Annotated in this window: 47 protein-coding genes (2 of these 47 only partly in view); 33 read left to right on the top strand and 14 right to left on the bottom strand. The window is 69.1% G+C overall.

Annotation, left to right across the window (positions count from 1 at the left end; genetic code table 11):
• The 7 genes from WG898_RS10895 to WG898_RS10925 form a co-directional block, all read left to right on the top strand.
• On the top strand, nt 1-999 hold the 3' portion of the coding sequence (locus WG898_RS10895; RefSeq protein WP_339602811.1) for an MFS transporter. The gene continues 189 nt to the left of window position 1, outside the view; 999 of the gene's 1,188 nt are visible here — the last part of the coding sequence; its start codon lies beyond the left edge, outside the window; its stop codon occupies nt 997-999.
• Between the two features lie 47 nt (nt 1,000-1,046).
• Nucleotides 1,047-3,317 (top strand): heavy metal translocating P-type ATPase, encoded by a 2,271-nt coding sequence (locus WG898_RS10900; RefSeq protein ID WP_339602812.1) that lies wholly within the window; start codon nt 1,047-1,049, stop codon nt 3,315-3,317.
• Between the two features lie 28 nt (nt 3,318-3,345).
• The gene (locus WG898_RS10905; RefSeq protein ID WP_339602813.1) at nt 3,346-3,720 is read left to right on the top strand and encodes a cobalt-zinc-cadmium resistance protein; all 375 of its coding nucleotides are present in this window, start codon (nt 3,346-3,348) and stop codon (nt 3,718-3,720) included.
• A 127-nt stretch (nt 3,721-3,847) separates the two neighbouring features.
• A complete protein-coding gene (locus WG898_RS10910; protein ID WP_339602814.1) occupies nt 3,848-5,119 on the top strand; it encodes a TolC family protein in 1,272 nt (423 codons plus the stop codon).
• Between the two features lie 24 nt (nt 5,120-5,143).
• Nucleotides 5,144-6,313, top strand: a complete 1,170-nt coding sequence (locus WG898_RS10915; protein WP_339602815.1) for an efflux RND transporter periplasmic adaptor subunit — start codon at nt 5,144-5,146, stop codon at nt 6,311-6,313.
• 9 nt (nt 6,314-6,322) lie between these two features.
• A complete protein-coding gene (locus WG898_RS10920) occupies nt 6,323-9,517 on the top strand; it encodes an efflux RND transporter permease subunit (protein ID WP_339602816.1) in 3,195 nt (1,064 codons plus the stop codon).
• Entirely contained in the window at nt 9,514-10,578 is a 1,065-nt protein-coding gene (locus tag WG898_RS10925) for a DMT family transporter (RefSeq protein WP_339602817.1), read from the top strand. Before WG898_RS10920 ends, WG898_RS10925 begins: the two co-directional genes overlap by 4 nt.
• A 21-nt stretch (nt 10,579-10,599) precedes the next feature.
• On the opposite strand, the gene fdxA is transcribed toward WG898_RS10925, so the two are convergent.
• Nucleotides 10,600-10,923 (bottom strand): ferredoxin FdxA, encoded by a 324-nt coding sequence (fdxA, locus tag WG898_RS10930; RefSeq protein WP_339602818.1) that lies wholly within the window; start codon nt 10,921-10,923, stop codon nt 10,600-10,602.
• 103 nt (nt 10,924-11,026) lie between these two features.
• Between fdxA and WG898_RS10935 the strand changes: the two genes are divergently transcribed.
• The 5 genes from WG898_RS10935 to WG898_RS10955 all read left to right on the top strand — a co-directional run bounded on the left by WG898_RS10935 (nt 11,027) and on the right by WG898_RS10955 (nt 13,825).
• The gene (locus WG898_RS10935; protein WP_339602819.1) at nt 11,027-11,515 is read left to right on the top strand and encodes an Rrf2 family transcriptional regulator; all 489 of its coding nucleotides are present in this window, start codon (nt 11,027-11,029) and stop codon (nt 11,513-11,515) included.
• Nucleotides 11,516-11,558: 43 nt separating this feature from the next.
• Nucleotides 11,559-11,810, top strand: coding sequence for a DUF2249 domain-containing protein (locus WG898_RS10940; RefSeq protein ID WP_339602820.1), 252 nt, complete (start codon nt 11,559-11,561; stop codon nt 11,808-11,810).
• A 10-nt stretch (nt 11,811-11,820) separates the two neighbouring features.
• Complete coding sequence (locus tag WG898_RS10945) at nt 11,821-12,318, top strand: hypothetical protein (RefSeq protein WP_339602821.1); 498 nt, start codon at nt 11,821-11,823, stop codon at nt 12,316-12,318.
• A gap of 49 nt (nt 12,319-12,367) precedes the next feature.
• The gene (locus WG898_RS10950) at nt 12,368-13,234 is read left to right on the top strand and encodes a hypothetical protein (RefSeq protein WP_339602822.1); all 867 of its coding nucleotides are present in this window, start codon (nt 12,368-12,370) and stop codon (nt 13,232-13,234) included.
• A 63-nt stretch (nt 13,235-13,297) separates the two neighbouring features.
• Nucleotides 13,298-13,825: a GNAT family N-acetyltransferase gene (locus tag WG898_RS10955; protein ID WP_339602823.1), complete on the top strand. Its 528-nt coding sequence runs from the start codon at nt 13,298-13,300 to the stop codon at nt 13,823-13,825.
• A 44-nt stretch (nt 13,826-13,869) separates the two neighbouring features.
• Here the strand turns inward: WG898_RS10955 and WG898_RS10960 are convergent, their stop codons facing one another.
• Together WG898_RS10960 and WG898_RS10965 are read right to left on the bottom strand one after the other, a co-directional pair.
• Nucleotides 13,870-14,376 (bottom strand): GNAT family N-acetyltransferase, encoded by a 507-nt coding sequence (locus tag WG898_RS10960; RefSeq protein ID WP_339602824.1) that lies wholly within the window; start codon nt 14,374-14,376, stop codon nt 13,870-13,872.
• A 109-nt stretch (nt 14,377-14,485) separates the two neighbouring features.
• Entirely contained in the window at nt 14,486-16,525 is a 2,040-nt protein-coding gene (locus WG898_RS10965; RefSeq protein WP_339602825.1) for a M13 family metallopeptidase, read from the bottom strand.
• A gap of 234 nt (nt 16,526-16,759) precedes the next feature.
• Here WG898_RS10965 and WG898_RS10970 point away from each other — a divergent pair, with 234 nt between their 5' ends.
• A complete protein-coding gene (locus WG898_RS10970; protein WP_339602826.1) occupies nt 16,760-17,194 on the top strand; it encodes an amino acid permease in 435 nt (144 codons plus the stop codon).
• A gap of 39 nt (nt 17,195-17,233) precedes the next feature.
• Here WG898_RS10970 and WG898_RS10975 read toward each other — a convergent pair whose 3' ends face one another.
• A complete protein-coding gene (locus WG898_RS10975) occupies nt 17,234-19,093 on the bottom strand; it encodes a glycoside hydrolase family 35 protein (protein WP_339602827.1) in 1,860 nt (619 codons plus the stop codon).
• 17 nt (nt 19,094-19,110) lie between these two features.
• Here WG898_RS10975 and WG898_RS10980 point away from each other — a divergent pair, with 17 nt between their 5' ends.
• A complete protein-coding gene (locus WG898_RS10980; protein ID WP_339602828.1) occupies nt 19,111-19,323 on the top strand; it encodes a hypothetical protein in 213 nt (70 codons plus the stop codon).
• Between the two features lie 91 nt (nt 19,324-19,414).
• Here the strand turns inward: WG898_RS10980 and WG898_RS10985 are convergent, their stop codons facing one another.
• The 5 genes from WG898_RS10985 to WG898_RS11005 form a co-directional block, all read right to left on the bottom strand.
• A complete protein-coding gene (locus WG898_RS10985) occupies nt 19,415-20,650 on the bottom strand; it encodes a glycoside hydrolase family 27 protein (protein WP_339602829.1) in 1,236 nt (411 codons plus the stop codon).
• A gap of 12 nt (nt 20,651-20,662) precedes the next feature.
• Nucleotides 20,663-22,018: a Gfo/Idh/MocA family protein gene (locus WG898_RS10990; protein WP_339602830.1), complete on the bottom strand. Its 1,356-nt coding sequence runs from the start codon at nt 22,016-22,018 to the stop codon at nt 20,663-20,665.
• A 24-nt stretch (nt 22,019-22,042) separates the two neighbouring features.
• Complete coding sequence (locus WG898_RS10995; protein WP_339602831.1) at nt 22,043-23,746, bottom strand: DUF3472 domain-containing protein; 1,704 nt, start codon at nt 23,744-23,746, stop codon at nt 22,043-22,045.
• Between the two features lie 77 nt (nt 23,747-23,823).
• Nucleotides 23,824-26,781 (bottom strand): TonB-dependent receptor plug domain-containing protein, encoded by a 2,958-nt coding sequence (locus tag WG898_RS11000; RefSeq protein ID WP_339602832.1) that lies wholly within the window; start codon nt 26,779-26,781, stop codon nt 23,824-23,826.
• Nucleotides 26,782-26,850: 69 nt separating this feature from the next.
• Entirely contained in the window at nt 26,851-30,240 is a 3,390-nt protein-coding gene (locus WG898_RS11005; protein ID WP_339602833.1) for a TIM-barrel domain-containing protein, read from the bottom strand.
• 401 nt (nt 30,241-30,641) lie between these two features.
• Between WG898_RS11005 and WG898_RS11010 the strand changes: the two genes are divergently transcribed.
• The 7 genes from WG898_RS11010 to WG898_RS11040 all read left to right on the top strand — a co-directional run bounded on the left by WG898_RS11010 (nt 30,642) and on the right by WG898_RS11040 (nt 40,767).
• Nucleotides 30,642-31,841, top strand: coding sequence for an AgaS family sugar isomerase (locus tag WG898_RS11010; RefSeq protein ID WP_339602834.1), 1,200 nt, complete (start codon nt 30,642-30,644; stop codon nt 31,839-31,841).
• Nucleotides 31,828-32,769, top strand: a complete 942-nt coding sequence (locus WG898_RS11015) for an ROK family protein (RefSeq protein ID WP_339602835.1) — start codon at nt 31,828-31,830, stop codon at nt 32,767-32,769. Before WG898_RS11010 ends, WG898_RS11015 begins: the two co-directional genes overlap by 14 nt.
• 18 nt (nt 32,770-32,787) lie before the next feature.
• On the top strand, nt 32,788-34,071 hold the full coding sequence (locus tag WG898_RS11020; RefSeq protein WP_339602836.1) for a D-tagatose-bisphosphate aldolase, class II, non-catalytic subunit: 1,284 nt from the start codon (nt 32,788-32,790) through the stop codon (nt 34,069-34,071).
• 33 nt (nt 34,072-34,104) lie between these two features.
• A complete protein-coding gene (locus WG898_RS11025) occupies nt 34,105-34,872 on the top strand; it encodes a DeoR family transcriptional regulator (protein ID WP_339602837.1) in 768 nt (255 codons plus the stop codon).
• Nucleotides 34,872-35,978, top strand: a complete 1,107-nt coding sequence (locus WG898_RS11030) for an N-acetylglucosamine-6-phosphate deacetylase (RefSeq protein ID WP_339602963.1) — start codon at nt 34,872-34,874, stop codon at nt 35,976-35,978. The genes WG898_RS11025 and WG898_RS11030 overlap by 1 nt, the downstream gene beginning before the upstream one ends.
• Nucleotides 35,979-36,005: 27 nt before the next feature.
• Nucleotides 36,006-37,805 (top strand): MFS transporter, encoded by a 1,800-nt coding sequence (locus WG898_RS11035; RefSeq protein WP_339602838.1) that lies wholly within the window; start codon nt 36,006-36,008, stop codon nt 37,803-37,805.
• 109 nt (nt 37,806-37,914) lie between these two features.
• Nucleotides 37,915-40,767, top strand: a complete 2,853-nt coding sequence (locus WG898_RS11040) for a WD40/YVTN/BNR-like repeat-containing protein (protein WP_339602839.1) — start codon at nt 37,915-37,917, stop codon at nt 40,765-40,767.
• 16 nt (nt 40,768-40,783) lie between these two features.
• On the opposite strand, the gene WG898_RS11045 is transcribed toward WG898_RS11040, so the two are convergent.
• Both WG898_RS11045 and WG898_RS11050 read right to left on the bottom strand, forming a co-directional pair.
• Nucleotides 40,784-42,226, bottom strand: a complete 1,443-nt coding sequence (locus WG898_RS11045; protein ID WP_339602840.1) for a S1 family peptidase — start codon at nt 42,224-42,226, stop codon at nt 40,784-40,786.
• Nucleotides 42,211-42,852 carry a hypothetical protein gene (locus WG898_RS11050; protein ID WP_339602841.1) on the bottom strand — a complete coding sequence of 214 codons (642 nt, stop codon included), beginning with the start codon at nt 42,850-42,852 and terminating at the stop codon, nt 42,211-42,213. Before WG898_RS11050 ends, WG898_RS11045 begins: the two co-directional genes overlap by 16 nt.
• Nucleotides 42,853-42,965: 113 nt before the next feature.
• Between WG898_RS11050 and WG898_RS11055 the strand changes: the two genes are divergently transcribed.
• From WG898_RS11055 to WG898_RS11075, 5 genes are all read left to right on the top strand, one after another.
• A complete protein-coding gene (locus tag WG898_RS11055; RefSeq protein ID WP_339602842.1) occupies nt 42,966-43,706 on the top strand; it encodes a MerR family transcriptional regulator in 741 nt (246 codons plus the stop codon).
• Nucleotides 43,703-44,971 carry an MFS transporter gene (locus WG898_RS11060; protein ID WP_339602843.1) on the top strand — a complete coding sequence of 423 codons (1,269 nt, stop codon included), beginning with the start codon at nt 43,703-43,705 and terminating at the stop codon, nt 44,969-44,971. Before WG898_RS11055 ends, WG898_RS11060 begins: the two co-directional genes overlap by 4 nt.
• Before the next feature lie 88 nt (nt 44,972-45,059).
• The gene (locus WG898_RS11065; protein ID WP_339602844.1) at nt 45,060-45,266 is read left to right on the top strand and encodes a hypothetical protein; all 207 of its coding nucleotides are present in this window, start codon (nt 45,060-45,062) and stop codon (nt 45,264-45,266) included.
• A gap of 5 nt (nt 45,267-45,271) precedes the next feature.
• Entirely contained in the window at nt 45,272-46,204 is a 933-nt protein-coding gene (locus WG898_RS11070; RefSeq protein WP_339602845.1) for a GNAT family N-acetyltransferase, read from the top strand.
• Nucleotides 46,205-46,257: 53 nt separating this feature from the next.
• Nucleotides 46,258-46,779, top strand: a complete 522-nt coding sequence (locus WG898_RS11075) for a GNAT family N-acetyltransferase (protein ID WP_339602846.1) — start codon at nt 46,258-46,260, stop codon at nt 46,777-46,779.
• 51 nt (nt 46,780-46,830) lie between these two features.
• Here the strand turns inward: WG898_RS11075 and WG898_RS11080 are convergent, their stop codons facing one another.
• From WG898_RS11080 to WG898_RS11090, 3 genes are all read right to left on the bottom strand, one after another.
• Nucleotides 46,831-47,637 (bottom strand): hypothetical protein, encoded by an 807-nt coding sequence (locus tag WG898_RS11080; RefSeq protein ID WP_339602847.1) that lies wholly within the window; start codon nt 47,635-47,637, stop codon nt 46,831-46,833.
• Between the two features lie 111 nt (nt 47,638-47,748).
• Nucleotides 47,749-50,547, bottom strand: coding sequence for an XrtA/PEP-CTERM system TPR-repeat protein PrsT (gene prsT, locus WG898_RS11085; RefSeq protein ID WP_339602848.1), 2,799 nt, complete (start codon nt 50,545-50,547; stop codon nt 47,749-47,751).
• A 177-nt stretch (nt 50,548-50,724) separates the two neighbouring features.
• On the bottom strand, nt 50,725-51,702 hold the full coding sequence (locus WG898_RS11090; protein WP_339602849.1) for a hypothetical protein: 978 nt from the start codon (nt 51,700-51,702) through the stop codon (nt 50,725-50,727).
• A 243-nt stretch (nt 51,703-51,945) separates the two neighbouring features.
• On the opposite strand from WG898_RS11090, the gene WG898_RS11095 reads away from it, so the two are divergent.
• From WG898_RS11095 to WG898_RS11125, 7 genes are all read left to right on the top strand, one after another.
• Entirely contained in the window at nt 51,946-52,158 is a 213-nt protein-coding gene (locus tag WG898_RS11095; RefSeq protein WP_339602850.1) for a hypothetical protein, read from the top strand.
• A 1-nt stretch (nt 52,159) separates the two neighbouring features.
• Nucleotides 52,160-52,351: an oxidoreductase-like domain-containing protein gene (locus WG898_RS11100; protein WP_339602851.1), complete on the top strand. Its 192-nt coding sequence runs from the start codon at nt 52,160-52,162 to the stop codon at nt 52,349-52,351.
• A complete protein-coding gene (locus WG898_RS11105; RefSeq protein WP_339602852.1) occupies nt 52,348-52,839 on the top strand; it encodes a PaaI family thioesterase in 492 nt (163 codons plus the stop codon). Before WG898_RS11100 ends, WG898_RS11105 begins: the two co-directional genes overlap by 4 nt.
• 72 nt (nt 52,840-52,911) lie before the next feature.
• Complete coding sequence (locus WG898_RS11110; RefSeq protein WP_339602853.1) at nt 52,912-53,541, top strand: TetR/AcrR family transcriptional regulator; 630 nt, start codon at nt 52,912-52,914, stop codon at nt 53,539-53,541.
• Nucleotides 53,538-54,947: a TolC family protein gene (locus WG898_RS11115; RefSeq protein WP_339602854.1), complete on the top strand. Its 1,410-nt coding sequence runs from the start codon at nt 53,538-53,540 to the stop codon at nt 54,945-54,947. Before WG898_RS11110 ends, WG898_RS11115 begins: the two co-directional genes overlap by 4 nt.
• Complete coding sequence (locus WG898_RS11120) at nt 54,944-56,077, top strand: efflux RND transporter periplasmic adaptor subunit (RefSeq protein WP_339602855.1); 1,134 nt, start codon at nt 54,944-54,946, stop codon at nt 56,075-56,077. The genes WG898_RS11115 and WG898_RS11120 overlap by 4 nt, the downstream gene beginning before the upstream one ends.
• On the top strand, nt 56,074-57,026 hold the beginning of the coding sequence (locus WG898_RS11125) for an efflux RND transporter permease subunit (RefSeq protein WP_339602856.1). 2,095 nt of this gene lie beyond the right edge of the window; the window shows 953 of its 3,048 coding nt (coding positions 1-953); its start codon is at nt 56,074-56,076; the stop codon falls past the right edge of the window. The genes WG898_RS11120 and WG898_RS11125 overlap by 4 nt, the downstream gene beginning before the upstream one ends.

The raw sequence follows: 57,026 nt of genomic DNA on the forward strand, positions 1-57,026 counted from the left end.
TTGATCGTCAAGGTGTTCTCCGGCGTGCTGAGCGACCACTGGGGCCGCCGCAAGGGCCTGGCCCTGCTGGGCTATGGCCTGGGCGCGGCCACCAAGCCGCTGTTCGCGATTGCCGGCGGCGCCGGCCTGGTGCTGGCGGCGCGCCTGATCGACCGCGTGGGCAAGGGCATACGCGGCGCACCGCGCGATGCGCTGGTGGCCGACATCGCCCCGCCCGCGCAGCGTGGCGCCGCCTTCGGCCTGCGCCAGTCGCTCGATACCGTGGGCGCCTTCGCCGGGCCGCTGCTGGGCGTGGGACTGATGCTTTTGTGGGCCAACGACTTCCGCGCCGTGTTCTGGGTGGCGGTGATCCCGGCCGTGCTGGCCGTGCTCTTGCTGGCTCTGGGCGTGCGCGAGCCGGCACGGCCTGCTTCCGCTGCCGCTGGCGTGCCCGCCATCAGCCGTGCCAGGCTGCGCCAGCTGGGCCCGGCCTACTGGTGGGTGGTGATGATTGGCGCGGTGTTCACGCTGGCGCGCTTCAGCGAGGCCTTTCTGGTGCTGCGCGCGCAGCACAGCGGGCTGGCGCTGGCGCTGATTCCGCTGGTGATGGTGGCGATGAATATCGTCTACGCGCTCAGCGCCTACCCGCTTGGTGCGCTGGCCGATCGCGTCAGCCACCGCGGCCTGCTGGCCTGCAGCCTGCTGCTGCTGATCGCCGCCGACCTGCTGCTGGCCAGCAGCCCGGCCCTGCCGGCTCTGCTGGGGGGCGTGGCGCTGTGGGGCCTGCACATGGGCATGAGCCAGGGCCTCTTGGCCGCCATGGTGGCCGACGCTGCGCCCGCCGAGCTGCGCGGCACCGCCTATGGTTTCTTCAACCTGCTCAGCGGCCTGGCGATGCTGCTCGCCAGCGTGGCGGCGGGGCTGTTGTGGGAGACCCTGGGCGCGCCGGCAACCTTTGTGGCCGGGGCTGCGATCAGTGTGGTGACGCTGGTAATGCTGAGCCGCAAGCCAGAGGGATGAAAGAAGCCGCTTGACTCTTGTCCTGGTGCAGGGTTTCCAATGCCGGCATGGCCACACCACATGCATCCACGCCCGCCGCATCGAGCTGCAGCAGCAACCACTGCTGCGGCGCTGCAGAAACAGCGCCGACGCTGACGCCACCGCCACCGTCGCCTGCAGGGGCGCGCGTCTTCCGCATCCCCAGCATGGACTGTGCGGTGGAGGAGGGCGAGATCCGGCGCGCGCTGGCGCCCATTGCCGGCATCGACGGGCTGCGCTTCGATCTGGGCCGGCGCACGCTGTCGCTGGCGGCCGCTGCGCCGCCCGCGCTGGAGGCGGCGTTGGCGGCCATGCGCGGCCTGGGCTTCGATCCACAGCCGCTGGATGCTGCGCCCTCTGGCGATGCAGTGCGGCACGAGCATGGCCATGCCGGCGAGGGCCTGCCGCGCCTGCTGGCCTCGCTGCTGCTGGCGCTGGCCGCCGAGGCCCTGGCCTTTGTCGCCCCCGAGGGGCAGGGCCTGCAAATCATGCAACTGGCCGAGATGGGCTTGGCCGCCGCGGCCATTGGCCTGGCCGGTTTCGACACCTACAAAAAGGGCCTGTATGCGCTGCGCGCCGGGCGCCTGAACATCAATGCGCTGATGACGGTGGCGGTGAGCGGCGCCTTCCTGATCGGCCAATGGCCCGAGGCCGCGATGGTGATGGCGCTCTATGCCCTGGCCGAGCTGATCGAGGCGCGTGCCGTCGACCGCGCGCGCGATGCGATCAAGAGCCTGCTGGCGATGGCGCCGGCGCAGGCCGAGGTGGCGCAGGCCGATGGCGCCTGGCTGCAACAGCCCAGCGCCGCCGTGCCGCTGGGCGCCATCGTGCGCATCAAGCCCGGCGAGCGCGTGCCGCTCGACGGCCTGGTCACGCGCGGCCTCAGCGCCGTGGACCAGGCACCGGTGACGGGCGAGAGCCTGCCGGTGGACAAGGGCATAGGCGACGCCCTCTACGCCGGCAGCATCAACCAGAGCGCGGCGCTGGAGTTCCGCGTCACCGCCCTGGCCTCGGACAGCACCCTGGCCCGCATCATCCATGCGGTCGAGGAGGCGCAGGCCAGCCGCGCGCCCACGCAGCGCTTCGTCGATCGCTTTGCCGCCATCTACACCCCGGCGGTGTTTGTGCTGGCGCTGGCGGTGGCGCTGCTGACGCCATGGCTGCTGGGCTGGGGCTGGCTGCAGGCGCTCTACAAGGCGCTGGTGCTGCTGGTGATCGCCTGCCCCTGCGCGCTGGTGATCTCGACCCCGGTCACCCTGGTCAGCGGCCTGGCGGCGGCGGCGCGGCGCGGCATTCTCATCAAGGGCGGGGTCTACCTGGAACAGGCGCGCCTGCTCAAGGTGGTGGCGTTGGACAAGACCGGCACCATCACCCAGGGCCTGCCGGTGCTGGTGGATTTTGTGCCGCTGGCGCCGGGCGCCGAGCGCGCACAGCTGGCGCGCCAGGCCCTGGCGCTGGCGAGCCGCTCGGACCACCCGGTCTCGCGCGCGATCGCGCAGGGCCTGGCGGCCGAAGCTGGGGAAACTGGGGAAACTGGAGAAGTGGCCGAGGTGCATGACTTTGCGGCCGCGGCCGGGCGCGGCGTGCAGGGCACGGTCGATGGCCTGCCGCTGGTGCTGGCCAACCATCGCTGGATCGAGGAGCGCGGCCAATGCTCGGCCGAGCTTGAGGCCGGGCTGGCCCTGCACGAGCAGGCCGGACGCAGCGTGGCGGTGCTGGCCGACGCGCGCGGCGTGCTGGCGATCTGCGCGGTGGCCGACACCATCAGGCCCGCCACGCGCCAGGCGCTGGCCGAGCTGCGCGCCCTGGGCATCACGCCGGTGATGCTGACCGGCGACAACCTCACCACCGCACAGGTCATCGCGGCCCAGGCCGGCATCACCGAGCTGCGCGCCCAACTGCTGCCCGAGGACAAGCTGGCCGCCATCCGCGAGCTGCAGCAGCGCTTCGGGCCCACCGCCATGGTGGGCGACGGCATCAACGACGCGCCCGCGCTGGCGCAGTCGGACATCGGTTTTGCGATGGGCGCCGCCGGTACGCACACGGCCATGGAGGCCGCCGACGTGGTGGTGATGAACGACGAGCTGGGCCGCCTGGCCGAGACCGTGCGCCTCTCGCGCCGCAGCCGCAGCGTGCTGCTGCAGAACATTGCCCTGGCGCTGGGCATCAAGACGGCCTTTTTGCTGGCCGCGCTGATGGGCGGCGCTACCATGTGGATGGCGGTGTTCGCCGACATGGGCGCCAGCCTGCTGGTGGTGGCCAATGGCCTGCGCCTGTTGCGCGACTCAGCGCTCAAATAGACAGCGTCTTATCTATACTGCCCAGCCCATGCGATCCTGGCTTCTCGTCCTCCTCAGCTTGCTGCTCACCGCCCAGTTCTCCTGGGCGGCGGCGGCGGGCTATTGCGAGCATGAGGCACGCAAGCCGGACAGTTCGGCGGTGCACTTCGGGCATCACGAGCATGCCCATGATGCGCATGAGGCGGCCGCCGAGAAGCCTGCCGCCAAGGCGAGTGTCAAGGCGGTGACGCAGGCCCTCGACATGGACCATGGGCATTGCCAGCTGCTGCACGCCGCGCCCGCTTGCGACTACGCGCTGGGGCCTGTCTTCGCCGCTGCCATTGAACCGCCGACCGAGCAGGCCTGCCTGGCCGAGTCCGTCGTGCCCGAGGGTCCCGACCGCCCCAATTGGTGGCGCGCCTGAGCGGCGCGTCGTCGATTAACTCACTCGTCATCATCATGCTGATGCTGCGCTGACCGTCTCGGTCAGCGCATGGGCGACGCCGCGCCGAACCACCCCCGTTGTTGTTCATCACAACCTGGAGCGTTCGATGCGAACCCTATTCACGCCGCTGGCATTGGCGGTGCTATGTTCCCTGGCCCCGCCCGCGCCGGCACAAAGCGCCGAAGTGGCCGCGCCGGCCAAGGCCATGCTGACCCTGGCCCAGGCGCAGCGCCTGGCGCTGACCCACAACCCCGAGCTGGCCGGCGCGCGGCTCGAACTGCAGGCCATGGAAGCGGCCGAGCAGCAGGCCGGCGCGCGCCCCAATCCCGAGCTGGGCCTGCTGGTGGAAGACCTGCGCAGCAGCACGCGCACGAGCACCCTGCAATGGGCCCAGCCCATCGAGTTGGGAGGCAAGCGCGCGGCACGGCTGGCCGCTGCGGCCAGCGCGCGCGAGCAGGCGGGTGTGGCGCTGCTGTCCAGGCAGGCCGAGTTGCGGGCGGCCGTTGCCGGCGCCTTCTTCGAGCTGCTTGGCGCGCAGCAGCAGGCCCGTCTGTTGCAAGCCTCGCTGGATGTCGCGCGCAATGCCACCAGCGTCGCCGCCAAGCGCCTTCAGGCCGGCAAGGTGCCTCCGCTGGAGCAGGCCAAGGCGCAGGTGGCCGAAGCCGCGGTGCGCGCCGAGCTGGCTCAGGCGCAGAGCGATCTGCTGCTGGCTCGGCAGCGCCTGGCTGCGCTCTGGGGCCCTGGCCAGCTCGCCCATGCCTACGAGCAGGCGGATGGCGATGCCCAGACGTTGCCCGAGCCGCCCTCCGAGCAGCGCCTGGGCGAGCTGCTGAGCCGGGCGCCGGCGATCCGCCTGGCGCAGCTGGAAATCGCGCGGCGCCAGGCGCTGGCTGCCGGCGAGCGCGCCAAGCGCGTTCCCGACCTGACGCTCACGCTGGGCGCCAGGCGCGCGGCCGAGCAGGGCCGCACGCAGGCGGTGCTGGGTCTGGCTATCCCGCTGCCCATCATGGACAGCAACCAGGGCCATCTGCTTGAAGCGCTGCGCCGGGAAGACCAGGCGCGCGAGGCGCTCAGCGCCACCAGCGCGCGGCTGCAAACCGAGCTGTCGCAGGCGCTGGAGAAGCTGCGCCTGAGCCGCCAGCAGGTGCAGATGCTGCGCAGCGAGCTGCTGCCCACGGCGCAAGCCGCCCATGACGCTGCGGTAAAGGGTTACGAGCTGGGCAAGTTCGCCTTCCTCGATGTGCTCGATGCCCAGCGCACGCTGTTCCAGGCGCAACAGCAAATCCTGCGCGGCACGGCCGATGCCTGGCGCGCCGCCGCCGAACTCGAGCGCCTGCTGGGCCAAGACCCCAGCCAGGCGCAGCAATCTCAGGAGTAAGAACAGATGTTGATGCAACAAGCAATGAGTAACGAGAAAAGGAAGTCCGCCGTGGCCATTGCGGTGGTGCTGCTGCTCGGCCTGGTGCTGGGTGCGGCCATACTGCGCAGCGAGCCGGCCAAGCCGGCCGAGGCCGAGTCCGAGCATGGGCAGGCCGAAGAAGGCCATGGCGTGCAGCTCAGCGACGCGCAACTCGAACGCAGCGGCGTGGAGATTGCGGTGGCCGGGCCGGCACGCCTGCGTGCCAGCCTGCAGCTGCTGGGCGAGCTCAAGCTGAACCAGGATCGCAGCGTGTTCGTCACGCCGCGGCTGGCTGGTCTTGTCGAGGCGGTGCGCGTCAATGCGGGCGAGCAGGTGCGCCGGGGCCAGGTGCTGGCCGTGATCTCCAGCCAGGCCCTGGCCGACCAGCGCAGCGAATGGCTGGCCGCGCAACAGCGCATGGCCCTGGCCAAGACCATGTATGAGCGCGAGCACAAGCTCTGGGAAGAGAAGATCACGGCCGAGCAGGACATGCTGAGCGCGCGCCAGGCCTTTCAGCAAGCCGAGATCACGGCCGAGAGCGCGCGCCAGAAGCTGGCCGCGCTGGGCCTGACTGCCAGTACCTCCACGCAGGGCCTGACCCGCTACGAGATCCGCGCGCCGATTGACGGCGTGGTCACCGACAAGAAGATCAGCGTCGGTGAGGTGTTGAAGGACGACGCCCCCATCTTCCAGCTGGCCGACCTCTCCACCTTGTGGGTGGAACTCGCGGTGCCGGCCAAGGAGGTACACCGACTCCAGCCGGGCGCCATGGGCAGCGTCAAGGCCAACGGCTTCGAGGCACAAGCCAGGCTCAGCCACATCGCTGCGCTGCTGGGCGAACAAAGCCGCAACGCGACGGCGCGGCTGATCCTGCCCAACCCCAAGGGCCTGTGGCGCCCCGGCCTGCCCGTCACGGTGGAGCTGCTGAGTTCGGACGAAGTCGAGGTGCCGGTGGCGGTGGCGGCGGAGGCGGTGCAGACCCTGCGCGAGCGGCCGGTGGTGTTCGGCCGCCAGGGCCAGCAGTTCGAGACCCGGCCGCTGGAGCTGGGGCGCAGCGACGGCCGATATGTGGAGGTGCTCAAGGGCCTCGCCGCCGGCGAGCGCTACGCCGCCAAGAACAGCTATCTGATCAAGGCAGACATCGGCAAGGCCGGTGCCGGCCACGAGCATTGAGGAGCGGCCATGTTCGAAAAAATCATTCACTTCTCGATTGCCCACCGCTGGCTGGTGCTGCTGTGCGTGCTGGGCATGGCCATGCTGGGCCTGTTCAACTACCAGCGCCTGCCGATTGACGCCGTGCCTGACATCACCAATGTGCAGGTCCAGGTCAATACCGAGGCGCCGGGCTACGCGCCGCTGGAGTCCGAGCAGCGCGTCAGCGTTGCCATCGAGACCGCCATGGCCGGCCTGCCTAACTTGGAGCAGACGCGCTCGCTGTCGCGCTATGGCCTGTCGCAGGTGACCGTGGTCTTCAAGGATGGCACCGATATCTACTTCGCGCGCCAACTCGTCAACGAACGCATCCAGCAGGCCAAGGCCCGGCTGCCCGCGGGCCTGGTGCCCACGCTGGGGCCCATCGCCACCGGCCTGGGCGAAATCTATATGTGGACGGTGGAGGCCAAGGAGGGCGCGCGCAAGGCCGACGGCAGCCCCTACACGCCCACCGATCTGCGCGAGATCCAGGACTGGATCATCAAGCCGCAGCTGCGCACCGTGCCCGGCGTGACCGAGATCAACACCATAGGCGGCTATGCCAAGGAGGTGCAGGTCGCGCCCAGCCCCGAGAAGCTGGTCGCGCATGGGCTGACGCTGCCAGACCTCGTGCAGGCGCTGGAACGCAATAACGGCAATGTCGGCGCCGGCTATATCGAGCGCCGCGGCGAGCAGTACCTGATACGCGCGCCCGGCCAGGTGAACAGCATGGAGGACATTGCCAATATCGTCATCCGCAGCAGCAAGGGCAGCCCGCTGCGCATCGGCGATGTGGCCGAGGTGGGCATCGGGCGCGAGCTGCGCAGCGGTGCGGCCACCGAGAACGGCCGCGAGGTGGTGCTGGGCACCGTCTTCATGCTGCTGGGCGAGAACAGCCGCGTGGTCTCGCAGGCGGTGGACAAGAAGCTGAAGGACATCGGCCGCAGCCTGCCCCCGGGCGTGATCGCGCAGACGGTGTACGACCGCAGCATCCTGATCGACAAGGCGATTGCCACCGTCAAGAAGAACCTGCTGGAGGGCGCCGCCCTGGTGATCGCCATCCTCTTCCTATTCCTCGGCAATATCCGCGCGGCCCTCATCACGGCGGCGGTGATCCCGCTGGCCATGCTGTTCACCTTCAGCGGCATGGTGAGCAACAAGGTCAGCGCCAATCTAATGAGCCTGGGCGCGCTGGACTTCGGTGTCATCATCGACGGCGCCGTCGTGATCGTGGAGAACTGCGTGCGCCGCCTGGCCCATGCACAGGCGCTCGCGGGGCGGCCGCTGACGCGCGACGAGCGCTTCCGCGAGGTCTTTGCCGCGGCCCGCGAGGCGCGGCGCCCGCTGCTCTACGGGCAGCTCATCATCATGGTGGTCTACCTGCCCATCTTTGCCCTCACCGGGGTGGAAGGCAAGATGTTCCACCCGATGGCCTTCACCGTGGTGGCGGCCCTGCTCGGCGCGATGCTGCTGTCGCTGACCTTCATCCCTGCCGCGGTGGCTGTGGCTGTCGGCAAGAACGTGAGCGACAAGGAAAATCGCCTGATGGCCTGGGCCAGGCGCGGCTATGCACCGATGCTGGACTGGGCCTTGCTGAACAAGCCCCTGGTGCTGAGCATCAGCGCGGTGTCGGTGCTGCTGAGCGGACTGCTCGCCACCCGTATGGGCAGCGAGTTCATCCCCAGCCTCAGCGAGGGCGATATCGCCCTGCATGCGCTGCGCATCCCGGGCACCAGCCTGACGCAGGCGATCGCGATGCAGCAGGAGCTGGAGCGCGTCATCGTCAAGGACTTCCCCGAGGTCGAGCGCGTGTTCGCCAAACTCGGCACCGCCGAGATCGCCACCGACCCGATGCCGCCCAATGTGGCGGACACCTTTCTGATGCTCAAGCCGCGCTCGGCATGGCCCGATCCGAAGCGCAGCCAGGCCTCGCTGGTGGCCGCGCTGCAGGCGGCTGTGGTCCAGGTGCCGGGCCATAACTACGAGTTTACGCAGCCCATCCAGATGCGCTTCAACGAGCTGATCTCGGGCGTGCGCAGCGACCTGGCGGTGAAGGTCTTTGGCGACGATATGGCCGTCATGGACGAGACCGCCGCGGCCATCGCCAAGCTGCTTGCGGGCATCCCCGGCGCGGCCGACGTGAAGGTCGAGCAGACCACGGGCCTGTCCATGCTCAGCCTGCAGATCGACCGGGCCAGGCTCGCACGCCTGGGCCTGAGCGTGGCCGAGGTGCAGGAGACCGCGGCCATGGCCATTGGCGGCCAGGAGGCGGGCGCTCTGTTCCAGGGCGACCGGCGCTTCGACATCCTGGTGCGCCTGCCGGAAGCGGTGCGCAGCGATATCGAGGCGCTCAAGCGCCTGCCTATCAAGCTGCCCGGCAGTGAGATCGGCGGCGGCCAGCCGGCCTATGTACAGCTCGGCGAGCTGGCGAACTTCGAGATCGCCCCGGGGCCGAACCAGCTCAGCCGCGAGAACGGCAAGCGGCGCGTCGTCGTCACGGCCAATGTGCGGGGGCGCGACCTCGGCTCCTTTGTGAGCGAGGCGCAGGCCCGGCTGGACGCCAGGCTGAAGATGCCCAGCGGCTACTGGATCAGCTGGGGTGGCACCTTCGAGCAGCTGCAGTCGGCCGCGGCGCGGCTGCAGATCGTCGTGCCGGTGGCGCTGGGCCTGGTGTTCGTGCTGCTGTTCGCGATGTTCGGCAACGCGCGCGACGGCCTGCTGGTGTTCACCGGCGTGCCCTTCGCGCTCACCGGCGGCATCGTGGCGCTGTGGCTGCGCGACATCCCGCTGTCGATCTCGGCGGGCGTGGGCTTCATCGCCCTGTCGGGGGTGGCGGTGCTCAACGGCCTGGTGATGATTGCCTATATGCGCTCATTGCGGGAAGAAGGTATGCCGCTGGATGCTGCGGTGCGCGAGGGCGCGCTGACGCGCCTGCGTCCGGTGCTGATGACGGCGCTGGTGGCCTCGCTGGGCTTTGTGCCCATGGCCCTGGCCACCGGCACCGGTGCCGAGGTGCAGCGCCCGCTGGCCAGCGTGGTGATAGGCGGCATCCTGTCGTCCACCGCGCTGACCCTGCTGGTGCTGCCGGTGCTGTACCGCTGGGCGCATGGCTGGCGCGGGGCGGATGGCCTTAGCATGCGGCCATTGTTGCCGTCTTCATCATCATCACCCCAGGCCCTGACATGAGTTTCTGGCGTCAACCCGGCGTCGTCGCCGCCCTCGGCGCCGCCATCCTGTTCGGCGCCGGCACGCCGCTGGCCAAGCCCCTGCTGGGGCACACCAGCCCCTGGCTGCTGGCAGCGCTGCTCTACCTGGGCTCGGGCATCGGCCTGTGGCTGCTGCGGCGCATGCGTGGCGCGCCCGCCGTGCGGCTGGAGGCGGGCGACCGCAAGTGGCTGGCGGGCGCCATCGTCGCCGGCGGGGTGCTGGGGCCGGTGCTGTTGATGCTGGGCCTGGCGCGCATGCCCGCCGCGGCGGTGTCCCTGCTGCTGAATGCCGAAGGGGTGATGACGGCGCTATTGGCCTGGTTTGCCTTCAAGGAGAACGTCGACCGCCGCATCGCTTTGGGCATGCTGGCCATCGTGGCCGGCAGCGCGGTGCTGAGCTGGCCGGGGGAGGGTGCTGCGGCCGGGGGCCTGGACAGCGGGTGGCCGGCGCTGGCGGTGCTGGGGGCCTGTCTCGCCTGGGGCATAGACAACAACCTGACGCGCAAGGTCTCGCTCACCGATGCCAGCTTCATCGCCATGAGCAAGGGCCTGGCGGCGGGCGCGACCAATCTGCTGCTGGCCCTGCTGGCGGGCGCGCAATGGCCGGGCGCCGGCACGGTGTTGGCCGCCGGCCTGCTGGGCTTTGCGAGCTATGGCGCGAGCCTGGTGCTGTTCGTGCTGGGCCTGCGCCATCTGGGCACGGCCCGCACCGGCGCCTATTTCTCGGTCGCGCCCTTCGTCGGCGCGCTGCTGGCCTTCGTGCTGCTTGGTGAAGCGTGGAGCTGGCAGCTGCTGCTGGCCGGAGCGCTGATGGCGCTGGGCGTGGCCCTGCACCTGAGCGAGCGGCATGAGCATGAGCATGAGCACGGGGTGCTGGAGCATGCCCACAGCCATGTGCATGGCCGCGGCGACCCGCACCACGAGCATGCGCACGAACCGCCCGTGCCCGCGGGCACGCGCCACAGCCATGCGCACCGGCATGAAGCCATGCGGCACAGCCACGCGCATTACCCGGACGCGCACCACCGCCACAAGCATTGAAGAGACGGCGCGCGGCGCGCCTCAGCGCTTCAGTTGGGCGCGCTTGTCTTCGACGTCGCGCCAAGCCTCGGCGTCGGGCAGGGCCGGCTTGGCCTTGGTGATGGGCTTCCATTGGCGCGCCAGCTCGGCATTCAGCGGGATGAAGTCGCGCTGACCGGCGGGCACGTCCTCCTCGGCATGGATGGCCGCCACCGGGCATTCCGGCACGCAGACCGCGCAGTCTATGCATTCATCGGGGTCGATGACGAGGAAGTTGGGGCCTTCACGAAAGGCATCGACCGGACAGACGTCCACGCAGTCGGTGTACTTGCAGCTGATGCAGGCCTGGGTGACGACGAAGGTCATGGCAGGGCTCCGGGAGCGGGGTTGCTATAAGAAGTATGTTTGATGCATCTTAAAGATTCGAGTGCTTTAAAGCAATAAACTGCATGCATCTTTAGGGGCATCGATGCGGCTTGCCGAATACACCGACTACACCTTGCGCGTGCTGATGTACTGCGCGGCGCGCCCGCAGCAACTCGTCACCATCGGCGAGCTGGCGCAGCACCATGGCGTCTCCAAGAACCACTTGATGAAGATCGTCAACGACCTGGCGCGTCAGGGCGTGCTGGAGACCACGCGCGGCCGCGGCGGCGGGCTGCGCCTGCTGGCCGATCCGGCCCGCTTGCGCGTGGGAGATGTGGTGCGTGCCGCCGAGACCGACTTCAGGCTGGTGGAATGCTTCGATGCCAGCGTCAACGAATGCCTGCTGAGCCCGTCCTGCCGCCTCAAGCAGCTGTTCGACAGCGCGCTGCGCGCCTTTCTCAAGGAACTCGACGGCGCGACCCTGGCCGATCTGGCCGCGCCCGCAGCGGCGACGCCCAGGCCGGGCGCGTCCCAGCCCATCAGCTTGCGGCGGCGCAGCGACGCCGCGCCCCGCAAGCTGCCCCCGGCCTGAGCCTCAGGCCCCCGCCAATCGACCTCAACCCTCAGGAGTCCCCATGTCCCATCAACACCTGTCCCCCGACGCCATCTACCCCTTCGACGCTCGCGGCGTGGCCAAGCGCTTCCGCCATGCCGCCATCTTCGGCGCGCTGGACGCGCTGCAGCCCGGTGAGACCATGCGCTTCGCCAACGACCACGACCCGCTGCCGCTGCTGGCGCAGATTGCGCAGCGCTACGGCAGCCGCGTCAGCGTGGTCTACCAGCAGCGCGCGCCGGGCGCCATCGTGATTGATTTCAACGTGTGCTGAGGACCTGCAAATGAATCGTCAGACCAATTTCCTGCGGGCCGCGCTGGCGGCCATGCTGATGGCCGGCGTGTCGGCCGCCCCGGCAACGGCCCAGCCGGCCGCGCACAGCCATGAGGCGAGCGCGCCGCACAAGCTGAGCCTGGACAAGGGCCGCAAATGGGCCACCGACGCGCCGCTGCGCGAAGGCATGTCACGCATCCGGGAACTGCTCGCAGTGCAGCTTGCCGCCGCCCATGCCGGCAAGCTGGACGAGGCCGGCTACCGCGAGCTGGCCGGGCAGGTCGAGGCCCAGGTGGGCGCCATCGTGGCCCAGTGCAAGCTTGAGCCGCGCGCCGACGCGATGCTGCATCTGGTGATCGCCGAGCTGGGCGAGGGTAGCGATGCGATGGCCGGCAAGACCGGCAAGCTGCGCCCCGAGCAGGGTCTGATCAAGACCGCACAGGCCGTGAATGCCTATGGCAGCCATTTCGCCCACCCGGGCTTCAAGCCCTTGCACATCGGCCACTGAGCCGCCATGGCCGGCACTGACTGAACGCGGCAGCGGCTATGCTGGCGGCATGCTCGCCAAGCTGCTTCTATCCCTGCTGGCCTTGCTGGGCGCCTGGGCAGTCCATGCCGAGCGCATCACCTGGCTGATGCCCGAGTTCGCGCTGGCCGAGAGCAACGCGGCCAAGCTGCCGGCGCGCAAGGGCATGGCCGAGCCCATGCTGGACGAGCTGAAAAAGCATTGGCCCGAGCCCGCCGAGCATGTCGCCGTGCTGGCCAATGCCAAGCGCAGCTGGCTGATGATCGAGGCCGGTGAGCCGGCCTGCCATCTGGTCTCGCTGCGCACGCCAGAGCGTGAGGCGCGGGCCTTCTTCTACATCACCCATCTGCTGCCGCCGGCGCAGCTGGTGGCCCTGCCCGAGGTGCTGGCGCGCCTGCCACGCAATGCGCAGGGTGAGGTCGGGCTGAGCCAGGTATTGCAATCGGCGCAGCTGCAGGGGGCCTTGATCGAGGGGCGTAGCTACGGTGCCGCGCTGGACGCGCAGCTGGCGCAGCGTCCGCCACAATCGGTAGCCCTGTATGCACCGGTGCAGTTTGGCAGCAAGCTGCTGCAGATGGTGGCGCTGGGGCGCGGCGACTACACCATCGAGTACGACTTCGTGCTGGCCGCGCAGCGCGCGCAATGGCCGCTGCTGCAGAAGCTGGAGACGGCACCGATCCAGGGTGCCAGCGAGATGCTGCAGGCGGGTGTGGCCTGCCCGCGCAATGACTGGGGCCGGGCCGTGATCGCCAGGGCGGAACGCATCCTGGCTCGCCGTGAGGCGCTGACCCAGATGCAGCGGGATGTCGACGCCTGGATGACGCCGCAGGCGCGCCGCTTCTACGGTGCCCGTATGGATGCCTTTCTTGCAGAGCGCCTGCGCAAGGCGCCGCAGTGATCGGGGGCTCTGCCGGCCGTGCCTGAGGGCATCGTTAGCTGGTCCTGAAATGAGGATGTTTGAATGACGAATGCTGTTTCCCTGCGCACCCTGGCCCCGCACGATGGCCCGGCGCTGCTGCACTTCGAGCTGGAGAACCGGGCCTGGTTCGAACAGCACATCGAGGCGCGGCCGGAGCCGTTCTATGCGCCGCAAGGGGTGCAGGCGCACATCGCCGACCTGCTCGCTCAGCATGAGCGTAGCGAGTTCCATCCACTGCTGATCGTGGGTGCTCAGGGGCAGATCCTGGGCCGGGCCAACCTCAAGGGCATTGACAGGCAGGCGGGCTGCGCCGAGCTGGGCTATCGCATCGGCCAGGCGCATACCGGCCAGGGCCTGGCCAGCCTGGCCGTGCGCGAAATGGTGAGGCTGGCACGCGAGCGCTGGGGCTTGCGCACACTGCTGGCCTTTGTCAGCGAGGTCAACCCGGCCTCGGCGCGGGTGCTGGAGAAGCATGGCTTTGAACGCGCCGAGCTCCGTCCCGGCCTGGCGCTGGTGCAGGGCCGGGAGATCGACTGCTTTCGCTTCCAGCGCGAACTCCTGCCCGCGTAGACCCCAGGGGCATGTCCAGGACAGTCGGCCCGCTCAACGCGGCGTCAAGGCCTGGGCAGCTCGAACATCTCGCGCTCCTTGCCATCCGGGAACACGCGGTGCCGGCCCAGGCTCTGCCCGCCCAGGCGCAGGGCCAGGCCGCGCGCGGCGGCATTGTGGTCTTCCATATAGGTCTGCACCCGATCCCAGCCCCAACCCTCATAGGCCTGGGCGATGGCGGCGCGCGAGGCCTCCAGCGCCAGCCCGGTGCCGCGCGCCTCGGGCAGCAGCCACCAGGTCAGCTCGCGTGGCCAGCCCAGGCCCTGCCAGAAGCCGCAGCAGCCCAGCAAATCGCCCTGTTCGCGGCGGCGCAGCACCCAGACGCCAAAGCCCTGCAGATGCCAGCTGCCCAGGTCGGAGGCCAGGCGCGCAAAGGCGGCGCCGGGGCTGAGCGGGCCACCGTAATTGGCGCTGGCCTCGCCATCGGTGTAGAAGCGCTGGTAGAGCGCGGCGCAGTCGCGGTCGGGCGGGATCAGCTCCAGGCGTTCGGTCGTCAGGACGGGAATTTGCATGGGTGCAGCGTGGGGGCAAAGGGGGCATTCTGCCTGCCTGTCGGCGCCGGCATCGCGACGTCGGGCGGCAGGCCCGACCTGCAAAGCAGGCCGGCCAGGGCCTGGCCATTTACCAGATGCGGATGCGCTGCTCACCGGGTTTGAACATCGTGTCGCCCGGTTTGGTGCCGAAGGCCTGGTGGAAGCCGTCGGTGTTGGCGGCCGGGCCGTTGGCGCGGAACTGGTCCGGCGAGTGCGGATCGGTGGTCAGCAGCTGCATGGTGCGCTCCTCGCGCGCCTTGCTGCGCCAGGCCTGGCCCCAGCCCAGGAAGAAGCGCTGCTCGCCGCTGTAGCCATCCAGCAGCGGCGCGGGCTTGCCGCCCAGCGAGCGCAGATAGGCCTTGTAGGCCACCTGGATGCCGGAGAGGTCGGCGATGTTCTCGCCCAGGGTGAGGCGGCCGTTGACCTTCTTGCCGGGGATGGGCTCGTAGGCGTCGAACTCCGCCGCCAGGCGCGCACCGACGGCCTCGAAGGCCTTGCGGTCGGCCTCGGTCCACCAGTTGCGCAGCGCGCCGTCGCCGTCGAACTGGCTGCCCTGATCGTCGAAGCCGTGGCTGATCTCGTGGCCGATCACGCCGCCGATGGCGCCGTAGTTGACGGCGTCGTCGGCCTGCATGTCGAAGAAGGGCGCTTCCAGGAAGGCGGCCGGGAACACGATCTCATTGCGCGTGGGGTCGTAGAAGGCGTTCACCGTCTGCGGCGTGATGAACCATTCCTTGCGATTCACCGGCTTGCCGGCGCGCTGGGCCTGGCGCTGCCACTCGAACTGTGCCGCGCGCAGGCGGTTGCCCATGGCGTCGCCGGCGCGCACCTCCAGCGCGCCGTAGTCACGCCATTGGTCGGGGTAGCCGATCTTGACCGTGTACTTGGAGAGTTTGGCCTGCGCGCCCGCCTTGGTCTGGGCCGACATCCAGGCCAGCCCGTCGATGGATTCGCGGAAGGCCGCCATCAGATTGCCCACCAGCTCCAACATGCGCGCCTTGTAGGCGGCCGGGAAATGGCGCTCCACATAGACCTGGCCGATCGCCTCGCCGAGCGCGCCATTCACTTCGCCGATGCCCTGCTGCCAGCGCGGGCGGTCTTCGGTGGCGCCCGTCTGGGCCTTGCCGTGGAAGGCGAAGCGCGCCTCGCGGAAGGCCCGCGGCAGCACCACCGCATGCTCGTCCAGCACGCGCAGCTTCAGGTATTGTTTCCAGCTCGCCAGCGGCACGCTGTCCAGCAGCCTGGCCGCGCCCTCCACCATGCTGGGCTGCGAGACCGAGAGGCGGTCGATGCCCGCCAGCTGCGCGCCGGCGAAGAAGGCCGGCCAGTCGAAGCCGGGCGCGCGCTGCGCCAGTTCGGCCGGCGTCATGGGGTTGTAGAGCTTCACCGGGTCGCGGTTGTCGACCTTGTTCCAATGCGTCTCGGCCAGGCTGCGTTCCAGCGCCAGCACGCCTGCGGCGGCCGCGGCCGGGTCCTTCTCGCCGGACAGCCGGGCCAGCTCGGTCAGGTAGACCGAATAGGCCTCGCGTACTTTGGCGAGCTTGTCGTCGTCCTTGAGGTAGTAGTCGCGGTCGGCCATGCCCAGCCCGCCCTGCCAGGTGGCGGTGCGGTTCACCAGCGGTTCCTTGAAGTCCGGGTCCACGCCCAGCTGGATCGGGCCGTTCACCACGCCCTGCATGCGGCCCAGCCAGGTGGCCAGTTCGCCGCGCGACTGGATCGCGTCGATGCCGGCCAGCAGGCCCTGCACCGGGGCCAGGCCCGCCTTGTCGATGGCGGCGGTGTCGAGATAGGCGGTATAGAAGGCGGCGATCTTGTCGGCCACGCTGCCCTTGACCTGCGGCTTGGTGGCCAGCTCTTCAACGATTACGCGCACGCGCTGGTCGGAGAGGTCGCGCAGCTTGATGAAGCTGCCGTAGTAGGACTTGTCGGCCGGGATCTCGGTGTTCTTCAGCCAGCCGCCATTGGCGGCGCGGAACAGGTCGTCCTGCACGCGCACGCTGGGATCGTGGTTGGCCAGGTCCAGCCCGGAGTGGCTGGCGCTTGCCGCGGCCTGGTTGCCGGCATGGCACAGGCCGGCGCTCAGCAGCAGGGCGGCCAAGGGGGCGAAGCGGAAGGGGCGATTTGTCATGTCAGTCCTGGAAACCGGTGTGTAGGGGCGAGCAGACCGCAGTGCCTGCCCGGCTGGGCGCGAAGCGTAAAGGCACATCCCTCGGGCAGGACGTGCCCGAAGACATGTTCGGCCAGCAATTTGGGGGCGGGACTTACCCGAGGGTGCCCGGTGAGGTCGCCGTCCTGAACGGCGACCTGCACAGGCGCAGGCAGCCCGCTTAGCATCGCGGCTTTGCATTCCCGGCGCCGCCCGATGCCTGCTTCATCCTCATCGCAAGACCTGACCCTGCCCGAGCGCCGCCTCGACGCGCGCCATGCCGTGGCCCTGTGCGTGGGCATGGTGGTGGGCGCCGGCATCTTCAAGACCTCGCCGATGGTGGCGCAGGCCCTGGCCAGCGACCAGGCGCTCTACCTGGCCTGGGTCTTTGGCGGCCTGCTGTCCTTCATCGGCGCGCTGTGCTTTGCCGAGCTGGCGGCCGCCTTTCCAGATCCGGGCGGCGACTACCATTTCCTGCGCCGCGCCTACGGTCAACGCCTGGGTTTTCTGTTCGCGTGGTCGCGCTTTGCGGTGATCCACACCGGCTCCATGGCGCTGCTGGCCTTTGTGTTCGGCGACTACCTGGCCCAGGTGGTGGACCTGTCGCCCTGGCTGGGCCCCATGCCAGTGCCTTGCTGGCCGCGGGGCTGATCGGTGGGCGTGGGCGTGCTGGCGCGGGGGGCGCTGCTGCTATGGGGGTGCGGTTGGCGTGTCGAACAGCGGCCGCTCTAGACCGCGCAGCGTGGCAGCCATCGCCGGCGCCTCCAGGCTGAACAGCAGCACCTCGTTGCGCCCCGGCTTGAGCCACACGCCAGGCAGGTAGAGGGTCTGCTGCGGCCCGATGTTCCAGAAGCGGCCCAGGTGCTGACCGTTTACCCAGACCTGGCCCTTGCCCCAGCCGCGCGTATCGAGAAAGCTGTCGCCGGTTTGCGTGAGCGTGAACTCGCCTTGCCAGAATCCCGGGCCGGCATGGCCCGCGCCATGCCAGGGCAGCGCGCTCAGGTCCTGCAGCGGCAGGGGGTGGACCTGCCAGTCCAGCAACTCCTGCTCGCCCAGCGTGACGCCGTGGGTGATGCCCTTGTGTTCGCCGTCCAGCCTGGCACCGAAGCCGATGCGCCCCATGTTCTCGACCAGGATGTCCAGCTGCGTGCCGGCCGGCAGGTCCACGTCCAGCGCCTGCTCGCCCTTGCGACGGTCCAGCGTGCCGAGCGGCCGGCCGTCGGCCAGTACCAGCGCATGGTCACGCACCTCCTTGATCGCCAGGCGGCCCATGCCAGGCGCCTGCAGACGCTTGCGGTAGAGGATGTAGCCATAGCTCTGACCATAGCTTTCCATCGGCTGCGGATAGCGCGCGGCGATGGCCTTGGGCGAGAGCGCGGGCAGGGCCTCCAGCAGGGCGGCCGAGCGCCGCAACTCGAAGGCGGGAATCTCGATCGTGGCAGATTGCGGGGGCACGGGCGGCAAGACCTGGCCCCGCGGCAGATGCCTGGCCATCGCCGCACGCAGTGCCAGGTACTTGGGCGTGATGCGGCCGCTCTCGTCCAGCGCGGCGTCGTAGTCGTAGCTGGTGGTGTCGGGCTGGTAGGGTTCGGTGGCCGAGTAGTTGGCACCGGGCAGCCAGCCGAAGCTGCTGCCGCCATGGAACATATAGAGGTTGAAGGAGATGCCTTCGCGCATCATCCAGTCCACCGTCGCGGCGGCCTCCTCGGCGCTCTGGGTGTGGTGCGGCTCGCCCCAGTGGTCGAACCAGCCGGCCCAGTACTCGCCGACCATGCGCACGCCCTGCGGCCGCCAGGCCCGCAGCGCTTCGATGGAGGCGCTTGCGTCTTCGACGCCGCCACCGAAGTTCACCACCGCGGGCACATCGGGCAGCGTGCCGCCGGCAAACAGGCGCTCGGTGCCGCCGTCGGAGGTGAACAGCGGTGCGTCGAAACCGGCCTCGCGCAGCTGCCGCTGCATCGCGCGCAGGTAGTCGCGGTCGCGCCCGTAGGAGCCGTATTCGTTCTCGAGCTGCAGCATCAGCAGCGGGCCGCCGCGCGTGCTCTGCAGCGCGCCGACCTCGCGAGCCAGGCGCTTCATGTAGCGGGCGCTGGCGGCCATGAAGCGCGGGTCCAGGCTGCGCACGCGCAGACCCGGCGTGCGCAGCAGCCAGGCCGGCAGGCCGCCGAAGTCGACTTCGGCGCAGACGTAGGGCCCGGGCCGCAGGATCACCTGCAGGCCCTCGGCGGCCGCGCAGCGGATGAAGGCGGCGATATCGCGCTGGCCGCTGAAGTCCCATTGGCCGGGTTCGGGCTCATGCTGCGACCAGAAGGCGTAGGTGGTGATGGTGTTCAGCCCCATCGCCTTGGCCATGCGCAGGCGCTCGCGCCAGAGTGGGTGCGGAATCCGCGGGTAGTGCAATTCGCCGGACCGGATCTGGAACGGCGCGCCGTCGAGCGTGAACCTGGCGCCCTGGATGGCAAAGCGGCTCTTTCCGAGGGCGGCGACGGCCGGCAGACCATTGCCGAGCAGCATCGCCATCAGCGCGCTGCGCCGGCTCAGATGCAGCATGGCGTCGGCCCCCGCTGATGTCGAAGCTGATCGTGGTCTTGACGGGTCACTGTGCTGCCTTTGCGGCGGGTGGCGAGGTGGGTGCGCGCGAGTTTGATGGTCTGAGCGCGTGGGCCAAGCACGCGCTCCAAAACCAGCCGAGCCGCTTTCAGCGGCGCTTGCTCGGCCTGGGCCGGCGGGCTGAGTGCAAGGGCCGCGAACGCGACGCATACGGCGATGGCTTGACGTAGGGGCATGATGATGTTTGGCTTGGCCTGGCTTGCCCCGCCGGAATTTGTTTGGAATGAGGATCGTCATGAGGCGATCGCAAGTCGCTGTGGTCTATCCGCGTGGCGCGGCCCTCAGGCGCAGAAGTTTGGTCTCATGCCCGGCCAAGGTGCCTCGCCACTGCGCCATGCGCCCGAGATCCTTGTGTGCGTGCAGATCGCGCACCGGCACGGCGCCCTGTATCCCAAGGGCCTCAAAGGGCAGGCTGTAGGCGGCGGCCTGGTCGGCGCGATTCAGGATCGCCACTGCGGTGTCGCCATTGGCCAGCGGCTTGACCAGCACGTCCCAGGGTGGTGCGTGGATCACCCTCACCGCCGCCTTGCCCAATGGGTCCTGATTCAGTGCTATGACTTCCGTATTGCCCAAGATGCGCAGGGTGGCTGCACTCATGCGGCGAAGGTCATTGGAGGCATACAGCGGCGAGTGCATCATGGCCCAGAGTGCAAATTGGCTCTGGTACTCGATGTCACTGGCGCCCGCCCCGCCCAGCAGTGCTGCGGGACCCGCATGGCCACGCAGGCCCACGACCAGCATGTCGGCATCGTTCCAACGGCCGGGTGCCGCGTAGCTCTGCAGTTCGACGTTGATGTCGTAGACATCGAGGATCCCAACGCCGCTGGATTCTTGCGGCAGCTTTTTCCATTTGTCTCGGATGTCCGCAGTGGTGCGCCAAAGATGCCCCCCCACCTCGGCCGCCCACTTCCAAGGTTGACGGTCCCCCCACTCGCAGATGCTGTAGAGGATGGTTCGGCCGGAGTTCGCCAGGGCTTCGCCCATGCGGCGATAGCGCGCAACGGCGGTGGCGGTGCCCGGGGGGGCGTTGCAGTAGTCGTACTTGAGGAAGTCGACGCCCCAGTCGGCAAAGGTCTTGGCGTCCTGGTCTTCAAAGCCCAGGCTGCCCATGTAGCCCGCACAGGTCAGCGGCGCGGCGTCGCTGTAGATGCCGAGCTTGAGGCCACGGGCATGCAGGTAGTCGGCCAGTGCCTTGATGCCCGAGGGAAACTTCTTAGGATCGGCGATCAACTGCTTGGTCTCGTCGCGCCCCCCTTGCCAGCCATCGTCGATGAACAGGTGGTCGTAGCCGGCTTTGCGCATGCCGCTGGCAATCATGGCGTCCGCCATTGCCTTCAAGTCCCGCTCGTTGACCTGGTCACCAAGCAGGTTCCAACTCATCCATCCCATGGGAGGGGTGCTCGCGGGCAAGGGGGCCAGCGCGCTTTGTGCCAGCAAGGTGCCGTGCAGGCTCAGCAGCAACGCTGAGCACCAGTGCTTGAAGACAGGCTTCGGCATATGGATGGGCACTCAGTAGCGATCGTCGAACGCAAAGATCGGCTTGCGGCTCTTCCACTGCCCTTCGGTGAAGTCGGGGAAGGCCAGGGTCCTGAAGCCCTCGGCGATGGACTGCTCCGAGAGCGGCGTGATCGCGCTCCAGGCCACCGCGTCGTAGATGTCGATGGGCATGGGGGCGTTCGCCTTGAGCGCCTCGACAAAGGCGTGGACCACGAAGAAGTCCATGCCGCCATGGCCCGCGCCCTCGGCGGTCTTGGCGTACTTCTTCCACAGCGGATGCTCGTAGCGGTCCTGGTAGGCCTGGAAGTCCTCCCATTCATGCGGCTTGCTCTTGCCCTCGATATGGATGCTGTGGTTCACGTCCATCCAGATGCCGTCGGTGCCCTGCACGCGGAAACCCAGCGAGTAGGGGCGTGGCAGCGAGGTGTCGTGCTGCAAGAGGATGGTCTCGCCGTTCTCGCAGGCGAGCGTGGTGGTGACCACATCGCCGAGCTTGTAGCCGAGCTTGGCATTGGGGTGCTCCTTGGCGCCCATCTTCCTGCCCACATAGTCCTGCAGGCCGCGCGCCTTGCTGGCAAAGCTGTTGATATGGGTGAAGCGGTTGCCGCGGTGGATGTTCACCGCCATGGCGCAGGGGCCGATGCCGTGGCTGGGGTAGAGCTCGCCATTGCGCTTGAGGGAATGCTCGGTGCGCCAGCGCGCCTCGCTCCAGCCCTTGGCGCCGAACTCCACACCGCCGCCATAGGGCTTGGCCGGATCGCCGCTATTGAACTTCACCGCGCGCAGATCATGCTGGTAGCCGCCCTGCAGGTGCACGATCTCGCCGAACAGGCCGGCGCGCACCATCTGCAGCACCGCCATCACATCGCGCCGGTAGCAGACGTTCTCCAACAGCATGTAGGGCGTGCCGGTGCGCTGCTGGGTGCGCAGCACATCCCAATGGTCTTGCAGCGTCACGCCGGCCACCACCTCGCAGCCCACCGCGACCTTGGCATTCATGGCGTCGATGGCCATCTGCGCGTGCAGCTCCCAGGGGGTGGCGATGATGACGCCGTCCAGCCCTTTTTGATCGAGCAGCTTGCGGTAGGCGAAGGCATCTCCTGTCTCGCCGTAGGTCTGCGGCCTGGCCTTTTTGTAGCGCTCCACCATCGCCAGTGCGCGGCCCAGCATGATGGGCTCGATATCGCACAGCGCCGCCACCTCGACGTCGTCGCGGCGCAGCAGCTCCTTGAGCAAGACCTGGCCCCGCATGCCGGTGCCGATCAGGCCCAGGCGCAGCTTCTCGCCGCTGGCGCGGGCCAGGGTGGGGAATGCCGCTGCGCCCAGCGCGGCGGAGGAGAGGGCAACGAAATTTCTGCGGTTCAACATGGTCTGATGTCTTGAGGGGATGGTTCAGGGCAGGGCGTTGATCTGCCATTCCTGGGTCGCGCCTTCGCCAGGGGTCCAGGCCAGCACGTTGGCGCCGGCGGCCATGCTGCCGCCCGCGATGTCGAGCGCCAGTCCGCTGCCCACATTGATGAGCGCATAGACCCCAGGCCTGATCTGCACGATGTTCCACTCCTGCGCGGCGCTGCCGTTGGCAGTGTAGATGTCGACATTGCTGCCCACGGCCGTGCCGGCCACCTCCAGTGCCAGGCCGCTGCGCGGATTGATGAGCTTGTAGACGCCGGGCCGCACGAGGCTGATGTCCCATTGCTGGGCCGTGCCGCCATGCAGCGGGTAGGCCTCTACATTGGTGCCGGGGCTGGTGCCGCCGGCCACCACGTCCAGCGCCATGCCGGCACTGCCCAGATTCACCAGGGTGTTCAGGCCCAGGCTGAAGGGCTTGGGCGGCGGCGGCTCTTCCCAGGGCATGGGCACGCTGCGCGGCCCGCCGGGCAGGTTGAGCGGCTGGCCGACGGCCGTGCCGCCGGTGCTGAGCTTGAAGCGGCCGTTCTCGTAGCCGAACTGGTAGTTGCTGCAGATCTCGTTGTGGTCCGGGGTGTAGACCGCCGTGCCCTTGGCCTTCAGCACCTCCACCCATTGGCCGCTGGCGGCGTCTCGGTAGCGCACCTGGCCGTAGCTGGCAGCGCGCAGCTTGTTGTCCAGGCAGTCGTTGCCCTGCTTGCTCCAGTCCTCCACAAAGCCATAGGCGCCGGCCTGGGCCAGCGGTTTGGGCAGGCGCATGGTGGCGAGCTTCTGCCGCAGACCGGTGCCGGTGTCGGTGAAGTACATGCTGTAGTCCTGCTTGCCGCCGGGCGCCGCGGCCAGCTCCAGCTCAAAGCGGTAGGCCCGGTTGACGGCGGGCTTGAAGGGCGATTCGCACTTGATACCGGTACCTTCGCCGCCGAAATTGCTGCAGTTGGAGATGCCCGGGTCGATCACCTCGGGGCTGATGCCGTTCACGTCCCACAGCGAGAACAGCAGCTGGTGCGACTGCACGCCGCCATAGCCGCCGTTGAAGCCGATCACCTCGTAGTAGGTGGTGGGCTCCCAGGTGAGCGGCGTGACCTCGGCGCTGAAGCGGTCCCAGGCCGGGCTGCTCCAGCTGATGTGGATGGAGTTGGCGCGGGTCTGGTGCTTCTTCGCCTCGCCGGTGATGGCGGCGCCGGCGTTGCTGCCATCGGCGCGGCGGATGCTGATGTCCAGCGCCTGCTTGAGCTGGCTGCCTGCGGTCCACCAGGCGCTGGCGCGGCCGTAGGCATCGGTGCGCGGGCTGTCGGGGAACACCCAGCCGCTCTTGAGTTCGCCATCGCGCGGCGTCCAGCGCACCGTGCAGCCGGCCACCGGCTGGCCGTCCAGCGTCACGCGCACCTTCAGCTTGCGCGGCTGGTGGGTCTGGTTGCCGGACTCGATGGCGGGGTCGTAAAGCGTGCTTGAGTAGACCGAGCCGACGCGCGCCACGCCGGCGTCAGGCGTCAGCGCGGTGACGATGCTGCGGGCTGGGCAGTCCGCCGGCTCGGCGCCGGCCAGGGCATTGGCCGACGGTGCCACGGACGGCGCCTGCGCGGGCGCGGCCGGCGGATTCACGGCGGCACCGCCACCGCAGCCGGCCAGCGCCGCGCACAGGCCCGCCAGCGTGGCCAGGCGGGGAGACTTCAGGATCGAAGCGGACATGGGCTCACCTCGCGAAAACATGCGATCAATCAAAGGGGATGAGCCGGCGGCGCGGCGCGCGCCGCCGGCGAGGGCGCTTACTTGAACTTGTAGCTGGCCGACACGCTCACCATGCGGCCGAACAGGTTCAGGCTGTGGTCGTAGCCTTCCCAGCCGTTGGGGTCGTAGTAGGGCTTGTAGTTGAAGAGGTTCTTGATGTTGAGGCCCAGCTTCAGGTCCTTGATCGGTGTCCAGTTGAAGGCCAGGTTGACGGTGTAATGCGCCGGCACGCCGCCGCACAGCTTGGCCGGCAGCTCCACATCGGCGGCGGTGCAGGTCGAGGGGTTGTTGTTTTCCTCGTCGTTCTTGTCATAGGCCCACTTGCTGGCGCCGGTGTAGTTCACGAACAGGCTGGTGACGAAGTCGCGGTAGGCCCAGTCGGCATTGAAGGTGGCGCGCAGCTTGGGTTGGCCGTAGTAGCCCACATAGTTCTGCGAGAAGCCGCCGTCGCCCTCGCCATTGTTGGTGAGGCGGTTCATGATGGTGGCGGCCACACCCAGATTGAGCTTGCCGAGTTCACCCAGCGTGAAGCGGGCATGCGCGTCGATGTCGAAGCCGTCGAGCAGGGTGCGGCCGCGGTTCAGATAACGATTGGACATGCCGGCCAGATTGCCCACCGAGTAGCTCGGCAGCTTGGCAATACCGCTGCAGACCGCGGCATTCGCCGGGTTCGCGCACATCGCCACCACCGCCGCGGCATTGGCGCGGTCAGCGTCCGAGATCGGGTTGCGAATCACATTCGGCGCGCCGACCAGGGCTGGGCCATACTGCTCCACCAGCTTGTCGTAGAGCTCCTGGAAGTCCAGCCGCACGATCTCGTTGCGGCGGTAGGCGAACCAGTAGTCGGCCGAGATGTCGAACTGCTTGCTGGGCTGGTAGACAAAGCCCAGGGTCGAGATCTTGGCCTTCTCGGGCTGCAGGTTCTTGTTGGGCGGGGTCAGGCCGGCGATGGTGGTGCTGCAGTTGCTGTTCTTGAGCGTCTTGCCCAGGTCCTGGTCGGTGGCCAGCGTCGACTTCAGCAGCAAATTGGCGATCGCATTGGTCTCGTCGCAGCGTATGGTGTCCTGCATGCCGCCGCGCTGCGCGTACACGCCGCCCTCGCCGGACTCGGCCAGGTTGGGCGCGCGGAAACCCTCGGAGTAGGTGCCGCGCAGCAGCAGCTCGGGGGTGGCGCGGAACTTCAGCCCGAACTTGGGTGCCAGGTTGGCGCCGAAGTGCGGGTATTTGTCGACGCGCGCGGCGACGTTGGCCTCCAGGTCCTTGGTGATGGGGACGATGGTCTCGGCGAATACCGCGCCTATGGTGCGCTTGCCATCGAACCAGGAGCCGCCCTGCTGGGTGATATGGCCGTTGGCCGCCTCGGCGTTGCCCGGCGTCAGGAAGGACTCGCGCATCAGGTTCACGCCCAGGGCGGTGCGCACCTCGCCGGCCGGCAACTTGTAGACCGCACCCTCCACCTTGGCATCGAAGGCCAGCAGCTTGGTCCAGGACTGGATGTCGAAGGTCGGATAGGCCTCGCGCAAGAGGGCGGCGTTCTTCTCGTTGATGACGCCGAACTCATAGGCCGGCTTGTCGGCGATATAGGTCCGGCCGGTGACCGGATCCTTGGTGAAGGGGCCGAAGGCCTTCTCGAAGCCCACGGTGTTGATGTTGACGGTCTGGAACAGGGTCGAATGGCTGCCGGCCATGCTGAGCGCGGTCTCATAGTCCCAGTTGCCCAGCGAGCCGCGCAGGCCACCCATCACGCGGTAGCTGTTGTCGGTGTTTTCCTGGCCGAAATGGCCCACCGCATCCTGCATCAGATAGCTCAGGCCGGCGGCGCCGCCCATCTTGTCCTTCAGATCGGGGCTGAGCTTGTTGTAGACGTTGTTGGGCCCCAGGAAGGGCGTGACGAAGGTGTTGAGCGTGGTGCCGGTGTTGCGCGAGTACCAGTTGTTGGTGCGGCCGCTGCTGAAAGTGCGCGGGCCGTTTTCGCCGCGCATGTCGATATGGGTGTAGGCGGCCTCGGCAAAGCCTTCCATGCTCGGGCTGATGTTCAGGCGACCCGCCAGGAACAGGGTGGCGCGCTCGGACTTGGGGCCGGTGTCCAGTGCATAGGGCAGGCTGTTCCAGATGCAGCGCGTGCCCGAGGCTTCGGTGACGGTGGTGGTGCAGCCGGGCGCGGCCTGCTGCGAGCGCGCATTGCCCTTGTTCTTGTCGAACACGAACAAGGTGCCGGTGTTGAGCACGCCGGGCTCGGTGCCCGTACCGATGCGGAAGTCGCGGATATAGGTCGGGTTGTTGAGGTAGAACTGCTCGGGACGCTTGTCGTAGGTGTCGGCCTCGGCGATGCGATCGCGCTTGTAGAGGTTGACCGAGGCGTAGAGGTTGAAGCGGTCCTGGTTAAGGTCGCCAAAACCGGCCACCAGGCTGGCCTGGTGCTCGCCATAGCTGCTGACGCGGCTGGACTTGTCGGTGCTGGCGCTCAGCTCCAGGCCCTGGTAGGACTTCTTGGTGATGACGTTGATCACGCCGGCCACGGCGTCGGAGCCATAGATGGCGGAGGCACCGTCGGTGAGGATTTCCATGCGCTCGATGGCCGCGGCCGGAATCGAGTCGATGTTGACGAACTGGGTCTGGAAGCCCTCGGGCGCACCGTAGAAGGAGAGGCGGCGGCCGTTCAAGAGCACCAGGGTGCCGGCGGCGCCCAGGCCGCGTAGATTCGCCTGCGAGGCACCGTCCGAGCCGGTGAACATGGAGCGGAAGTCCTGCTGCGCCGGGCGCGCGGCGGGCAGGTTGTCGAGCACCTGCATGAGGGTGCGGGCGCCCATGTTCTCGATCTGCTTGGAGTCAATCACCTGCACCGGCGAGGCGGTCTCGGCGTTCAGGCGCTTGATGCTGGAGCCGGTGACCTCCACGCGTTCGAGCTTGTCGGCGCCAGCCTCGGTGTCGGCGGCATGGCTCAGGGTGGTCAGGCCGGCGGTGGCCAGCAAGGCAAACAGCTTGGTCGGTTTCATCTCTTCTATCTCCTGGTGGAGGTGGTCAGCGCCACCTTGTTCTGGCAAATCGGACCCTTGGGTCGGGGCTTAGCGGGTGATTCCTAGGCTGGCGTCGGCGGGGCCGAGCAGGGCGGCGTTGGCCCAGTTGCCGCAGCTGGCGGCGGCTGCGCCGGCGCCCAGGCTGCGCAACTGCAGCGTTTGCAGGCCGCGCACATCGAGCTCGGGCTTGACGACGGCCGGGGCCCGCACCGCGCCGCTGCTGTAAAGCAGGCGGCCGTCACCCCAGACCTGGAATTCCATCGCGCCGCCGGCATTGCGGCAGCTGTCGTCGATGCCGACGTCGGCGCGGAAGGTGCTCCATGCGCCCTTGAGCGTGAGCCCCAGGGTGGCGCCGGGGCGCACGCCCAGGCCCTTGCGGAACTGCAGGCCGTTCATGCGCAGCTCGGGCTTGGCGGCGCTGGCCGCGCGGTCCCTGGCCCAGCCCTGGGGCAGGGCGGGCAGATCGGAGAGATAACGCTGCGTCGGCTCGGCGTCGGCCGCGCCACGATGCTCCATCACATGGAACTCCGAGAGAACGATGGGCGGCACCTCGGCCGGCACAAAGGCGTTGTAGGTCTTGGCCTGGGCGGGCGCAGCAGCGGCGGCCGTGACCATGGGGTCCACGGCGCTGGCGGCCTCCTCGGCATCGGGGTTGTGAACGCTCAGCACGCGGAAGCGCAAGAGGCGGCCGGCGGTGGGCTTGAAGCTGATGGCCTGCTTGCCCTCCTTCAACGCCAGGCGGCCGCGCTGCACCGGCTGGCCCCAGTCGCCGTTGTTGTCGGCCAGGTAGACCTCGTAGTCGCGGATCTGGCCGTACTGCCAGTTCTTGTCGTTGCGCGGCGCCAGCTCGATGCCGTCGATCAGGCGGCGCTCGCCCAGGCCCAGCACCCATTCATGCGGCCCCGTCTTCATGGCCTGGTTGCGCGTGCTGCGGAACCAGGTCTCGGGCTTGCCGTCGAAGGCGTTCTCGATCGGGTGGCCGGGCTCCTCGGCCGGGCGGTTCACCACATGCAGACTGTCCACCGGCACCTCGCGGCCCAGCGCGGGGGCGGCGGGGAAGTCGCCGCTCAGGGTCTGCGGCGTGCCGGCGGCGATCAGGACGGCGAACTCGGCGCCCTGGCGGATGTCGCGCTTGGCGGTCTTGATCTTGACGGTGCCCAGGCGGTCCGCCGCGTCGTAGTGCCAGCCCTGTGCGGCGGCTTCGAAGGCGGCGGCATTGGCCAGCTCGGGCAAGACCTGACCCTGCAGCGTCACCGCCTGGGGCCGGGCCTGGGTGTGGACCAGCAGGGCGATGCTGCGCTGGGCCTCCTGGCCGGCATAGCTGCCCTGCACCGCGCCGACGCTGATGTGGGTGTCGCCCGCGGCGCCGGTGCTGGGCGCGCGCATGCTGATGAGCTGCTGGCTGGATTCGCCCTGCTGGTAGCGGCGCGTCAGGCCATCGTCCTCGTAGAGCGTGTAGCTGGACTCGCCATGCGGGTAGAGATCCAGGGTCAGCTGGTCCTTGGGCTTCTCGCCATCGAACAGCGCCTCGGGGTACATGGGCAGGATGGCGCCGGCGCGCACGAACACCGGCAGCTTGTCCAGCGTTACCTGCAGGTCCAGCGTGCGGCCTTGCTGGCCCGCCTGGGCGCGGCGGCCGTCCCAGTAGTCGAACCACAGCCCCTCGGGCAGGTAGATGTCCTTGCGCCAGCCGCCGCTGGCGGCCTGGCTGCGATACACCGGTGCCACCAGCAGCTCGCGGCCCAGCATGAACTGGTATTTGCGCGCTTCAGTGTTGGCGTTCGGATCCTCGGGGTGGTCCCACATCAGGCCGCGCACCAGCGGCGCGCCGCTCGCCTCGGCCTCCTGCGCCAGCCCGTACATATAGGGCATCAGGCGCATCTTCAGCTTCAGGTACTTGCGGTTGATGCTGCGGTAGGGCTCCTCGTAGGCCCAGGGGTGCTTGCGCGCTTGCTCGGCCCAGCCGCTCATGCCCATCAGCACCGGGGTGAAGCTCTTCCACTGCAGGTCGCGCGTGTAGGTCTCGGGGCTGCCGCCGAAGATCGCGTCCACATCGCCGGTGGCATAGGCCTGGCCCGAGAGGCCAGAGCCGATCAGGGTGGGGATGTGCCAGCGGATGTAGTCCCAGCTGCTGCTCTGATCGCCGGTCCAGGTGACGGCATAGCGCTGCGTGCCGGCCCAGCCCATCACGGTCCAGAGGAAGGGCCGCGCGTCGGAGTTGTCCAGGATGCCCTGGTAGGCGGCCTGGTTGGCGTCCAGCGAGAACTGGTAGCCCTGGCCGGTCCAGGCCACGTCGAGCTTTTGCGCGCGCGTGCCGGCGGTGCCGACCTCCCACTTGATCTTGTCGACGCCGTTCTCGGTCCACAGCCCGGTCTTGAAGCCGTACTTGGCCAGGCCCTGCACCACTTGCGGCAGCTCGGTGTAGCCGCAGCCATAGCCGTCGTTGGGCAGGATCCAGCCGCCGGGCATGTCGTGCTCGCGGTATTTCCTGGCCACCGACTCGATCACGTCGGGGGTCTTGCCGGTCGGGCCGTCGCTCCAGCCCTTGGGCACGGTGCCGGGCTTCTTGATGTTGTCGCCGTCGTTGTAGCAGTCGGCGTCGCCGTACTCATAGGCCCAGCGCGGCAGCAGGCGCGCGCGGCCGGTGAGGGCGGTGTAGCCGGCCAGCACCTCGCGGATGCTTTTTCCCACGAAGTAATAGCTGTCGAAGCGCCCCTCCTGGTGTGCCAGCGTGATCTGCTCGGGCTGGCGCAGGTCGTAGCTGCCATCGGCCCAGCTGTGGCGCAGCATGCCCCAGCCGCGCGAGCTCATCAGAAAGGGCGCAGGGCTGGGGCGGTCGCCTTCCTCCCAGCCGCCGGAGTAGGAAATCTCCAGCTGGCGGCCCTTGAACTCGAAGGCGCCGTTCTGCTGGCCGCCGCCGTAGAAGCGCTCGGCCTTGTCGCTCGCCAGGGTCTGCACGCTGAGCTTGTCGGCCAGGTCCAGGCTCTGGGTTTCCTGCCACAGCGGCGTGCGGTTGTCGGCGCGGTAGAGGGCCAGGCGCAGCGGCTTTTTGTAGATGCGCAGCGCTAACTCGCTGGTGCGCAGCAGATGGTGGTCGCCCGCGTCGCTGAGCTGGTGCGCCACCGCGCCGCCGGCCGGCTGCGCGATGACGATGGGCGCGGCCTTGTTGCCGGGCTCGCTCAGGGGCTTGCCGCGGGCGGCGGCCTGGATGCGCAAGAGGTCGGCGCGCAGCAGGCTGATGCGCAGCAGGGCCTGGGTGTCGGTGCGCAGTTCCCATTGCGCGGAGCTGCCGTCGCCCTGCGGGCTCAAGGCCTTGAGCTCGCGCAGCTGACCCAGCGGCGCGGCGCCGGCCGCGGCGCCAGCCAGCAGCGCGGCCAGGGCCAGGCCGGCCTTGATGGGGGGGCGGTGTCGAGGCTGCTTCCTCGTCTTGCTGCTCATGCTGCGTCCGTTCATGCTGTGTTCGCCTTGAGGCCGTTGAACTTTCCAGTCCATGGGCCGATGTTCAAACTCTAGGTTTCGAAACGAAAGTCGTCAACGAATGGAAAGCTGTACAAGGCCCTATATCGGTCTAATCGGTGTAAACCACTATGACTGACCGCGTATTTGTCTTTCGAAGTGCCTTGGGAACTCGGTAATTACTTTCGATGTGTTGCCAAACCATGGCACAACCACCCCATCAAGACCCGTATTCAGGCCTTTGCAAACCCGATTCAGCACTTGTTCGAGCCAAACAACTTTCGTTTTGCTTTCTTTTGTTTGACATGACGAAAGCTGCGCGTTATCGTCCGGCCCAGACTCTGACCCCTGCAATGAACGTCACATCACAAGCCTCTCTTCTCTTGCATCAGCGCACTCCGGACGACTGGCGGGCCCTGGGCGGCCTGGACACCGCGCAGGAAATCGCGCAACAGCCCGCGGTGTGGCGCGCGCTCGCGGCCGGGCTGTGCGCCGGCCAGGCCGAGATCGAGGCCTTTCTGGGCGACTGGCTGGCCAGGCCCGAGCATCTGGTGATACTCACCGGCGCCGGCAGCTCGGCCTATGTGGGCGAGATCGCGGCCGACGGCCTCAACGCCGCCTGGCCCGCCGAGGTGCGCGCCATCGCCAGCACCAGCCTCCTGAGCCATCCCGAGCTGTATCTGCGGCCCGAGCGGCCGACCCTGCTGGTGTCGTTTGCGCGCAGCGGCAACAGCCCGGAGAGCCTGGCCACGGTGGAACTGCTGCGCAGCCGCCTGCGCGCGCCTTGCCTGTTCCTGAACATCAGCTGCAATGCCGAGGGCAGCCTGGTGCGCCACAACGCCGGCCGGCCCGACACCCTGAACCTCTTGATGCCGGCCGCCAGTTGCGACCGCGGCTTTGCCATGACCAGCAGCTTCAGCAGCATGCTGCTGGCGGCGCTCGCGGTGTTGGCAGCGCCCGGCAGCGCCTGGCCGGATCGCCTGGCGCGCCTGGAGCAGCTGGCCGTGCAGGGCGAGCAGGCCCTGCAGGCCTGGGCGCCCAGCCTGTCGAGCCTGGGCGAGCAGGCCTTCGAGCGCATCGTGTACCTGGGCAGCGGGCCGCTGGAAGCCCTGGCCAAGGAGGCCGCGCTCAAGGTGCTGGAGCTGAGCAGCGGGCGCAGCCTGGCCCTGGCCAACACGCCGCTGGGTTTTCGCCATGGCCCCAAGTCGGCACTGAACGCCGCCAGCCTGGTGGTGGTGTTCCGCAGCGCTGGCGCGCTGGCGCGTAGCTACGAGCAGGACCTGCTGGACGAGCTGCGGCGCGACGGCGTGGCCGGGCGCATCGTCACGGTGGGGCCCGCGGACTCGGCCAGCGCCGGCGCCGACGACGCCTGGAGCCTGCCGGCCGGCGCATTGGCCGAGCTTGCCGCGCAGGGCGACGCCTGGCTCGCGCCGCTATGGCTCCTGATGGCGCAGCAGTTCGCGCTGCACCAGTCGGCCCGCCTGGGCCTGACCCCCGACAACCCCTTTCCCGACGGCACCGTCAACCGCGTGGTGCAGGGCGTCACCATCCACCATTCTCATCATCATCATGCCGAGCACTGAAGCAGCCCAGGCCTGCTGCGGCATCGACATCGGCGGCAGCAAGATCGAGCTGGTCGCCTATGCGGTGCAGGGTCAGGTCTTGACCGAACGGCACCGCCGCCGCATCGCCACGCCCGGGCAGGACTTCGACGCCTTCTGCCAGGCCATCAAGGCGATGGTGCTGGAGGCCGACGGCGTGCTGGGCGAACCTTGCCGCGTGGGCCTGGGTCTGCCCGGCGTGATCGACGCGGCCAGCGGCTGCCACCTCAGCTCGAATGTGCCGGCCCTCAACGGCCAGCGCGTAGTGCCCGCCATGCAGGCCCTGCTGCAGCGCCCGGTGCGCATCGGCAACGACTGCCAATGCTTCGCGCTCTCCGAGGCCCGGGGCGGCGCGGCCGATGGTTTACCGAGCATGTTCGGCGTCATTTTGGGGACCGGCGCCGGCGGCGGCTACTGCGCCAACGGCCGCCTGCTGGCGGGCTACAACGGCATGGCCGGCGAATGGGGGCATCAGAGCCTGCCGGCCCATCTGCTGGAGCGCCACCGCCTGCCCTTGCTGGACTGCCCCTGCGGCCTGCGCGGCTGCCTGGAGCGCTATGTCTCGGGCTCGGGCCTGGAAGCGCTGTACCGGCATCTGGGCGGCGAGCCGCTGGACACGGCGCAGGTCGCGGCGCGTGCGGCCGCCGGCGAGGCGCGGGCGCGTCGCTGCCTGGAGATCCACCTGGATGTGCTGGCCCATGGCCTGGCGCAGCTGATGCTGGGCCTGGACCCGCATGCCTTCGTACTCGGGGGCGGCCTGTCCAAGCTGGCCCATCTCTACACCGAACTGCCTGCCGCGATGGCACGCCATCTTTTCAAGGGCGTGCGCGTGCCGCCCATCCTGCCGCCGCATTTCGGCGACGCCGGCGGCGCACGCGGCGCGGCCCTGCTGGCGCTGCAGGCGCGTTGATTGAGTAATTGAATCACCATGTCCCAGCTACTTGAGATCCTCCGGACCCACCAGCAGGGCAAGGCCCTGGGCCTCACCAGTGTCTGCTGCAGCCACGCCTGGGTGCTGCGCGCCGCCATCCAGGTGGCGCTGGCGCACGGCACGCCGCTGCTGGTGGAGGCCACCTCCAACCAGGTGGACCAGTTCGGCGGCTACACCGGCATGACGCCCGCGCAATTCGCCAGCTATGTGCATGGCCTGGCCGCGGCGGCGGGCCTGCCGGCCGAGCGCCTGATCCTGGGGGGCGACCATCTGGGCCCGAACGCCTGGCAGGGCCTGCCGGCGGCCGCGGCGATGGACCATGCCGAGACCCTGATCCACGCCTATGTGAGCGCGGGCTTTCAGAAAATCCATCTCGATTGCAGCATGGCCTGCGCGGACGATGCGCCGCGCCTGTCGGACGCGCTGGTGGCCGAGCGCTCGGCGCGGCTGGCGCGCGTGGCCGAGGCCGCCGCGGCCGAGGCCGGCCGGCCCGCGCCGGTCTATGTGATAGGCACCGAGGTGCCGGTGCCGGGCGGCGAGGCCTCGCTGGGCGGCGGCGTGGCCGTGACCGCCCCGGCGGCCGCCGAGCAAACCCTGCAAGTGCATGCCCAGGCCTTTGCCGCGCAGGGCCTGCAGGCGGCCTGGGAACGCGTGATCGCGATGGTGGTGCAGCCGGGCGTGGATTTCGACCACAGCCGGGTGCAGCACTACGAGCCCGCCGCCGCGGCCGAGCTCTCGGCCCTGCTGCGCCGGCAGACGCTGCGCCCCGGCCTGGTGTTCGAGGCCCACAGCACCGACTACCAGACCGAGGCCGCGTTGAGTGCCCTGGTGCGCGACCATTTCGCCATCCTCAAGGTCGGCCCGGCGGCCACGTTTGCGTTGCGCGAGGCCTTGTTCGCGCTCTCGCACATCGAGGCCGAGCTGCTGGGCGCCGAGCACCGCGCCGGCCTGCCAGCGGTGCTGGAGGCCGCCATGCTGGCCGAGCCCAGGCATTGGCAGAAGCACTATGGCGGCACGCCGGAGCAACAGCGCCTGCTGCGCCGCTATGCCTTCAGCGACCGCTGCCGTTACTACTGGGGCGAGCCCAGCGTGCAGGCCGCCGTGGATCGCCTGATCGCGAATCTGGATGCCATCGAGTTGCCGCTGCCGCTGCTGAGCCAGTTCCTGCCCGAGCAGGCGGTGGCGGTGCTCGAAGGGCGGCTGGCGCCGCGCGCCCAGGCACTCGCCGAGCACAAGGTGGCCGGCGTGCTGGCCGGCTATGCACGCGCCTGCGGCGGCTAAGCTCCCGACCTTTCATTCAAATTGCGCACCACCATGAGAAACACCAGCGAACGTCGCGAACGCATCCTGCAGATGCTGGTCAAGCAGGGCAGCGTGCAGGTCTCGGACCTGGTGCCCCTGCTGGGCGTCTCGGCCGTCACCATCCGCTCCGACCTCGCCACCCTGGAGGCCCAGGGCCTGGTGACGCGCAGCTATGGCGGCGCCGCACTGATGCGCCAGCCGCCGCCCGAGCAGACCATCCGCCAGAAGGACGCCCTCAACGCGGCGCTGAAGGAACGCATCGGCGCCTGCGCGGCGCAGCTGGTGCAGCAGGGCGACAACATCATCATCGACTCGGGCTCCACCACCGTGCCGCTGGCGCGCCATATCCGCGCACTCAAGCAGGTCACGGTGATGACCAACGGCCTCAACATCGCCTGGGAGCTGGCCGATGCCGAAGGGCTGGAGCTGATGCTCACCGGCGGCCGCCTGCGCAAGGAGTCGCTCTCGATCCAGGGCGCGCAGGCCGAGGCCTGCCTGGGCGCCTACAGCTTCGACAAGCTCTTTCTCGGCGTGGACGGGCTGGACCTGCAGTTCGGCCTCACCACCCACCACGAGGCCGAGGCCAGCCTCAACCACAAGATGGTGGAGCGCGCCAAAAAGGTCATCGTGCTGAGCGATGCCTCCAAGTTCGGCCGCGTCAGCCTGCACCGCATCGTGCAGCTGGACCGGGTGCATACCGTCATCACCGATGCCGGCATCAGCGCCGAGTACCGCGAGGGGCTGCAGCGCCTGGGCATCGAAGTCATCGTCGCCGAATGATGATGAAGAAGCTCCACGGGCAGATCCTCACCCCGCAGGGCTGGCTGCCGGGGCGGCTCAGCTTTGATGAGCGGCTGCGGGCGATTGAAGAAGAGCGCTCGGCGCCCCAGCGCTACATCCTGCCCGGCTTCATCGACCTGCATGTGCATGGCGGCGGCGGGGTGGATGTGATGCAGGGCGGCGACGCGGCGCTGAAGCTGGCGCGCCTGCATGCGCGCCATGGCACCACGGCCCTGCTGGCCACCACCATGACGGCGCATCTGCCGCAGATCGAACGCGCGCTGACGGGCGTGGCGGCGGCGATGGCGGCGCAGGACCAAGCTGACACGCAGGCCGCCCGCATCCTGGGCGTGCACCTGGAAGGCCCGTTCCTGAACCACCGGCGCCTGGGCGCGCAGCCGCCGCTGGTGCTGGAGGCCACGCTGGAGGGCGTGCAGCGCCTGCATGCGCTGGCTCCCATCAAGGTGCTGACCCTGGCCACCGAGGTGGGGCAACACCTGGCCCTGATCCCGCAGCTGGTGGCGCTGGGCCTGCGCGTGCAGATCGGGCACAGCGCCGGCAGCTATGAAGACGGCGTGGCTGCGCTGGGCGCCGGCGCCAGCGGCTTCACCCATCTGTTCAACGGCATGACCGGGCTCAACCATTACCAGCCCGGCATGGTGGGCGCGGCGCTGGCCCATGCCGAGTTCGCCGAGCTGATTCCTGACCTGGAACATGTGCACCCGGGCGCGCTGCGTGCCGCGCTGCGCGCCATTCCGCGCGCCTATGGCATCACCGACGCCACCGCGGCCACCGGCATGCCCGACGGCGAGTACGAGCTTGGCCCGCAGCGGGTGATGAAGTGCATGGGCTGCGTGCGCCTGCTGGACGGCAGCTCGCTGGCCGGCAGCGCCCTCACCATGGACCAGGCGCTGCGCAACCTCGTCGCCATCGGTCTGCCGCTGGCCGAGGCCTCGCAACGCCTCTCGCAATACCCGGCCGAGTTCCTCGGCCTGGCCGAGCGCGGCCGCCTCGCGCCCGGCGCCTGGGCCGATGTGCTGGTGCTGGACGAACAGCTGCGCCTGCTCGAGGTCTATGTGCAGGGCCAGGCGATCCCGCTTTCCTGAACGACAACAAGCCGCAAGAGACAAACCATGACCGACGCCACCGCCTCGCGGGCCCAGCCCGCCGCCGCATCGCCCGCCTGGGCGATGCGCTTCATGCTCTTCATTGCCGGCATGGGCGGCCTGCTCTACGGCATCGACATTGGCATCATTGCCGGCGCCTTGCCCTATCTGGAGTCCACCGCCTCGCTGGCCTGGAAGCTCAGCACCCAGCAGCTCGGCTTCATCGTCGCCGCGGTGCTGCTGGGCAGCGTGCTGTCCTCGCTGTTCGCGGGTGCGCTGGCGGACCTCGTCGGCCGCAAGGCTGCGATGCTGCTGGCGGGTGCGCTGTTCACGCTCAGCATCCCGGTGATCGCGCTGGCCGAGGGCTACACGCCGCTGCTGCTGGGCCGGCTGCTGCAAGGCATCAGCGGCGGGCTGATCGGCGTGGTGGTGCCGCTCTACCTGGCCGAATGCCTGGGCGCCGACAACCGCGGCCGCGGCACCGCGATGTTCCAGCTGCTGCTCACCATCGGCCTGGTGGTGGCGGCGCTGATCGGGCTCTACCAGGCGCGCACGGTGGAGGCGGTGACGGCGGCGGCCGGCAGTACGGCCGAGGCGGTGTTTGCCGCCAAGGACCAGGCCTGGCGCAGCATCTTCTGGGCCTGCCTGACGCCCGGCCTGATCTTCACCCTGGGCGGTCTGCTGCTGAACGAATCGCCGCGCTGGCTGGTGCGCCAGGGTCGCGTGGCCGCGGCGCGCGCCGCGCTGCTGCGCAGCCGCGATGCCGCCCAGGCCGAGCTGGAGCTGCGCGAGATGCAGCAGGCCGCGCCCGCGGCCGGCACGGGTGCGAGCGCGAGTGCGCAGGACCCGCTGCTGAGCCGCCGCTACCTGCTGCCCTTTTTCCTCGCCTGCCTGGTGCTGGCCTGCACCCAGGCCACCGGCATCAACTCCATGCTGGCCTACGCGGTCAACATCCTCAACCAGGCCGGCCTGCCCGGCGCGGTGGCCAATGGCGCCGATGTGGCGATCAAGCTGGTGAACGCGCTGATGACGGTGGTGGCGGTGCTGTTGGTGGACCGCAAGGGCCGCAAATTCCTGCTCATGCTGGGCAGCGGCGGCATCATGCTCTCGCTCTTGGGCGCGGCCCTGCTGTTCCAGAGCGCCGAGAGCGGGCGCCGCGATGGCCGCGAGGCGGTGCAGGCGCTGGTGCACAACGATGCGCTCGAGCTGCGCCTGGACGCTGCGCTGCTGCAGACCCTGGGTGCGCCGGCGGCCGGCGGCGAGGCGCAACAACTGACCCTGTCCTACGCCTATGGTGCCTTCAGCAATGTGCAGACGCGCCGCAGCGACGAGCCCGGCCTGCCGCCCATCCGCATCAGCCGCGCCGACACGGTGCAGGCAGATGGCGTGATCGGAAGCTTCTTCCGCCGCCTGCACCTGAACCCCTTTGCCGACCCGGCCGATGCCGAGGGCGCGCCGCTGCGCATTGCCCAGGCCAGCATCGGCCCGGTGCCCAGCGCTACGCATGGCTGGTGGGTGGCGGCCTGCATCTTTGCCTTCGTGGCCTTCTTCGCCGTCGGCCCGGGCGTGTGCGTGTGGCTGGCGCTTTCCGAGCTGATGCCCACGCGCATACGCTCCAACGGCATGAGCATCGCGCTGCTCATCAACCAGTTCGTCTCCACCGTGATCGCCGCCGTGTTCCTGCCCACCGTGGGCCAGCATGGCTATGCGGCGATGTTCTATTTCTGGGCCGGCTGCACCCTGGTGTACTTCCTCACCGCCGCCTTCCTGCTGCCCGAGACCAAGGGCAAGACGCTGGAAGAGATCGAGGCGGCGTTCCGGCGCTGAGCCGGCGCGCTCGGCGCGTGAAACCTGTTTTGGCTTCAGTTGCTGTTTGACACCTTGCCGGCGCAGGCGTCTCATCGCGCGGTTCGCGGTGCAGCAAGGAGACATGCAGATGAAGCGCATTCACACTCTCGCAGCCCTGAGCGCCCTGGTGCTGACAGGCCTAGGTCACGCAGCCCCGGCGTCCGAGCCGTCCAACGAGTCCAAGGCCGAGCCCGCCAGGTTCGACGAGGCGGTGCAGGCCGGCAAGGCCGAGGCCGCCAAGCTCGGCAAGCCCAAGGGCGGCAAGCCCGGCGGCCTGCGCGAACACCTGGTCAAGCTCAAGCAGGCGCTGCCCCCCAGTTCCACCGAAGGTCCGGCCGCCGCCGGTGATGCCGGCTTCTTGCAGCGCGCCTATCCCGACGACGACATCCCGCTCGCCCGCATCGAGGCGGCGCGCAATGCTGCCAAGGCGCTGGCGGGGCGCAACTTCCCGAGCGGCAAGGGACGGCCCGGCATGTTCGTGAGCGTGGGCCCGCAGGAGGCCTTGTTCCCGCGCTCGCCCTACCGTTCCTCGCTCAGCTATATCCCGACCGACTATGTGGCCGCCGGCCGCACGGTGGCGCTGGCCATCGATCCGAACTGCAGCCAGGGCCAATGCCGGCTCTGGGCAGCCCCCGCGGGCGGCGGCATCTGGCGCACCAAGAATGCGCTGGACGGCCAGCCGCATTGGCAATACCTGAGCGGCCCCTTCGGCATCAACGCGGTCGGCTCGATCACGCTGGACCCGAACGACGCCAGCGGCAACACCTTGTGGGTGGGCACCGGTGAGGCGAACGGCTGCGGCAGCGGCTGCATCGCCGGGGTGGGCATCTACAAGTCCACCGACGGTGGCGACAGCTGGACCGGCCCGCTGGGCGCTTCGTCCTTCAACGCGCGCGCGGTCGGCTCGATCGCCGTCAAGCCGGGTGACCCGTTGACCATCTACGCCGCCTCGGTGCGCGCCGGCCGCGGTGCCTCCTCGGTGGCCACCGGCGGCGTGGTGACCCTGGTGCCCGGCGCACCGCAATGGGGGCTGTACAAGTCGAGCGACGGCGGTGCCAGCTGGACCTATCTGCACAACGGCTCGGCATCTGCGGCCGATTGCCCGGCCATCCCGCTGCCCGCCCAGGCGGGCAATGGCACTGTCTGCTCGCCGCGCGGCGTGCGCCAGGTCGAGCTGGATCCGGTGGATCCAAACACCGTCTATGCGGCCTCCTTCGGCCGCGGCGTGTGGCGCTCCAGCGATGGCGGTGCCAGCTGGGTGCAGATCAAGCCCTCCTTGAATGCGGCGCAGAACACCACACGGCCGATGCTGGCGGTGAACCGGTTGGCCAACGGCAACACCCGCCTGTACGTGGCCGAGGGCAATGTCGGCGCACCCTACGCCCGCCTGTTCCGCAGCGACGACGCGCGCAGCGCCGCGCCGGTGTTCAGCGACATGACAAGCAACAACCCCGCCAACCCCGGCTATGGCTCCTACAACTTCTGCAGCGGCCAATGCTGGTACGACAACTTCGTGGTCTCGCCGGCGGGCTATCCGGACATCGTCTACCTGGGCGGCTCCTATGCCTATGGCGAAACCGGCGGCATCTCCAACGGCCGTGGCGTGGTGCTGTCGACCGATGGCGGCGTGTCCTTCACCGACATGACCATGGACGGCAGCGACCCCGTCAACCCCAACGGCCTGCACCCCGACCAGCATTACCTGGTGGTGCAGCCCGGCAACCCCTACCGCTTCTTCGAGGCCTCGGACGGCGGCATCGTGCGCTCCAGCGGCCTGTTCGCCGACGTGTCGGTATGGTGCGATGCGCGCGGCCTGGGTGGCGCAAGCCTGGCGCGCTGCAAGCAGCTGCTGTCGCGCGTGCCCTCCAAGCTGGAGAGCATGAACAAGGGCCTGTCCACCTTGCAGTTCCAGAGCCTGTCGGTGAGCCCGCACAACGTCAACATCGTGCAGGGCGGCACGCAGGACAACGGCACCTGGCAATCGAGCGGCAACCCGGTGCGCTGGATCAACACCATGATCGGCGATGGCGGGCAGTCGGGCTTCGATGTGGCCGACCCGCAGTTCCGCTTCCACACCTTCTACGACGCCTCGCCCGACGTGAACTTCAGCGGCGGCGAGATGGGCGACTGGAACTGGATCGGCGATCCGATCTACGGCACCGGCGGCCAGTTCTACGTGCCCATCATCTCCGACCCCAAGGTCAGCAAGACCATGTTTGCCGGCGCGGCCAATGTCTGGCGCACCAAGACCTGGGGCATGGGCACCATGACGCTGGCCGAGTTCCGTGGCCATTGCAATGAGTGGCGCGGCGACTTTGCGGTGCAGTGCGGCGACTGGCAGCCCATCGCGGCGCCCAGCCTCAATTCGCCGGCACGCGGCGACCGTGCCGGCGGGGCGATGGCGGCGGTGGAGCGCACCGCCTCCGACAGCTCGACTGCCTGGGCGGCCACCACCACCGGGCGGGTCTTCATCTCCAAGAACGTCGACGCCGAACCGGCCGGCGCGGTCGCCTGGACGCGCCTGGACGCGCTGGCAGCGAATGACCCGAACCGCTTCGTCAGCGGCATCCACATCGATCCGGCCAACCCGAATCGGGCCTGCATTTCCTACAGCGGCTTCAGCGCTTCGACGCCGGCCACGCCGGGCCATGTGTTCGAGGTCACTTACAACCCGGTGGCCGGCACGGCCAGCTGGGTGGACCGCAGCCATGACCTGGGCGACATCCCGGTCACCGATGTGGCGCGCGACGATCTCAACGGCGACCTCTACATCGCCAGCGATTTCGGCGTCTTCCGCCTCGCCGCCGGCAGCAGCAGCTGGACCGCCGCTGCGCCTGGCATGCCTAACGTGGAAGTGGCCGGCCTCACCATCATCCCGGCGGCACGCAAGCTGTATGTGGCCACCCACGGCCTGGGCGCCTGGTTGCTGAACCTGCCCTGAGCGGGCGCCTGCGTCATCAGAACTGCGCCTGCGGGAAGCTGGAGAACTGCACGCCCAGCACCATCTGGGCCCACAGCGCCCGCTGGCGCATCAGCAGCGGGCAGCGGCCGTCGCGCAGGCCCTGGGCGCAGGCCATTTCGAAGTTGGCGGTGGGCATGCTGCTGTCCATGTTCACCGCCGCCACCGCCAGCAGGCTGCGGCCGTTGGTGGCCAGGGTCTCGAAGAAGTACTGCTGTGGCATGGGCATGCCGTTGAACAGCAGATTGCGGAAGATGGCCTTGCGGTGCACGGTCACGCCGTAGCGCGTCATCGGCTGCAGATAGCTCCATTGCGGATCGTTCAGCAGCTGCACGCCCGGCCCCGGCTGCGTCAGCGCGAGCTCGAATTCGCTTGCCAGCAGCTGGGCCTCGGCCGGCTGCTGCAAGGCCTTGAGCTGCAGGCGCATGCTCATGCGCGCGTCGCCGGTGTCGACGCTGATCCAGTCGCCCTGGGCGCTCAGGCGCGCGCCCTCGGGCAGCACCACGGTCGCGCCGGTGCGCTGCTCCTGGTAGACGTCGTAGCGGAACTGGTTGGGCTTGAACATCTGGAACAACTGGCTCAGTTGTGCCAGCCCCAGCTGATCGTCGGCGCTGCCGGCCAGCTGCGCGTAGCTGCGGCTGCGCAGCTTGGTCAGGCCGAACTCGCCCATGCGCTGGGTGGGCGCGACGCTCGCCTGCGAGTCGGCCGAGAACAGCGCCGCCACGCGCGCAGCACCCGGCGTGCGGGTCACGCTGGACTGCGCCAAACGCTGCAATTGCGCGGCCGGGATGCCCCAGCAGATGCCCACCGCCCCGTCCTCCAGGCCACCGTCCGCGATGCCCACCAAGAGGCCCTGCGCATCGAGCAGCGGCGCGCCCGAGAGGCCGGGCACCAGATTGCCCTCCAGATTGAGGATCTCGCCGCTGATGCTGGGATAGTCGGTGAACTGGGCCAGCAATTTGGGCGGCAGGATGCTGCGCAGCTGGGTGCCGCCAAAGCGCAGCCTGAGCTCGGTATTGCTGTAGCCGGCGATATTGAGCGGAAATCCCAGGGCATCGAGCGGCTGCCGCACCGCCGCCGCCTTGGGGCTGAGCGCGAGCGGCTTGCGTGGCTGCGGGTTCTGCAGGCGCAGCAGCACCAGGTCGGCCTCCTTGAGCACGCGCTCCACCAGGGCCGCCGTGCTGGCCTGGATGCGGCCATCCGGGCCCACGTAATGCGCGCTGATGCGCTGTTTGCCATCCACCACATGCAGGGCCGTCACCGCATGCTGGCCGTCCTGCCAGATGAAGCCGCTGGCGGCCTGCGCGTCGGCCTCGATCTTGACGATGGATTCGGCGGCGCGCGCCAGCGCCTCGCTGCCCTGGGCGCTGGCCGGCCCCCAAGCCGACGACAGGCCAGCCAGCGCCAGCAGGGCATTCAGGATCTTCAGGGCTTGGCGCACACCGCCTCCAGCACCGCCTTGAGCAGGTCCATGCGTGCGGCCTCGTCGCCGGCCTGGTTGCTGATGGCCTGGGCCACGCGCGCCAGCGCGGGCTCGTCCATCGCGCGGTAGGCGGCCACGGTGGCGGCCAGGTCCTTGAAACGCTCGGGGTTGAGGCGCTCGCAGCGTTCGGCTTGGGCGGCGAACAGCAGGCTCTTGCCGGGCATGGCGTTGGACGCCGACGCGGGCGCGGGCACGGGGCTGTCGTCCAGCTTGTGCAGCACCACGATGCGGCGCGCCTCGGCGGCGCTGAAGCCCAGCGCGGTGAGTTCGTCCACCTGCGCCCGCAGGCTGCGCGGCGCCGGCGAGAGCAGGTCGTGGGTGCGCACATAGAGGCCGCTCAGCAGTCCAACGATGCACAGCAGGCTGAACACCGCCGCGCGCCAATGGCTGGCCCTGCGCTGTGCCGGGCCGGGGGCTTCGGTGGCGGCGTCTGCCTTGCCCGGCAGGCGCAGGCCGATCAACGAGGCCAGCAGGGCGGCCAGCGCGCCCACCACCACGCCCACCACCGGCGAGGCCGACAGCCCCAGCAAGAGTCCCAGCAGCAGGCCGGTGCCCGCGCCCGCAAACAGTTCAGCCAGCAGCATGACCTGACCCCCTTCATGGCCTCACCCAGGGTGACGGGGCCATGGTGCCTCAAGCCCGGTACGACAACAAGGTGCTTGACCCTCACCCAACGTGAGGCTCGATGATGCGAGCCATGGAATACACCGTCGGCGAACTCGCCAAGCGTGCCGGGCTCACCGTGCGCGCCCTGCATCACTATGAAAAGCTCGGCCTGCTGCTGCCCTCGGGGCGCAGCGAGGCCGGCTACCGGCTCTACAACGAGGCCGATGTGCAGCGCCTGCACCGCGTGCTGGCGCTGCGGCATTCGGGCCTGGCGCTCAAGGACATCGCAGCGCTGCTGCAGCAGGAGAACCCGCCGCTGCGCGAGGTGCTGGAGCGCCAGATCGCCGAGGTGGAGCTGCAGCTGCAGCGCCAGCAGCGCCTGCTCAAGGCGCTCAAGACGGTGGCGGCGCGGGCGCATGCGAGCGAGCAGGGCGAGGGCGGGCTCAGCGAACACCTGCTCACGGTGATGAGCCTGATGCGGCTGTTCGAGCAGTACTTCAGCGAGCAAGAGCTGCAGGCGCTGTCCAAGCGCCGCGCCGCGATGGGCGAGGCAAGGGTGCGCGATATTGAGCTGGCCTGGCACAACTTGATCCGCGAGGTGCAGGCCAGCATGGACGCCGGCGTACCCGCCGCGAGCCCGGCGGTGCTGGACCTGGCACTGCGCTGGCGCGCGCTGGCCCAGCAGTTCGTCGGCGAGCAGGGCCAACTCCGGGCCAAGGTGCAGGCCATGTATGAAAAGGAAGCAGGCCTGCAGCGCGAGACCGGCGTCACGCCGGCAATGATTGCCTATCTGCGCCAGGCCATCGCCTCGCAAGACGAGAAGAACCCATGACAACGACCCGACACAAGCTCTTTGCCAACGCCAACTTCCGCTGGCTGCTGGGCGGCGGCCTGCTCTCCATGCTGGGCGATCAGTTCACCCTCATCGCCTTGCCCTGGCTGGTGCTGCAGCTCAGCGGCGACGCCCTGGTGCTGGGCACGGTGCTGGCGGTGATGGGCGTGCCGCGTGCCGTCTTCATCCTGGTGGGCGGCGCCATCGTCGACCGCTACTCGCCGCAGCGCGTGCTGCTGCTCACCAAGCTGATCAACGGCGCCCTGGTGGGCCTGCTGGCCCTGCTGGTGTGGAGCGCCACGCTGCAGCTGTGGATGGTCTATGGCCTGGCGCTGGGCATAGGCTTGGCCACCGCCTTCAGCTATCCGGCCGGCAGCTCCATCCTGCCCCAGGCCCTGCCGGCCGAGGCCTTGCAGGCCGCCAACGGCACGCTGATGGCGCTGCGCCAGCTGAGCGTGCTGCTGGGGCCGGCACTGGCCGGTGGCTTGATCATGCTGCTGGCCGAGCCGGGCGCGCAGCAGCACATCAAGGATGCACGCGGCCTGGCGCTGGCCTTCGGCTTCGATGCGCTGAGCTTTGTCATCTCGGCCTGGACGCTGGCCCAGGTGAGGCTGCAGGCCCAGGCAAGACCTGGCACCGGCTCGGTGCTGGCGGCGATTGCCGAGGCGCTGCGCTTTTGCTGGCGCGACGTCGAACTGCGCACCCTGTGCCTGTACTTTGCCGCCATCGGCTTCTTCGTGGGCGGCCCCATCCAAGTGGCCCTGCCGGTGCTGGCGCAGACGCAGTTGGCCGGCGGCGCCGGCTCGCTGGGCCTGCTGCTGGCCGGCCATGGCGCGGGCGCGCTGCTGGGCATGGCGCTCTCGGGCCTGTTCAAGGGCAAACGCCTGGGCACGCTGGGCGGCACGGTGCTGGCGATCGACGCCCTGGCGGGCCTGGCCTTTCTGCCCTTTGGCCATATCCACGCCACCTGGCAAGGCCTGGCCCTGCTGCTGCCGCTGGGCGCCATGGGCGGCTTCGTGCAGGTGGCCGTCTACAGCTGGATGCAGCAGCGCATCCCGCCGGCCATGCTGGGCCGCGCCATGAGCCTGTTCATGTTCATCTTCATGGGCATCACGCCGCTGGCCGCGGCGGCGGCCGGCGCGGCGCTCCAACTGCTGGGCCTGGCGGCGCTGTTCAGCGCCAGCGGCCTGGCCCTGCTGCTGATCGTGGCCCTGGGCCTGGCCTGCACGCCGATGCGGCGCATCCAGGACGCCCAGCCGGCATGACCGAAGCCGGGGCTGGCGCGCGTGACGAACGGGCCCAGGCGGCGTCAGCTGCTATCTTGTGGCCTCCTGCCGCCAGCGCCCGCAACTCATGACACAAGCACAAACCATCATCGCCGCCCTGATCCTGCTGGCCCTGTCGGGCTGCAGCGCCGTGGGAGAGATTGCCTACGACAACAAGATCGGCCGTGAAAAAGACGCCTGTCAGCAGCTCGCCGACAGCGGCGCCTACCGCGCCTGCATGGAGCGGGTGCGTGCGGTGGAGCGCGAAGCCGCGCGGGTCAGGAAGGAACAGTGAGCGGCATGGCTGAATTCCTGCCCATCGATACCGAACGCCTGCGCCTGCGCCGCCTGCAGCCCGCCGATCTGGCCCGCTTCAGCGGCTACCGCGCCGACCCCGAGCTGGCGCGCTACCAGGGCTGGAGCGCGATGAGCACCGAGCAGGCCCGGGCCTTCATCGCGGAGATGGCGGTGGCGCCGGCTTGGGTGGAGGGTGCCTGGCTGCAGATCGCGATTGCGCGGCGTGCCGACGACGGTCTGCTGGGTGATATCGGCCTGTGCCTGCATGCCGGCGGCGAGGCCGAGATCGGCTTCACCCTGAGCCGCGAGGCGCAGGGCCAGGGCCTGGCCGGCGAAGCCTTGCGGGCCCTGATCGCGCAGCTGTTCAAGCGTGCCGGGCTGCGGCGCGTCGTCGGCATCACCGATGCGCGCAACCACGCATCCATGCGGCTGCTGGAACGCCTGGGGATGCGCTTGCTCGCCAGCGAGCAGACCCTGTTCAAGGGCGAGCCCTGCACCGAGCTGCGCTATGCCTTGGAGGCGCCGGCGGCCTGCGCGGGCGCTTGCTATTGCGGCGCGGTGAGCCTGCGCAGCGCCTCGCCGCCCAAGGGTGTGATTCATTGCCACTGCGGCCAATGCCGCCGGCTCAGCGGCGCGGCCTTCACGACCTGGGTGAGCCTGGCGCGCGAGGATGTGGTGCTTGATGGTCGCGAGAACCTGGCCCAGTTCGAGCCCACGCCCAACGGGCGCCGTCACTTCTGCCGGCACTGTGGCAGCCATGTCTGCACCGAAGACCGGCGCATGCCCGGCATCCTGGGCGTGCCTGCCGGCCTGTTCCAGGGTGAACTGGGCGCTGCGCCGACGGCGCACTATTTTGCGGACCACCGGGCGGCCTGGCACGAGATCGGTGACGCGCTGCCGCGCTTTGGCGGCGAGACTGGTCTTGAGAAGATCTGAGCGCTTGCCAGACCATTTCTATGCCCCGAACCTCAGATACGGCCGAGCACCGCATGCATATCCGCCCCTACCCAGCAGCAGGGCACAAGTTGGCGTCACTTCGCGCGCTGACCCCGGATGAATACGGTTGCGTATGCGCATGGGCCATTGCCGAGCAATGGTCGGGGCTGAGAAAGGGCAGTGTGCTGCGCAGCGAGGAGTTTTCGGACATCCTCGGCCTGCCCGGGCATAGCAGCTTTGCCATGAGCGAGGGCGAGGATGCCCCGGTCATTGGCTTTGGGCAGATTTGGCAGTCCCCCAATGGGAGAAGCAATCTGGTTCGCATCCTGATTGATCCTGGCCTGCGCGGCAGAGGCCACGGAAAACAGCTGTGCGCGCTGTTGCTCGCCAAGGCTTTGGCGCTTGCCACCGACCGTGAGGTCTATTTGCGTGTGCGCAGCGACAATTTGCCGGCAATTGCCGTCTATCGCTCGCTTGGTTTTCGCGACTTGGAGGCCGAGAGCCATCCCCATGTCCTTGTCATGGTGCTTGTGGCCCCGGCTTGTGTGGCGGGGACCGTGCCAATTCTTGAATGAAAGGCTGCAGGCCTTGGAACGCCGGCCCTGTGCCGGCCCTGTGCCGGCCCATTAGGCTGCCGCCAGCGCCAGGATTTGCGCCTTGATGCAGGCGTCCAGCAGCGCGCCGCGCCGCTCCAGCGCGGCCAGCAGCGCGATGGCCGCCGCCGGCGTGGCGGCATAACCTGGCATCAGTGCGGGCAGCTCCTGCGCCAGCCCGGGCTGGCGGCGCTCCAGCCGGCGCTCGCGGTTGAAGGGGTCGGCCGGCACGTCGAGGTCTGCATGCCCGTTGGTTTGGGCACGCAAGGCATCGAGCTCGATCAGCCGGTCGAGCGCGTGGCCTTGCACAAAGCGTGCGGCCGAGAGTTTTTCCCCGCGCTGCCAGCGCTGCAGGCCGACGAACAGGCAGCTAAGCGCCTCGCCAACGATCCAGCGTTCGTCCGGCAGGCGCGCGGCGGGCATGGGCAGGCTCGGATGCGCCAACGCGGGGTCGAGCGCTTCGCTGCGCCAGACCCATTGCCCGCTGGCGTAGGGGATATGCGCCAGCTCATGCGCTTCGAACACCGCGAATTCGCAGAACACCCCGTCGGCCATCAAGGCCTTGTGGCCGTCCGCGGTGTTCTGGAAATGCCAGGCCAGCGGATGGGCCGCGGCCAGCCAGTCGAGCCGCTCGATATAGCGCGCCTTGTGGCCGGGCGCGACGATGGCGAAGAAGTCCAGGTCCGAATAGGCATCCAGGCGGCCGCGCTCCAGCCCCACCGAGCCCAGGCCCAGCAGGCCCAGCGCCGCGCCGCTGTCGCGCAGCGCAGCGGCAATGGCCTCCAGCCGCGCCAGCAGCAAGGCGGGGGTGATGCTGCTGCGTTCGTTCAGTTCGGGCATGCTGTCTGTTCCTCGGTGTTGGCGCGCATTATGGGCAGCCAGAGGTACAGCGGGTTTCATTCTGCGGACGCTGTGGCCATGCGCGGCGCAGCGTCGGCCTGAGCTCCGAACTCAGGGCAGTTGCTGCCTGAGTTTCCAGACCTCTGCCTGTGCCGGGTAGGACTTGCCGAGCGCCGACAGCCTGTCCAGCTGCGCCCGGGCGAGCGCGAAGTCCTTGGACCTGATGGCCAGGCGAGCCAGGTTGAGGCGCAGATCGGGGGTGTCGGGCGCCTTGGCGACCAGCTTCTTCTGGTTCTGCAGGGCGGCGCCGAGCTGGTTTTCACTCGCCAAGGCCATCGACAGCGTGTCCTGCACGTCGATGCGCGCCGGCTGCAGGGCGATGGCCTGGCGCGCCAATGCCACCGCGCCAGGCTTGGACTGCTCGATCAGCGCCCAGGCCAGGTTGTTCATCGCGTTCACATTGCGAGGATCGATTTTCAGGATGGCGCCGAAATGCTCTTCCGCCACCGCGAACTCCCGGTTCAGCAGGGCCAGCTCGCCCAGATAGCCGATGAAGTAGGGGTCGCGTGGGTGCTTGGCCAACCAGTCGCTGACCAGGCGCTTGGCCTCCTCGCTCTTGCCGCTGGCGCGCAGGGCGGTGTGTATCTGCAGTGTTAGCTCGGAAGACTCCGCCAGTCGCTGGGCATTGCGGAACGCGCCGAGCGCCTGCTCCCACTTCTTTTGCGCGGCGTATACCAGACCCTCCAGGTGAAAGCCGCGGGCATCCTTGGGGAAACGCTCCTGGACCTCGCGTGCCGCGCGCAAGGCCTCGCGCCAATCCTGCTTGGCCGTAGCGATCTCCGTCAGCTTGACGCGCGCCGCGAGCAGCGTGGGTTCCAGCCTGAGCGCATCCTTGAGCGAGCTGATCGCCGCGTCCGGTTCGCCACGCCGGACATAGATGTCGGCCATGCGCAGCAGTGGCTCCGGCGCGCGCGGCAGCGCGGTCACCAGCTGGCGAATGGTTGCCAGCGCTTGCGCGGTCTGCCCTGCCGCGAGCTGGGCGCGACCCAGCGCATCGACCATCTTCAAATCGTAGGGAAAGTCCACCGCCGCGCTTTGCGCCGCGACCATGGCGGGTTCGCCCTCACCCGACCGAATCAGATGATCGATCAGGGCAAGGCGGGCACGCGCTTGCCCCGGGTGCAGTCGCACGGCATTTTCCAGCTGGGCCGTCACGCTCTTGCTCGCGCCGCCGCTGCGGTGCTGGATTTCGGCCAGGGCCAGCAAGGCGTCCAGATTGTTGGGGCTCTGCGCCAGCACGCCTTCGAAGCGCTGCCGCGCCTTGACGGCGTCCTGGGCATCCAGGTCCATTTCGGCCAGTGCAACGGCGGCCGGCACAAAGGCCTTTTCGAGTTGCAGCGCGCGCTCGTAGTGCGCGCGCGCCTCGTCGAGCTTGCCGGCGCCGCGCTTGAGCTGTCCCAGCGTCCATTGCGGCAGGGCGCGCCTGGGCTGCTTGCTCGCAATGCGTTCGGCAACGATGGATGCCTGCTTCACGTTGCCCGCGCGCAGGCGCGCCGACAGCAGGGCCATGTCGGAATAGGTGCTTGGGTCGATCGCCGCGGCCGATTCCAACTCGCCGAAGCCGGCTTCGGCCTCGCCCTTGGCAATCCGGGCCATGGCCAGGGTGGCGCGGTAGCGCGGATTGCCAGGATCGGCGGCGGCGGCGCGCTCAAAGAGCTGGGTGGCCACATGCGTGAGACCCGACTGCAGCGCGGCCTCGGCCGACAGTCCGAGCGCGACGGCATCGCTGCTGTCATAGCGCAACAGCGGCTCGAGGATGAGTTGCGCCTTCGCGGGGGCGCCCAGCCTCAGATATACCTGTGCCGCCAGGTGCCGGGTGCGCGCCAGCCGCGGAGCGATGACCAGGGCATTCGAGAGCGATTCCTCGGCAGAGCGCAACGAGCCTGCCTGCAAGTCCAACTCTGCGGAGAACAGCAGGCTGCGCAGGTCCTTGGGGTGTTCGGACAGGGCGATCTTGATCTGGTCCTGAGCGGCATTCAGATCGCCCCGCGCATGCGCCAGGCGTGCGCTGAGGTATCGGACCGGGAGCGAGCCCGGTGCCAGCTCGGTCAGTTTGGCCAGGCGTGCCTGCGCCGTTGCCAGATCGTTGGCGGCGATGGCCATGCTGACCAGCTTGGAATGGACGGGCAGGTTCCAGGGCTCGACGCTCAGGGCCTTGTCATAGGCGACGGTGGCGGCCTGTGCGTCATTCTTGACCAGCAGCAGGATGTCGGCCTTCAGCTCCCAGAGTTCGGCCGCATCGGGGTGGATGGCCAGGGTTTCCTCGACGATGCGCGTGGCATCGACGACGCGCTTGTCTGCCAGGGCGATCTGGGCCTGCAGGGCGCGTGCGCGTGCCGACTTTGGGTCGTCTTTCAGGGCCGCCGCGGCCATGGCGCGCGCCTTGGCGCTGTCTCCCGTACTGGCGTATGCGGAGGCCAGCGCCGCCTTCAGTTCGGCCGATGCGCCGGCCTGGCTTAGCTGGGTATTGGCATGCGCCGCAATCAGATCCTTAGCACGCCCGAGCTGGTTCCAGACCCGCGCCAGCGGCGGAAGCACCACGTTCGGGTCCATGCCGAGCTCCAGCGCGGTGCTGAGCTCGCGTTCACCTCCGCGCAGGTCGGCCTGCTGGATCAGCAGCAGACCGATGCCGAAGCGCGCGTCAGCCGAGTAGGGGTCTTTTTGCAGCCGGTTCTTGAGCTCGATGAGCTTGGTGTTGAAGCGAAGCTTGTCGGCTGAGACCTTTTCGGCCGGTGCCTTGGCCGGCGCGGGGCTTTTGTCGCAGCCGCTCAGGGCGATGCTGCCGCAGCAAACGGCAAGCAGAAACGCGTTCCACCGCATGCTGCGCGGCGCGGGGGTGAGGCAACTCATTCGAGAGCGCATGTCGCCAGGCCTGGGTTGATGGATGGAACGGCAGACAAGGGGCTGCGCTGCGCCCGCTTTCCTGACCCGGCAAATGATAGCCTCAGCCGTCGCATCGACAGCAGAAGCTGCGGCACAAAAGAAGCAGACCCCGCGCGGCGGGGTCTGTCGAGATGGCTGCCAGGGTCAGGCGGCGCTGACCGGATTCCTGCGCGTGCGGTACTGCCGCCCTAGCACGATCAGCGCCAACATGGCCAGCGAGATCGTGCCCGGTGCGGGCACGCCGGGCGGCGGTGGGGGCGGGTTGATGACGGTGCCGGACTTGGCGCTGAAGGACCATTCCTCGAAGCCGGCGTCGGCGGTGGTCAGCGCCGTATTCGCCTTCGCGCCCTGATCCAGTCCAAACCGCGACCACAGCACCAGGTACTGCTCGCCTTGGCTGACGCGCTGATCGATGATCTTGCGGTCCACCAGCATCAGCATGTCGGCCACGCCGCTGCCAGGTCCACCGGAGGTCGTTGCATCGAGCAACACGGAGCGGTCCACGGTGCCGTTGCCGTTGTTGGCGGCCGCATCCATATCCCACAGCTTGGTGCCGACGATGCCGCCGACACCGTCGACGATATCGCCCTTGTTGGTCAAGGCCTCGCCGCTCTGGCTGGGGAGCGACGTCGAGTAGAGCTTCAAGCCGTCCAGCGAGAGCAGGGACGCCTTGTCGCTGCCGGGCTCGTTGATATCCAGCTTGAACTGGTAGTTGAGCCCATCCGCGGTCAACTGGAGCGAACTGATCAGCACATCGTGCGTCCAGTTCACCGGCGACATATTGTCGAGAACCTTGCGGGTGGTCTGGTTGTTGCCGCTGCCTGTGGTGATGGTGGCGCTGGTGTTGTAGCCCTGTTCTTCACCCAGATTGCCCTTCACATCCAGCCTCAGGAAGGGGTTGAAGACGCCGGTTCCGGCCGGTTGGGTGGTGTCGCGCTGGAAGGTGACGGTGCCGAAGCTGTTGGTGATCGTCCCCGTGGTGGACCAAGCGGTGCCGTTGTAGTCGGCATTGGTCAGGTTGATCGTCGGCAGGGCCAGCGCGACGGCTGGTGCGAGTGTCAACATGACCGCAAGCCCGAACGGGACTGCTGCGTGCGTCTTGGCGTTCGTGATGAACATCATCGATGCTCCCAAAGTGAACTCTTGGGCATGGAGCCCGGCGATCCAGGCCTTGACAAATCAACGCCGTATGGACCTTCTGGCCGATACGTATGCAGGAATCGCGCCAGCGCTTGCAAGTGTTTGCCTGGCAACATATTTCCGAACTTTGCCGAGGCGCGATGCGGGCCAGTGTAAGGATTTCCGACAGTGGTTTGGCGGTTCCGCGCGCCGAGCGGAGGTGCTCGTGGCGCTAAAGTCCGTGCCATGACCGCCAAGACCGCATCCGAAATCCGCGCCCAGCTCACCCCGGCCGAGGTTGCCGACCTCTGGTTCATCCCGCAGGTGTTCGGCGGCCGCGTCGTCAGCGAGGCCATGCAGCAGCGCTTCCAGGAGCTGGGCCTGGCCACAGCGCCGCTGGCCGACGGCCGGCGCGGCATCACCGAGATGGGCTCGCGGGTGCAGCGCGGCGCGCCCTGACATGAGCGACGCCGCACCCGACCCCATGCCCACGCCACCGCCGCAGCCGGACCTCGAGGCCTGCTGCGGCAATGGCTGCGAGCCCTGTATCTTCGAACTGCATGAGCTGGCGATGGACGCCTACCGCCAGGCCTTGCGGGCCTGGCGCGCACGCCATCCCGACACCCACCAGAACGCCGGAGCAAACCCATGAGTGAGAGAAAAAGCGCTTTTCAGGACAACTACCCCGACAACGTCGCGCATTGCTACGGCTGCGGGCGGCTCAACGGCCATGGCCACCAGATCAAGACGCATTGGGATGGCGAGGAGAGCGTCACCCGCTACCAGCCCGAGCCCTTCCACACCGCGGTGCCGGGTTACGTCTATGGTGGCCTGATCGCCTCGCTGATCGACTGTCACAGCACAGGCACGGCGGCTGCCGCCATGTACCGGGCCGAAGGGCGCGAGATGGACACGCTGCCGGCCTTCCGTTTCGTCACCGGCTCGCTGCATGTGGACTACCTCAAGCCCACGTCGATCGCCGGCCCGCTGGAGATACGCGGCCGCGTCAAGGCCATCCAGGGCCGCAAGGTGATCGTCGAGTCCTGGGTGCTGGCCGAGGGCGTGGTGACGGCGCGCGGCGAGGTCACGGCGGTGCAGATGCCTGAGAGCTTCTTCCAGGCGATGGGTCCAGCCGCATAGCCCTTCGACTTGCAGGGTTTGCGGAGTCGCTGGCAAGATAGTAATCAATTACTTGCCAGACGGACTTCCAACATGCCTCCCAAGCCCGCTGCCGGCGGCAGCATCCTCCCTGCCGAGGAGCGCCGCGAACTGACGGTCGAGACCGTGATCGAACTGGCGGCCGAACAGAACCCGAACGACATCACCACCGCCGCCATCGCCGCGCGCATGGGCGTGACGCAGGGCGCCTTGTTCCGCCACTTCAGCAGCAAGGACGCCATCCTGCAGGCCGTGGTCGGCTGGGTCAGCGAGCGGCTGCTGGCGCGGGTGGACGAGGCCCTGGCCGCCGCGCACGGCCCGGCTGCGGCGCTGGAGGCGGTGTTCATGGTGCATATCGCCTTTGTGTCCAAGCACCCGGGTGCCCCCAGGTTGTTGTTCGGCGAGCTGCAGCGCCAGGGCGACAGCACGGCCAGGCGCATGGTGCAGACGCTGATGCAGGGCTACCGGGCGCGGCTGATGCGGGTGCTGGCCGATGGGCAGCTGAGGGGCGCGTTCGACCCGGATCTCGACCAGGAAGCCGCCGCCACGCTGTTCATCGGCTGCATCCAGGGCCTGGTGATGCAATCGCTGATGTCCGGCCGGGTGGCGGATCTGCGCAAGCAGGCCCAGCGGGTATTCCCGCTCTACCTGCGCGGGCTCTTGAACCCGGCGGGTCCGGCATGAGAGCGGCCCGGCGCGCCTGGCGGCTGCTGGTGCTGGCGAGCGTCCTCAGCCTCGGCGCCTGTGCAGACATGGCGGCGCCGCACACAAGCAGCCTGCCTGCCATGGCGACGCAATGGCAAGAGCAGTCAGATGAGCAGCCGGCCGCCGAGCCAAGCGCCGGGCCGCCTGCCGGCGACTGGTGGGCCGCGCTGCACGATGCGGTGCTGGAGCGGCTGCTCGCGACGGCGCGCTTCGGCAGCGTCGAGCAGGCGATGGCCTCGCTGGCCGAGGCGCGGGCGCAGCTGGGCACGCAGCAGGCACAGGGCCAGCCGCAGCTGCAGGCGCTTGCGGCCGCACAGCGCGGGCTGGAGCAGAACGGCGTGCCGCAACTGGTCAGCCGCGCCGGCCCCAGCCTGCAGCTGGGCTGGGAGATCGACCTCTGGGGCCGCCAGGCCCAGGCGCAGGCCGCGGCGCAGCAGCGCGTGCAGCAGCGCCAGGCCGAGCTGGCGCTGGCGCGCCTGCTGGCACAAACCGAGCTGGCCACACTGCTTGAGCGCGAGCGCCATTGCCGCGCGGCTGCCGAGCTGCAGCGCGCCGATGCCGAGGGATGGCAGCGCAGCGCGGCGATGGACCAGCAGCGCCTGCAGCTGGGCGCCATTGCCGAACAGCAATGGCAGCGCGCCCGCGCCGCCGCCGCCGATGCGCTGGCCTTGTGGCGGCAGACGCAGGCGCAGTGCCGCGTCTGGCGCCAGGGCCTGCGCGCGCTCAGCGGCCTGGACGGCCCCGACCTGCACGCGCTGCTCGACGCCGACACCGCGGCGCGTGCCGCTGCGCCGACCCTGCCGCTGGCCCTGCCAGCGACCTTGCTGCTGCAGCACCCGCAGCTGCGCGCCGCCATGGCCGCTGCCGATGCCGCACAGCATGAGCTCGCGTCCAGCCGGGCCGCGCGCCTGCCCAGCCTGAGCCTGGCCGGCCTGCTCAGCCACCAATGGTTGCGCGTGCTGGGGCAGGGCAGCGAACAGCAGCCCTGGAGCCTGGGCGCCCAGCTCAAGCTGCCCCTGCTGGACGGCGGCGCGGACCAGGCACGCGTGGCCGGCGCCCAGGCGAGACTGCAGCGCGCCAACGCCACGCTGGAGCAGACGCTGCGCCAGACCGTGCGCGAGGTCGAAAGCGCGCTGGCGCAGCAGGCCGCGGCCGGCCAGCGGCTGGCCTTGATGCAGGAGCGCGATGCCGCCGCGGCGCGCAGCTGGGCCGCCAGCGAGGGCGCCGCTCGCGCCGGCCGCCTCAGCGCCCTGGCGCTGGAAGAGGCGGCCCGCCAGCGCCGCGCGGCCAGCCAGGCTCTGCTGGCCGCACAACGAGACCAGCGCCTGGCCTGGACCGACCTGGTCAAGGCCGCCGCTCAGCCCCTAGCCAATACGACGCCATGACTTACCTTTCAACTTTGCAAGGGCCGCTGCGCGCTGCCGCCGTGGCCCTGCTGAGCGCCGGTCTGGCTGCCCTGGTGCAGGGCAGCGCCGCGGCCGCCCCGGCAGCGGCAGGGACGCCGGTGACGCCCGTGACGGCGACCATCGTGCAGCAGCAGCAATCCTGGCCCGACCAGATCCAGGCGCAGGGCGTGATCGCGGCCTGGCAGGAGGCCGTGGTGGCCAGCCCTTCGTCGGGCCTGGCCCTGCTGGCCTTGCATGCCGCCGTGGGTGAGCGGGTGCGCCGCGGCGCGCTGCTGGCGCGCTTCGACGACCGTGCCCTGAGGGCCGAACTGCAGCGCGCCGAGGCCGAACTGGCCCGTGCCACCGCGACCCGGCAGCAGGCCGACGCCGAGGCCGCGCGCGCCCAGGCCCTGCACGCCGGCGGCTCGGTCAGCGAGCAGGAACTGCAGGCGCTGCAGACGCAGCTGGCGCTGGCGCGCGCCCAGCAGCAGGCCGCCGCTGCGGGCGTGCAGGCGCTGCGCATCAGGCTGGACGACACCCGCGTGCTGGCGCCCGACGACGGCCTGATCACGGCCCGCGCGGCCTTGCTGGGCCAGGTGCCGGCCGCCGGCACCGAGCTGTTCCGCCTGATCCGCCAGCATCGACTGGAGTGGCGCGCCGAGCTCAATCCCGAACAACTGGCGCGCGTGCGACCCGGCATGGCGGTGCGCCTGCAACTGCCCGACGGGCAGCAGGCGCAGGGCAAGGTCAGGCAGTTGGCCGGCGCATTGGAGGCCAGCAATCGCCTGGCCCTGGTCTATGTGGATCTGCAGCCCGGCAGCAGCGCCAAGGCTTCGATGCTGGCCGCCGGGCAGTTCGAGCTGCCAGGCCGACCCGCGCTGGTGTTGCCCGCCGAGGCGCTGCTGCTGCGCGACGGCCGCGCGCTGGTGTTCGTGCTGGAGGGCGAGAGCGCCCACGCAAGGCCGGTGCAGACCGGCCGCCGGCAGGGCGGCGAGGTGGAGATCGTCGCGGGCCTGCGCGCGGGTGAGCGCGTGGTGCTGCAAGGTGCCGGCTTCCTGCGCGACGGCGAGCGCGTGCGCGCGCTCGCGGCCAAGCCGGCCGCCGAGCCCACCGCGAAAGGGCAGCCATGAATCTCGCCACCTGGTCGATACGCAACCCGATCCCATCCATCCTGCTGTTCGCGCTGCTGACGCTGGCCGGCATGGCCGGCTTTCAGCGCCTGGGCGTGCAGGACCTGCCCGACCTGGATCTGCCGACCATCAAGCTGGAACTGCGCCAGCCCGGTGCCGCGCCCGCGCAGCTCGAAACCGAGGTCGCGCGCAAGGTCGAGAACAGCCTGGCCACGCTGCGCGGCCTGCGCCATCTGCGCACCCAGATCAACGACGGCCGGGTGCTGATCACCGCCAGCTTTGCGCTGGAGCGCAATCTCAACGAGGCGCTCACCGATACCAAGGATGCGGTGGACAGCATCCGCTCCGATCTTCCCGCCGAGCTGGAGGCGCCGCGCGTCAGCAAGGTGACCATAGGCCCGGGCGGCGCGATGCTGAGCTATGCGATTGCGAGCTCGCAGCGCTCGGAAGAGGCCCTGTCCTGGTGGGTGGACGACCGCCTGGCCAAGGCCATCCAGTCCGTGCCCGGCGTGGCGGACTTCACCCGCCTGGGCGGTGTGCGCCGCGAGGTGAGGGTGGTGCTGGATCGGCTGCGCCTGGCGGGCCAGGGCACCAGCGCTGCCGAGGTGTCGCGCGCCCTGGCGCGCATGGAGCGCGACGCTTCGGGCGGCCGTGGTCAGCTGGGTGGTGCCGAGCAGGGCGTGCGCACGCTCGCGGCCGCTGCCAGCGCCGACGACCTGCGCGCCATGCCCCTGGTGCTGTCGGATGGGCGCCGGTTGCGCCTGGATCAGGTGGCCAGCGTCAGCGATGACGTGGCCGAGCCAACGCAGAGCGCGCGCCTGGACGGCCGCCCCGCCCTGGGCTTCCAGGTCTGGCGCACCAAGGGCTTTGACGAAACGCGCGTGGCCGCCGGCATCAGCGCCGTGCTGGCCGAGCTGCAAGGCCAGTATCCGGACATCACCATGCTGCG

The organism is Paucibacter soli, from assembly GCF_037482845.1.
Taxonomy (GTDB): Bacteria; Pseudomonadota; Gammaproteobacteria; order Burkholderiales; family Burkholderiaceae_C; genus Paucibacter_B; species Paucibacter_B soli.

Bases quoted from the DNA above. Each gene is read 5' to 3' on its own strand.
- WG898_RS10900 (WP_339602812.1), top strand. From the start codon at position 1,047: ATGGCCACACCACATGCATCCACGCCCGCCGCATCGAGCTGCAGCAGC.
- WG898_RS10905 (WP_339602813.1), top strand. From the start codon at position 3,346: ATGCGATCCTGGCTTCTCGTCCTCCTCAGCTTGCTGCTCACCGCCCAG.
- WG898_RS10910 (WP_339602814.1), top strand. From the start codon at position 3,848: ATGCGAACCCTATTCACGCCGCTGGCATTGGCGGTGCTATGTTCCCTG.
- WG898_RS10915 (WP_339602815.1), top strand. From the start codon at position 5,144: ATGAGTAACGAGAAAAGGAAGTCCGCCGTGGCCATTGCGGTGGTGCTG.
- WG898_RS10920 (WP_339602816.1), top strand. From the start codon at position 6,323: ATGTTCGAAAAAATCATTCACTTCTCGATTGCCCACCGCTGGCTGGTG.
- WG898_RS10925 (WP_339602817.1), top strand. From the start codon at position 9,514: ATGAGTTTCTGGCGTCAACCCGGCGTCGTCGCCGCCCTCGGCGCCGCC.
- fdxA (WP_339602818.1), bottom strand. From the start codon at position 10,923: ATGACCTTCGTCGTCACCCAGGCCTGCATCAGCTGCAAGTACACCGAC.
- WG898_RS10935 (WP_339602819.1), top strand. From the start codon at position 11,027: ATGCGGCTTGCCGAATACACCGACTACACCTTGCGCGTGCTGATGTAC.
- WG898_RS10940 (WP_339602820.1), top strand. From the start codon at position 11,559: ATGTCCCATCAACACCTGTCCCCCGACGCCATCTACCCCTTCGACGCT.
- WG898_RS10945 (WP_339602821.1), top strand. From the start codon at position 11,821: ATGAATCGTCAGACCAATTTCCTGCGGGCCGCGCTGGCGGCCATGCTG.
- WG898_RS10950 (WP_339602822.1), top strand. From the start codon at position 12,368: ATGCTCGCCAAGCTGCTTCTATCCCTGCTGGCCTTGCTGGGCGCCTGG.
- WG898_RS10955 (WP_339602823.1), top strand. From the start codon at position 13,298: ATGACGAATGCTGTTTCCCTGCGCACCCTGGCCCCGCACGATGGCCCG.
- WG898_RS10960 (WP_339602824.1), bottom strand. From the start codon at position 14,376: ATGCAAATTCCCGTCCTGACGACCGAACGCCTGGAGCTGATCCCGCCC.
- WG898_RS10965 (WP_339602825.1), bottom strand. From the start codon at position 16,525: ATGACAAATCGCCCCTTCCGCTTCGCCCCCTTGGCCGCCCTGCTGCTG.
- WG898_RS10970 (WP_339602826.1), top strand. From the start codon at position 16,760: ATGCCTGCTTCATCCTCATCGCAAGACCTGACCCTGCCCGAGCGCCGC.
- WG898_RS10975 (WP_339602827.1), bottom strand. From the start codon at position 19,093: ATGCTGCATCTGAGCCGGCGCAGCGCGCTGATGGCGATGCTGCTCGGC.
- WG898_RS10980 (WP_339602828.1), top strand. From the start codon at position 19,111: ATGTCGAAGCTGATCGTGGTCTTGACGGGTCACTGTGCTGCCTTTGCG.
- WG898_RS10985 (WP_339602829.1), bottom strand. From the start codon at position 20,650: ATGCCGAAGCCTGTCTTCAAGCACTGGTGCTCAGCGTTGCTGCTGAGC.
- WG898_RS10990 (WP_339602830.1), bottom strand. From the start codon at position 22,018: ATGTTGAACCGCAGAAATTTCGTTGCCCTCTCCTCCGCCGCGCTGGGC.
- WG898_RS10995 (WP_339602831.1), bottom strand. From the start codon at position 23,746: ATGTCCGCTTCGATCCTGAAGTCTCCCCGCCTGGCCACGCTGGCGGGC.
- WG898_RS11000 (WP_339602832.1), bottom strand. From the start codon at position 26,781: ATGAAACCGACCAAGCTGTTTGCCTTGCTGGCCACCGCCGGCCTGACC.
- WG898_RS11005 (WP_339602833.1), bottom strand. From the start codon at position 30,240: ATGAGCAGCAAGACGAGGAAGCAGCCTCGACACCGCCCCCCCATCAAG.
- WG898_RS11015 (WP_339602835.1), top strand. From the start codon at position 31,828: ATGCCGAGCACTGAAGCAGCCCAGGCCTGCTGCGGCATCGACATCGGC.
- WG898_RS11020 (WP_339602836.1), top strand. From the start codon at position 32,788: ATGTCCCAGCTACTTGAGATCCTCCGGACCCACCAGCAGGGCAAGGCC.
- WG898_RS11025 (WP_339602837.1), top strand. From the start codon at position 34,105: ATGAGAAACACCAGCGAACGTCGCGAACGCATCCTGCAGATGCTGGTC.
- WG898_RS11030 (WP_339602963.1), top strand. From the start codon at position 34,872: ATGATGAAGAAGCTCCACGGGCAGATCCTCACCCCGCAGGGCTGGCTG.
- WG898_RS11035 (WP_339602838.1), top strand. From the start codon at position 36,006: ATGACCGACGCCACCGCCTCGCGGGCCCAGCCCGCCGCCGCATCGCCC.
- WG898_RS11040 (WP_339602839.1), top strand. From the start codon at position 37,915: ATGAAGCGCATTCACACTCTCGCAGCCCTGAGCGCCCTGGTGCTGACA.
- WG898_RS11050 (WP_339602841.1), bottom strand. From the start codon at position 42,852: ATGCTGCTGGCTGAACTGTTTGCGGGCGCGGGCACCGGCCTGCTGCTG.
- WG898_RS11055 (WP_339602842.1), top strand. From the start codon at position 42,966: ATGGAATACACCGTCGGCGAACTCGCCAAGCGTGCCGGGCTCACCGTG.
- WG898_RS11060 (WP_339602843.1), top strand. From the start codon at position 43,703: ATGACAACGACCCGACACAAGCTCTTTGCCAACGCCAACTTCCGCTGG.
- WG898_RS11065 (WP_339602844.1), top strand. From the start codon at position 45,060: ATGACACAAGCACAAACCATCATCGCCGCCCTGATCCTGCTGGCCCTG.
- WG898_RS11070 (WP_339602845.1), top strand. From the start codon at position 45,272: ATGGCTGAATTCCTGCCCATCGATACCGAACGCCTGCGCCTGCGCCGC.
- WG898_RS11075 (WP_339602846.1), top strand. From the start codon at position 46,258: ATGCATATCCGCCCCTACCCAGCAGCAGGGCACAAGTTGGCGTCACTT.
- WG898_RS11080 (WP_339602847.1), bottom strand. From the start codon at position 47,637: ATGCCCGAACTGAACGAACGCAGCAGCATCACCCCCGCCTTGCTGCTG.
- prsT (WP_339602848.1), bottom strand. From the start codon at position 50,547: ATGAGTTGCCTCACCCCCGCGCCGCGCAGCATGCGGTGGAACGCGTTT.
- WG898_RS11090 (WP_339602849.1), bottom strand. From the start codon at position 51,702: ATGATGTTCATCACGAACGCCAAGACGCACGCAGCAGTCCCGTTCGGG.
- WG898_RS11095 (WP_339602850.1), top strand. From the start codon at position 51,946: ATGACCGCCAAGACCGCATCCGAAATCCGCGCCCAGCTCACCCCGGCC.
- WG898_RS11100 (WP_339602851.1), top strand. From the start codon at position 52,160: ATGAGCGACGCCGCACCCGACCCCATGCCCACGCCACCGCCGCAGCCG.
- WG898_RS11105 (WP_339602852.1), top strand. From the start codon at position 52,348: ATGAGTGAGAGAAAAAGCGCTTTTCAGGACAACTACCCCGACAACGTC.
- WG898_RS11110 (WP_339602853.1), top strand. From the start codon at position 52,912: ATGCCTCCCAAGCCCGCTGCCGGCGGCAGCATCCTCCCTGCCGAGGAG.
- WG898_RS11115 (WP_339602854.1), top strand. From the start codon at position 53,538: ATGAGAGCGGCCCGGCGCGCCTGGCGGCTGCTGGTGCTGGCGAGCGTC.
- WG898_RS11120 (WP_339602855.1), top strand. From the start codon at position 54,944: ATGACTTACCTTTCAACTTTGCAAGGGCCGCTGCGCGCTGCCGCCGTG.